Genomic DNA, 56,145 nt, shown 5'->3' with positions numbered 1-56,145 from the left:
GTGCGCCGTGTCGATGAGCTTCTTGACCTCTTCGTCGACCAGCCCGGCGACCTCTTCCGAGTAGTCGCGCTGGTGGCCCATCTCGCGGCCCAGGAACGGCTCCGAGTTGTCCGAGCCGAACTTGATCGCGCCGAGGCGCTCGGTCATGCCGTACTGGGTGACCATGGCCCGGGCCGTCGCGGTGGCCTTCTCGATGTCGTTCGAGGCACCGGTGGTCGGGTCGTGGAAGACCAGCTCCTCCGCCGCGCGCCCGCCCATCATGTAGGCGAGCTGGTCGAGCATCTCGTTGCGGGTGGTGGAGTACTTGTCCTCGTCCGGCAGCACCATGGTGTAGCCGAGGGCCCGGCCGCGGGACAGGATGGTGATCTTGTGCACCGGGTCGCTGTACTGGCAGGCCGCCGCGACCAGGGCGTGGCCGCCCTCGTGGTACGCGGTGATCTTCTTCTCCCGGTCGGACATGATCCGCGTGCGCTTCTGCGGACCGGCCACGACGCGGTCGATCGCCTCGTCCAGGATGCCGTTGTCGATCAGCTTCTTGTCCGAGCGGGCGGTCAGCAGCGCCGCCTCGTTGAGGACGTTCGACAGGTCGGCACCGGTGAAGCCGGGGGTGCGCTTGGCGACGGCCGACAGGTCGACGTCGGGCGCGATCGGCTTGCCCTTCTGGTGCACCTTGAGGATGTCCAGCCGGCCCTGGAGGTCGGGGCGCTCGACCGCGATCTGGCGGTCGAAGCGGCCCGGGCGCAGCAGCGCCGGGTCCAGGATGTCGGGGCGGTTGGTCGCGGCGATCAGGATCACGCCGCCCTTGACGTCGAAGCCGTCCATCTCGACCAGCAGCTGGTTGAGGGTCTGCTCGCGCTCGTCGTGGCCGCCGCCGAGGCCCGCACCGCGGTGCCGGCCGACGGCGTCGATCTCGTCGACGAAGACGATCGCCGGGGCGTTCGCCTTGGCCTGCTCGAAGAGGTCGCGGACGCGGCTGGCGCCGACACCGACGAACATCTCGACGAAGTCCGAGCCGGAGATGGAGTAGAAGGGCACCCCGGCCTCGCCCGCGACGGCGCGGGCCAGCAGGGTCTTGCCGGTGCCGGGCGGGCCGTAGAGCAGCACGCCCTTGGGGATCTTGGCGCCGACGGCCTGGAACTTGGCCGGCTCCTGGAGGAACTCCTTGATCTCGTGGAGCTCCTCGACCGCCTCGTCCGCGCCGGCGACGTCGGCGAAGGTGGTCTTCGGGGTGTCCTTGGTGAGCAGCTTGGCCTTGGACTTGCCGAACTGCATGACCCTGGAGCCGCCGCCCTGCATCTGGTTCATCAGGAACAGGAAGACCAGGACGATGATCACGATCGGGAGCATCGACAGCAGCAGGCTGACGAAGGTGCTCTGCTTCTCCGGGCTGATCGTGTAGCCCTCGGCGAGCGTGCTCGCGTCCTTGTCGTTGACCTGGGCCTGGAGCTTGTCGGCGATGGCGACACCCTGGTCGCCGATGTAAGAGGCCTGGAACTTGGTACCGGACGGGGTCTTGCCCGTTCCGGCACTGGGCAGCGTGGCGCCGTCCTTGAGCTGGATCTTGATCGTGTTCGAGTCACCGGTGGTGATCTGCGCCGACTTGACGTTGTGCGCGTCGATCGCCGCGACGACCTGACCGGTGTCCACCGTCTTGTAGCCGTTGGAGTCCGAAACGACCTGCATCAGCACGATGACGGCGAGGACGGCCAGCACGATCCACATGATCGGCGCACGGAAGTATCGCTTGACGTCCATCCATGCGGGGCGTTGCCGCCCCGTCCCTCCTGCCACTCAACGGCGCCGGGGGGCTGTTGGGCCGCGGCGCAATCCGATTGGTGCTCATGTGAAGAGCGGTTTATTGGACCGTACCGCAGTCGGACCCACCCATGGCGGGAGCACGGCGAGACGGCTGTGGTTCTTTGTCCCCGGGGGTCCAACGGGCGGGAACGGCCTACTGTTCCCGCCCGTAACCCGAACGGGGCCGTCAGCCGCCGTAGACGTGCGGGGCGAGGGTCCCGATGAAGGGGAGGTTGCGCAGCTTCTCCGCGTAGTCCAGGCCGTAGCCGACCACGAACTCGTTGGGGATGTCGAAGCCGACGTACTTGACGTCGATCTCGACCTTGGCGGCGTCCGGCTTGCGGAGCAGCGCGCAGACCTCCAGCGAGGCCGGACCGCGCGAGCCCAGGTTGCCGAGCAGCCAGGACAGCGTCAGACCGGAGTCGATGATGTCCTCGACGATCAGGACGTCACGGCCGGCGATGTCGGTGTCCAGGTCCTTCAGGATCCGCACCACACCGGAGGACTTGGTGCCCATCCCGTACGAGGAGACGGCCATCCAGTCCATGGTGACCTGCGAGTGCAGGGTCCGGGCCAGGTCGGCCATGACCATCACAGCCCCCTTGAGGACGCCGACGATCAGCAGGTCCTTGCCTGCGTAGTCCCGGTCGATTCGCTCGGCCAGCTCCAGGAGCTTGGCGTCGATCTCGTCCTTGCTGATGAGCACCTTCGCGAGGTCAGCGCCCATGTCGTTCTGGTCCACCGGGGATACGTCCTCAAACGTTCGGGGTCTGTGTGGCCGGCGGTCGGCTCCCCCTGGGCATGCCTCGCCCGTCAGTCGCCCTGCCGCCGAAAGACCAGCGTGCCACACCTGCGGGTGGCCTCGACGCCCCCGGGTAGGTGCAGCGGGCCCTGTCCGCGCCATCCGGTGACCAGCAGGTCGATCGTCTCCAGGTGCCGGGCGAACAGGTCCCCGGCCGGACAGCCCGCCCGCAGCGCGGCCCGGCGCAGCACCCGGCGGCGCACCGCGGGCGGCAGTTCGGCCAGCTTCACGGCGTCCAGGGCGCCGTCGCCCGTACGGAGGTCGCGTTCGGCCAGTGCGGCCCACTGGTCGAGGGCGTCGGCGTCGTCGCGGAACAGCCGGGCGGTGCGGGCCAGCGCCTCGACCACCCCGCCGCCCAGGTGCTTCTCCAGGACCGGCAGCACCTCGTGGCGGACCCGGGAGCGGGTGTAGGCGGGATCACAGTTGTGCGGGTCGTCCCAGACCGGGATCGACTGGGCGGCGCAGGCCTGCCGGGTGGCCGCCCGGTCCAGCTCCAGCAGCGGGCGGCGGTAGCGGCCCTTCTGGGCGGGCATCCCGGCCAGCGAGCGGGAGCCGGAGCCGCGGGCCAGGCCCAGCAGCACGGTCTCGGCCTGGTCGTCCCGGGTGTGGCCGAGCAGCACCGCGATCGCGCCGTGGCGGTCGGCGGCCGCGTCCAGGGCGGCGTAGCGGGCGTCCCGGGCGGCGGCCTCCGGGCCCCCGGCGCGGCCGACCCGGACCGGGACCGCCTCCACCGGGTCGAGGCCGAGGCTGCGCAGCCGGTCGGCCACCTGGGCGGCGCGCTCGGCGGATCCCGCCTGGAGGCCGTGGTCGACGGTGACGGCGCCGACCCGCAGGCCGATCTTGGGGGCTTCGAAGGCGGCGGCGATGGCCAGCGCCATCGAGTCGGCGCCGCCGCTGACCGCGACCAGGACCAGCGGCGAGCCGGGCGCGGCCGGGGTCCGGGGCAGCCCGGAGGGGTGGCGCGCGGCGTTGCCGATCAGGGTGGTGCCGACCGCGGCACCCACCAGCGGCGCCCCGGCCGGGCGCTCCCGGGGCCGGCGCACCGGCGCGGTGAAGGTGGAACCGGCCTCGGCGGCGAGGTCGGTGAGCGTACGGCGAACGGCCAGGCGTATCGCGGCGACGGCGGGGTGAGGACCCACGGCGGACGACTCCTCGACGGAGGGGGGACAGGACGTGCGGCGGACGCGGCGGGGACCGCGCACCCGCATGAGCACCCGGTTACCGGGCGCTCACAGATGGTGGCAGATAGTGGCCACCCACTACGCCACCCGCGCCCCCGGCAGGTCGACCGTCCCACGTTCGGGTGAATGAAGAAACGCTTCTTCACTCGTCGTCGGCCTGATTGGACCACTCGTACGAGCGGGTTTGACCGGCGCGCGCCGCTTGCCGTCCGGCGTACGGCGCGCCCGCGTCACGACCGCGCTCAGCGCGCCACCCGGGCCACCCAGGCGGCCGGGTCGTGGATCTCGTCCTTGGTGGGCAGGGTGTTCGGGGAGGTCCACACCCGGTTGAACCCCTCCATGCCGACCTGCTCCACCACCCCGCGCACGAACACCGCGCCGTCCTGGTACTGGCGCAGCTTCGCGTCCATGCCGAGCAGCCGGCGCAGCAGCAGGTCGAGCCGGTTGGCGCCGCGGTCCCGGCGCTGCTGGAACTTCTCCCGGATCTCGGCGACCGTCGGCACCACGGCCGGCCCGACGCCGTCCATCACCACGTCCGCGTGGCCCTCCAGCAGCGACATCACGGCCGTCAGCCGGCCGAGGATCTCGCGCTGCGCGGGCGACTGGACGATCTCCAGCAGGTTCCCGGAGGAGGCGCCCTCCCGGCTGCCGCCCCCCGGCAGGCCGCCGAGCGAACCCGCCGCGTCCCGCAGCCGCTCCAGCAGGGCGCCCGGGTCGACGTCCGTCTCGGCGAGGAAGGACTGCACCTCGGACTGGATGTGGTCACGCAGCCACGGCACCGCGGTGAACTGCGTCCGGTGCGTCTCCTCGTGCAGGCAGACCCAGAGCCGGAAGTCGGACGGGTCGACGTCCAGCTCCCGCTCGACGTGCACGATGTTCGGCGCCACCAGCAGCAGCCGGCCCGGCCCGGGGCCCTCCGGCCCCAGCCGCGGCTTGTCGAACAGCGCCGCCGGGCTGTCCGGCGCCTCCAGCGGGGGCTCGGCCGGGGCGAAGGTCTCGTACTGGCCCAGCACCTTGGTGGACAGGAACGCCAGCAGCGCCCCGACCTCGATCCCGGTCGCCTTCTCGCCCACCGCGCCGAACACCCCGGCCGCCGTGCTGTTCGCCCGACGCGCCTGGAGCTTCTCCACCAGCGGCTGGACGACCGTGCGGAAGCCCGCCACGTTGGCCCGGATCCACCCCGGACGGTCCACCACCAGCACCGGCGTCGCCGCGGCCTGGGACAGGCTGGACGAACGCATGCCGGTGAACGCCCGCACGTGCTCCTCCGCCTCCAGGGCGTGCCGGCGCAGCTCGGCGACCACCGCCGCCGCTTCCTCCCGGCTCACTTCCGGACCCGGCCGCACCAACCTGGTCGCGGTTGCGACCGCGAGGTTCCAGTCGACCATGTCAGCACCGCCACTCGCGCTCGTCATGCCCTCACCGTACGTGCTCCCCACCACCAACGGCAGCCACCCGCCGCGAACACCTCTCCCCAACGGGCCCCGGCCCCACCGGTCTCCGGCCGCGACCAGTGGCGGGCGGCGGACCGGTGCGCGGCGGCGGGGTGCCTCCGGGCCGCCGGGCCGGGGCCGTTGGAGGGCGGCGGCGGGTCAGTGGCAGCCGCAGGTGGTGAGGCGGGCGGCGACGCGGTCCATGGCGGCGCGGGCGGTGTCGGCGGGGGCGGCGGTACGGGTCATGACGGCGAAGGCGAGCAGGCGGCCGTCGGCGTCGACGACGGTGCCCGCGAGGGTGTTGACGCCGCTGAGGGTGCCGGTCTTGGCGCGGATCAGCCCGGCCGCGTCGGCGGCGCCGGACCCGGAGCCGTACCGCTTGTTGAGGGTGCCGGTGAAGCCGGCGACCGGGAGGCCGGTGAGCACCGGGCGCAGGGCGGGGTGCTGCTCGGAGGCGGCCAGCGCGAGAAGTCGGACCAGGACGGCGGGCGGTATCGCGTTGCCCGGGTGCAGGCCGCTGCCGTCGTTGAGGACCACGGTGCCCATCGGCACGCCGAGCCGGGTGAGCTCCTGGGTGACGGCGGCCGCGGCGCCCTCGAAGCTCGCGGGCTGGTGGGCGGCGATGGCGACCTGACGGGCGATCGCCTCGGCGAGCTGGTTGTCGGAGGTGGTCAGCAGGCGTTCGACCAGCCGGGCGACGGTCGGCGAGAAGACGTCGCCGAGGGGCGCCGTGCCGGTGGCGGTCGGCGCGGGCGCGGGCGCGGCGGCGGGGCCGGCCTTGCCCGTCACGGTGATGCCGCGGGCCCGGAGCAGCGCGGCGAAGGCCTCGGCGGCCGCGGCCGCCGGGTCGGCGACCCGGTCCGGCGCGTCCTCCCGGCTCTTCGGGTCCGCCTTGGCCTCGTCCACCATCAGCGGGACCACCAGGGCGATGTTCTGGGCGTCGTGGTTCCTGTGCTGCGGGCCGCCCGCGTACATCGACAGGTCGTAGTCCAGCTGGACCGTCGTGGTGCCGAGGCCCTTGAGGCTGTCGGCGGTCTGCTGGGCGAGGGAGTCCAGTGAGGCGGGGGCGGTGTCGGCGTCGGCCGGCTGACCGCCGATCTGCACCTGGTCGGCGGGCAGCGCGGTGAGCGTCGGGTCGCCGCCGCCGACCAGGGTGATGGTGCCCGGGGCCGCGCCCTGGACCACCCGGGTGTGCAGCCGGGTGTCGCCCGGGATGAGGGACAGGGCCGCGACCGCGGTGGCCAGCTTGGTGGTGGAGGCGGGGGTGGCCGGGGTGTTCTCCCCGGAGCCGTACAGGAGTTGGCCGGTGCCGGCGTCCGCGACGGCGAAGGTGACCTCGCCGAGGCTCTTGTCGGCGAGCACGGCGGCGAGCGCCTGCCGGAGGCCCTGCGCGGTGGGGACGGCGGCGCCCGGGCCGCCCTCGACGGCGGCCAGGACGGCGCCCGGCGCGGGGGCCGGGCGCGCAGCGGACGCGTCGCCACCCCCGGTGGCGGGCACGGAGGCGCCGGGCACGGAGGCCGCGGGCGTGGGCGCGGCGGGCGGCGCGGCCCGACGGGCGGGTGCGGCGCCCGGGTCGTCGTTCGACCGGGGACCGGCGCCGCCCTTCCCGTGCTCGCCCTTCCTCCCGCCGTGGCCGTTCGGTCCGTCGTGGTCCTCGCCCTCGCCCGGCCCGGCGCTGTGCCCGCCCGGCGGCGGGGCCGGCTGCGCGACCGCACCACCCGAGGTCAGGACCGTACCGACGACCAGGAGCGCCGCTCCGAACAGCCCCGCGGCCGTCCCCCCGCGGCGGCCCGCCGCCCCTCCCCCTGTGCCCACCGACCGGCCCCTTTCCCGAGCACCCGCTCCCGTAGGAGACACTTGGATTCTGTCAGTCCCTACCTTGGAGGAACCGTTGGAGTTCGACGTCCTTATCGAAATCCCGAAGGGCTCTCGTAACAAGTACGAGGTCGACCACGAGACCGGCCGTCTGCGGCTCGACCGGATGCTCTTCACCTCGACCCGCTACCCGGCCGACTACGGCTACGTCGAGGGCACGCTCGGCGAGGACGGCGACCCGCTGGACGCCCTGGTCATCCTGGACGAGCCGACCTTCCCGGGCTGCCTCATCAAGTGCCGCGCCATCGGCATGTTCCAGATGACCGACGAGGCCGGCGGCGACGACAAGCTGCTCTGCGTCCCGGCGACGGACCCGCGCTGGGAGCACCTGCGCGACATCCACCACGTGTCGGAGTTCGACCGCCTGGAGATCCAGCACTTCTTCGAGGTCTACAAGGACCTGGAGCCGGGCAAGTCCGTCGAGGGCGCCAACTGGGTCGGCCGCGCCGAGGCCGAGGCCGAGGTCACCGCTTCGATCAAGCGTCTGGCGGAGCAGGGCGGCCACTGAGCCGTCGTTCCGATCCCACTCGGCCGGGGACGGTCGGAGGCAGGTCGGGACAGCCCGGGGCCGGGGTTCGCGGATTCGTCCGCGGACCCCGGCCTCTGTCGTGTCCGGGGACGGGACGTCTTGCCGACAGCCTGTCGGCAAGGCATGAAGTTAGGTTAGGCTAACCACATATTCAGCCGATTCCCACCGGCCGATCCCGGACCCTGGAGGCCGCATGCCCACGCCCGCGCCCGCCCCGTTCTCCACCGTGCTCCGCACCGCCAGCAGCGAGGAGCACGAGGCCGCCGAACACTCCTCGTTCATGAGCCGGCTGCTGGGCGGCGGTCTCGGGATCGAGGCGTACGCCGACCTCACCGGCCAGCTCTGGTACGTCTACCGGGCCCTGGAAGAGCGGGCCGAGCAGCTCGCGGAGCACCCGCTGGCGGGCCCCTTCATCGACCGGGCGCTGCTGCGCACCGCCGCCATCGAGCGCGACCTGGCGCACCTGCGCGGGCCCGACTGGCGGGACGGCCTGGCCCCGCTGCCGGCCACCGCCGCGTACGTCGCCCGGCTGGAGGAGCTGGCAGCCGAGTGGCCGGCCGGGTACCTCGCGCACCACTACACCCGCTACCTGGGCGACCTGTCGGGCGGTCAGATCATCCGGGGCATAGCGGAGAAGACCTGGGGCTTCGAGCGCAAGGGCGACGGCGTGCGGTTCTACGTCTTCGAGGAGGTCGACAACCCGGCCGCCTTCAAGCGCGAGTACCGGGCGAAGCTGGACGCGGCCGGGGAGGCGATGGACGAGGTCGAGCGGCGCCGGGTGGTCGAGGAGTGCAAGCGGGCCTTCGTGCTCAACGGGGCGGTCTTCCGCGACCTGGACACGCGCTACCCGCTGAGTGCGTAAACGTTCCTCCTTACCCCGGTCACGGGAAACGGCCCCGGCGAGCGTTTGCTCGCCGGGGCCGTTTCGGCACTCCGTCCGGGCGTCAGGCCTGGACCGCGCCACGGCGGTTGCGCACCAGGACGGTGGCGCTGCCGCCGACCAGCAGCAGACCGGCCGCGGTGGCCAGCAGCGGGACCACCGGGGTGTCCGCGCCGGTGGCGGCCAGCGAGCCGCCGCCCGTACCGCTCAGGCCGCCGGTGGTCAGCGAGGCCCCGCCGGAGGTACCGGTGCCGGCGCCCTGGCCGCCGCCGGCCGCGGAACCGCCGCCGGCGCTGCCGTTGCCGTTGCCGGAGGAGCCGGCCGGCGGCAGCTTGGCGTCCTTGTCGAAGGCGAGGGTGGCGCTGACCGGGTCCAGGGCCGTACCGGCCGGGTAGTTGGAGAAGGCCGGCACCCCCTCGGCGGTGAGCGTGGCCGGAACGCCGGAGAGCGTCACCACGCCGCCGACCGGCTTCAGGGCGGAGGCCGGAACGTCCAGCCGGGCGATCCTGACACCGCTCAGCGAGGTCGAACCGCCGTCCTGGGACTTGCCGTTGATGTCGGCGGTCAGGAAGGCGCCGTCCCGGTCGATGGTCAGGCCCAGCTTGGAGAGCGTGGTGTCCAGCGCCCAGCCGTCCTTGCCGGGGTGGCCGAGGAAGCGGACCGAGCCGTTGAAGGCGGCGCTCAGGGAGTGGTCGGTGGTGTTGTAGGCACCGGTGGCACCGCCGAAGCGGTAGTCGGCCGCGCCGCCGCCGAACTCGACCTTCCCGGCGGCCATCGGGGACTCCAGGTACGTGCGGAAGCTCTCCTTGACCTTCCAGTCCAGCGTCCCGTTCACCACCGGCACGGTCGCCGGGGCCGTGCCGGGGCCCCCGCTCGCGGACGGGGAGGCGGTGGCGCCGGGCGCCTGGGTGGCCGACGGCGAGGAGCCGGCCGAGGGGGTGCCGGACGACGGGGTCGCGGTCGGCGTGCCGGTGGCCGTGGCGGTGGGGCTCGCGCTCGGGCTGCCGGTGGGGCCGCCGGTCGGGCCCGTGCTCGGCGAGGAGGTGGCGGACGGCGTGGCGGTGGCCGTCGCGGTCGGCGGCACGGTCGGCGGGGTCGTGGCCGGGCTCTGCTTCAGCAGCAGCGACAGCGGGTCCATGTCCGCCCCCGCCGGGTAGAAGCCGGCGAAGGCCCGGGCGCCCTGCTCGGTCAGCTTGGCCGCGGCGGGCGTCCCGTTGGTGGTGTCCCGCGCGACGGTGAACGTCACCAGCGGCACGTCGTCCCGGCGGGTGACGTCGGCGGCGCCCACCGACTCCTTGGAGGCGGTGTCGGCGGTCAGCGTGCCGGTGGTGCCGGAGGTGGTGATCCGCAGGTCGCTGAGCGCGACGTCCAGCGCGCCGTGGTGGGCGGTGAAGTGCACGCCGCCGGTGAAGGAGGAGCTGAGCGCGTGCGTGGTGAGGTCGTACGCCGCGTTCGCCAGGCCGAAGTGGAAGGTGCCGTCGGCGTTGCGGGTCGCGCCGCCGGTCAGCTCGATCGCGCCGCCCTGGGAGGCCGGGCCCTCGATGTAGCTGCGGAAGCTGGCCTTCACACCCCAGTCCAGCGCTCCGGTGTCGTACGTGACGCTGCTCGGGCCGCCCGCGCCGAAGGCCAGTGCGGGGGCGCCGAGGGCGGTCAGGCCGAGGCCGGCGGTGGCGGCCGCGAGGGCGGCCAGCCGGGTGCGGTTGCGGGACATGCTGGGTACTCCGTTCGGATGGGGGGAGGGAGCGGGGGGACGCTCCCGAAAGGGTCAGGCCGCGTCGTCGGCGTCGGGCCCGGTGGCGGGGGCCCCGGCCGCGGCGGCCGCCCGGCGGCGGCGGACGAGCAGGCCGCCGGTGGTGGCGAGGGCCGCCACCAGCACCGCGCCGCCGACCACGGCCGGCACCGGGACGCCGTCCGCGGAGGACGCGGCGACGGGCACGGCGGCCGGGGAGGCGGGCGGGCTCGCGACGGCGCCCGGCGGGGTGGCCGGGGCGCTGCCGAGGTCGGGCAGCGGGGGCAGCGCGGCGGCCGGGTCGAGGGCGACGGCGAAGCTCAGCGGGTCCATCGCGGTGCCCGCCGGGTACAGGCCGCCGAAGGCCTCGGCGCCGCCCTCGGCGAGCGTGAGCGGCAGTTCGACGGCCGTCAGCAGGCCGCCCTCGGCCTTGAGGCCGGCCGGGTCGAAGGTCGCCAGCTCGACGCCGGGGAGCTGCCGGGTGCCGCCGTCCGGGGTCCGGCCGGAGACGTCGGCGAGCAGTCGGCCCTGGCCGCCGGAGACGCTGACGCCCGGGTTGGCGAGGGTGAGGTCCAGGCCGTAGCCGTCGCCGGCGCGCATGCCGGTGAAGCGGACGGTGCCGGTGAAGGCGGCGGTCAGCTCTCCGGTCGCCGGGTCGTACGTGCCCTTGGCCGGGGTCCAGCGGAAGAACGCGCCGCCGTCGGCCGCGCCGCCGCCGAGCTCCCAACGGCCTTGGGCGATCGCGCCGGTGACGTAGTCGCGGAAGGTGCGGCGCACGCCCCAGTCGAGGGCGCCGTCGGCGAACCCGGTACGGGCCAGGGCCTGGGCGGCCGGCTCGGTGGCCGGCGGGGCGGCCGGCTCGGCCGGCGACGGGGCGGTCGCCGGTGGCGTGGTCGCGGGCGCGGCCGTGGCGGCCGCGCCGGACGTCGGGGCGGGGGCCGCCGGCGTCGGCTGCGCGGCGGGCAGGTTGACCGAGAGGCTGAGCGGGTCGAGGGCCGTGCCGGCCTGGTAGAAGCCGCCGAAGGCCTTCGCTCCGGCGTCGGTGAGGGTCGCCGGGACACCGCTCAGCGTCAGGGTGCCGGCCGCGCCGCGCAGGTCGACGCCGGCCAGCGAGAGGTCGGCCAGCTTGGCCTGGCTCGCGCTGCTGACCTGCCCGGTCTCCTTGGACTTGCTGCTGACGTCGGCGTACAGCCCGGCCGCGCCGCCCTGGACGGCCTTGAAGGTGAGCCGGCCGATGCTCAGGTCGAGCGCGTTGGAGCCGCCCTCCTGGTGCCCGGTGAACCGCACGCCGCCGGAGAAGGCGGCGGTCAGCGCGCCGGCCGCCGGATCGTACGTGCCGTTCGCCGAGTGGAACCGGAAGGTGCTGCCGCCGACCGTGGCCGCGCCGCCGGTCAGCCCCCAACTCCCCTTGGCGATGGGCCCGGTGACGTAGGTCAGGAAGGACTGCTTGATGCCCCAGTCCAGCCGTCCGCCGGAGACCCTGCCCTCGGCGGCGGCCGCCGGCCCCGGCGACAGGCCCACGGCCAGCAGGGCGGCGAGGGAGGCCACCAGGGCGGCGGCCAGACGGCGGAGCCGGCTGGACAGGGGCACGGCGAATCACTCCTCAGGAGGCATGGGGGGATGCCGCAAAGGGGGCCCGGTGGGCACCACCCCCTTGCGGAACTCAGGTAAGGCTAACCTAATATATGAGTCAAGAGCCCCGCCGCCCCCTCCCCCGGCGGCGGGGCGCCACAGGCACCAACTCCCGGTGAAGGGAACCAGGTTGAGCAGCGTTACGATCCGATCCGGGGCGGCCCGCGGGCCCGTCCTCCTGCTGCTCGCCCTCGGCCTGCTGCTCGCCCTCACCGCCTGCGGCGCCGCGAGCGGGACGGCCGGGGCAGCAGGGGCGGCCGTCTCCCGCACCCCCGACGCCGTCGAACCGCTGCCCGGCGAGCCCGCCCCCCGGCTCCCGGCCACCACCGCCTCCGCCGACGGCCGCCAGGTCACCGTCACCAGCGCCGAACGGGTCATCCCGCTCAACGGCAGCCTCGCCGAGCTGGTGTTCAGCCTCGGCCTCGGCCCCAAGGTGGTCGCCCGGGACGTCTCCACCACCTTCGAACAGGCCGCCGCCCTGCCGGTGATCACCCAGGCCCACGACGTCTCCGCCGAGGGCGTGCTCTCACTGCACCCCACCGTCGTCCTCGCCGACCGCTCCACCGGCCCGGCCGAGGCGATCGCGCAGATCCGGGCGGCCGGCGTCCCGCTGATCGTCCTGGACGACGCCAAGCGGCTGGCCGACGTCGGACCGCGCATCGACACCGTCGCCGCCGCACTCGGCGTCCCGGACGCCGGACGGCAGCTCAAGGAGCGCACCGAGCAGCGGATCGACCAGGCGATGGCCGCCGTCCCGGCCGACGGCCGGCACCCCCGGGTCGCCTTCCTCTACCTGCGCGGCAGCGCCTCCGTCTACCTGCTCGGCGGCCCCGGCTCCGGCGCCGGCTCGCTGATCGAGGCGGTCGGCGGCGAGGACGCCGGCACCGCCGCCGGCCTCACCAACAACTTCGTCCCGCTCACCAGCGAGGCCCTGGTCAAGGCCGCGCCCGACGCGATCCTGGTGATGAGCAAGGGGCTCGACTCGGTCGGCGGAACGGACGGCCTGCTCAAGCTGCCCGGCGTCGCCCAGACCCCGGCCGGGCTCGACCGCCGGATCGTCTCGATCGAGGACGGCCAGCTGCTCAGCTACGGCCCGCGCACCCCGCAGGTCCTGCGCGGGATCACCGCCCAGCTCTACCCGGCGGACGCCAAGTGACCACCGCCGTACGGGAGGAGAGCTCCCGCGAGGCGCCCGGGGAGAGCGCCGCGCCGACCGCCGGCCGGACCGCCCTGCTCACCGCCGGACTCGCCGCCGCCCTGCTCCTCTGCGCCCTCCTCGCGGCCGGCGTCGGCGCCTACCGCATCCCGCTCGGCGACATCCTCGCCTCCACCGCCCACCGCCTCGGCCTCGGCGGCCACGCCCTGGACCGGGTGCCCGAGTCCGTGCTGTGGAACGTCCGGCTGCCCCGGGTGGTGCTCGCCCTGCTGGTCGGCGGCTCGCTCGGCTGCGCCGGGGCACTGATGCAGGGCGTGTTCGGCAACCCGCTCGCCGAGCCCGCCGTGATCGGGGTCTCCTCCGGCAGCGCGGTCGGCACAGTGGCCTGCATCGTGCTCGGCCTGAACACCCTGGGCGGTTGGACGGCCCCCGTCTTCGCCTTCGCCGGCGGCCTGCTGACGGTCGTCGCGGTGTACGCGATGTCCCGCTCCGGCGGGCGCACCGAGGTGGTCACGCTGATCCTCACCGGCGTCGCCGTGAACGCCTTCTGCGGCGCGCTGATCGGCATCCTGCTGTTCATCGCCGACCCCGCCGCGATCAGCCAGGTCACCTTCTGGCAGCTCGGCTCGCTCTCCCAGGCCACCTGGGGCAAGGTGCTCGCCGTCCTGCCGTTCGCGCTGGCCGGCCTGGCCGTCGCCCCGCTGTACGCCCGCAGGCTGGACCTGCTGGCGCTCGGCGAGCGCCCGGCCCGCCACCTCGGGGTGGACGTCGAGCGGATGCGGCTGGCGCTGATCACCGTCGTCGCCCTGCTCACCGCGGCGGCCGTCGCGGTCAGCGGCATCGTCGGCTTCGTCGGCCTGGTCGTCCCGCACCTGCTGCGGATGCTCGCCGGGCCCGGCCACCGCTTCCTGCTGCCCGCCTCGGCACTCGGCGGCGCGCTGGTGCTGGTGGCCGCCGACCTCGCCTCCCGCACCGTCGCCGAGCCCGCCGAGATCCCGCTCGGGGTGGTCACCGCACTGATCGGCAGCCCGTTCTTCTTCTGGCTGCTGCGCCGGACCAGGACCAGGCAGGGAGGCTGGGCGTGAGACTGCGACGCCACCGGGAGATCCCCGAACGACCGGAGCCCGGAAGCGAGTTGCTCGCCGCCGAGGGCGTCCGGCTGAGCCTCGGCGGGCGCCCTCTGCTGGACGGCGCCGCCGTCCGGGTCGCGGCCGGCGAACTGGTCGCGCTGCTCGGGCCGAACGGCGCCGGCAAGTCCACCCTGCTGTCCGTACTGGCCGGCGACGTCCGGCCGGACGGCGGGTCGGTCACCCTGCGCGGCCGCCCGCCGGCCGACTACAGCGCCGCCGAACTCGCCCTGCACCGCGCCCTGTTGCCGCAGTCCGCCGCACTGTCCTTCCCGTTCCCGGCCGACGAGGTGGTCCGGATGGGCCGCGCGCCGTGGGCGGGCACCGCGGCGGCCGCCGAGGACGCGGCGGCCGTGGCCGAGGCGATGGCGGCCACCGAGTCCACCGCCTTCGCCGGGCGCCCGTTCACCGCCCTGTCCGGCGGCGAGCGGGCCCGGGTGGCGCTGGCCCGGGTGCTGGCCCAGCGCACCCCGCTGCTCCTGCTGGACGAGCCGACCGCCGCCCTCGACCTGCGCCACCAGGAGCTGGTGCTGCGGGTCGCCCGGGCCCGGGCCGCGGCCGGGGACGGGGTGGTCGTGGTGCTGCACGACCTGTCCCTGGCGGCGGCCTACGCGGACCGGGTGGTCCTGCTGACGGGCGGGGCGACGGTCGCGGACGGGCCGGTCGCCGAGGTGCTGCGGGCGCCGCTGCTCAGCGAGGTGTACGGGCACCCCGTCGAGGTGCTGGCGCACCCGCGCACCGGGGTGCCGCTGGTGCTGCCGGAGCGCTGAGCGCGTCGCCGGCGCTCAGTCCTCCAGCCGGAAGCCGACCTTGATGCACACCTGGTAGTGCTTGATCCGGCCGTCCTCCAGGTGGCCCCGGACCTGCGAGACCTCGAACCAGTCGAGGTTGCGCAGCGTCCGGGAGGCCCGCTCCACCCCGTTGCGGATCGCGGCGTCGACGCTCTCGGCCGAGGACCCGACGATCTCGGTCACCCGGTACACATGGTCGGTCATGGCGGACTCCCTCAGCTGTACGGACGCCCCCCGGTCCACCGTGCACCGACCCGGGTCCGCCCGCACCCCGACGGGTGGCCTCCGACGCCGCGGGCTGGTCCTAGAACGCCGCCCGCACCTCGCCGACCGGCACGCCGCCGCCGAGCAGCGGGGCCGCGCCGATCCGCTCGACGGTCCCGTCCGCCCCGGTCACCCCGAGCCGGCGCAGCGCGGCCGCCAGCACCGGGCCGCGGGCCCGCTCGGCGCCGTCCTCGATCTTGAAGGCCAGCGCCCGGCCGTCCGGCAGCGCGACCACCTGGACGGCCTCGGCGCCCATCTTGGACAGCGCGCCCGGCACCGCCCGCATCAGCCAGGTGTCGGCCCGCCGGGTGCCGGCCACGTACTCGGGGTGGGCGCGCATCGCGTCGGCGACGCGGCGCGGCCCGCTGCCCTCGGCGGCCAGCAGCAGGCCGCGGTAGCCGCGGGCCAGGCCGGTCAGCGACACGGCCAGCAGCGGCGCGCCGCAGCCGTCCACCCCGGCGTGCGCGGCGGTCTCGCCGGTGGCCTCCTCCAGGGCCTCGCGGGCCAGCCGCTGGATCGGGTGGGCCGGGTCGAGGTAGCTCTCGGTGTCCCAGCCGTTGGCCGTGCAGGCGGCCAGCCAGCCGGCGTGCTTGCCGGAGCAGTCCATCAGGATCGGGGCGCGCCCGCCGCCGGCGGCGAGCAGCAGCTCCGCCTCGGTCTCGTCCAGCGGCAGGTCGGCCGGGGTGCGCAGGGCCGACTCGTCGAGCCCGGCGGAGCCGAGGATGCTCCGCACGCCGTCGAGGTGAAACGATTCCGCGGAGTGGCTGGAGGCCACCAGCGCCAGCAGCTCGCCCTCGATCGCCAGCCCGGCCCGCAGCGTGGCCACCGCCTGGAACGGCTTGGCGGTCGACCGCGGAAAGACCGGGGCGTCCGGGTCGCCGAGCGCGAACTCGACCGAGCCGTCGGCCGCGAGCAGCACCAGGGAGCCGCGGTGGCGGCCCTCCACGAAGCCGGAGCGTATGACCTCGGCGAGAACGGGCGCGGGGGCGGGCAGGGACATGGCGGTGTGAGCCTTCCGGGGCGAGGGTGGGCCGGGAGCGAGCCGGGCCTCACCCGCCCGCGGCGACCCACCCGGTCAGAGCGGCCCCCGTGCGAGCAGGTCGTCGACCCGTGCTTCCCCATCACGGTACCTGCGGGTGATCTCGGCGTTGCAACCGTCGGCCGTGCGCAGCAGCCGCTGGCGCCGTCCGGACACCTCCCGCTCGTACGCCCGCAGCCGCTCCAGGGCGGCCAGCAGCTCCTCGGCCGGGTGCGCCGCCAGGTCGGCGAGCTGGACGTCGCCCATCAGCGCGTCCGCCTCCAGCCGGGACTCCCGGGTGCGCGGCGGCCCGAGGGTGACGTGCCGGGCCGAGCGCCGCACGGTGGAGGGCGCGTCGGTCAGGATGGCCGGCAGCCGGTCCAGCAGGTCGCCGGGGGCCGGGTCGGGGCCGGACGGGTCGGCCGTACGGACCGGGCCCGTGCCGGGCCGCCGGTCGAGTTCGGCGCGCAGGATGTCCATCCGCCCGTGCAGCAGCCGCCGCAGGTAGGACAGGTCGGCCTCCTGCTCCAGGGTCTCCCGGCGCAGCACCCGCAGCTGCTCCAGGCCCAGCCCCTCCAGGTCGGGCTCGTCCTCCGCTCCCGCCGCCGGACCGTCCGGGCCCCCGGGGGCCCGCACCACCGACCCGGACCGGTCCCGCGCCACGCTGCTCGCGTCCATCACCCAACCACCTGACGTCGTCCGATCCCGCCCGCTCGCGGCACCCCGTCGCTGCCGCCGGTCCGACCCGTCCCCCGACGGGCCGCGCGTCCCGTCCACCGGCCCGCCGGGAACCCCCGGAGGCTCCGGTCCCCGGCCGTGACGCCCACCGGGGCGGCACCGCCAGACGCCTGACCTACCGGCTCGACCGCCCGGCCGAACCCGGGTCCGGCGCGGCGGACCTCCTGGCGCCCCGGACCCCTCGTACGGTCCACCAGCGTGCCACCCCACCCGGCGCACGCGCACCGCCCGTGCACCCGAACGGCCCCCTGGCGAACGGGGGTGGCTGATATGACCAGCCCTTTCCCCAGGAAGAGTGGCGCCCGATTCCGCGCAGGCGCGCACCCCAGGGCGTGCACGGCCTTCATGCGCGCCCCTGGTGTGCGCCCTGGGGAGGCCGCCGGGGCGGAGGGATGGGGCCGACCGGAGGGGCGGCCGGGCGGAACGGCCGGGAAGGGTGCGGCGCTGAGCCGGGGGCACGGCGGATGCGCGGGCGCGGAGCGGCGGCGGACGCGCCGGGCGCGGGCCGCGCGGAAAGCACCCGGGGCTCCTCCGGAGGCCGTACGGCGCTCCGGCACAATGGCGGCATGCGAGCAGTGGTGCAGCGAGTGACCGAGGCCCGGGTGACCGTGGCCGGTGAGACCGTCGGCGCGATCGAGGGGCCCGGGCTCTGCGTCCTGGTCGGCGCCACCCACGACGACACCCCCGCCAAGGCCGCCCAACTGGCCCGCAAGCTCTGGACGCTGCGGCTGCTGCCCGCGAACGACGAGGGCGTCGAGCAGAGCTGCTCGGACCTCGGCGCCCCGCTGCTGGTGATCAGCCAGTTCACGCTCTACGGCGACGCCCGCAAGGGCCGCCGCCCCACCTGGAACGCCGCCGCCCCCGGCCCGGTCGCCGAGCCGCTGGTGGACGAGGTGGTGGCGCAGCTGCGCGCGCTGGGCGCCAAGGTGGAGACGGGCCGGTTCGGCGCCGACATGCGGGTGGCGCTGGTGAACGACGGCCCGTTCACCGTCCTCGTCGAGGTCTGACCCCGCCGGGGCCCCACCGGGCCCGGCCGGGGCGCCGAGCGGCCCCGGCGCGGCCCTGGACGGCCCTACTGCGGGACGATCACGTCCTGGGTGCCCGGCACCGTGCCGGCCAGCAGCACGGCGTCCACCGGGACGTTCCGCTTGACGATCGCCAGCGCGATCGGCCCCAGCTCGTGGTGCCGGGCCGAGGAGGTCACGAAGCCCAGCGCCCGCCCGTCCGGGTCGGTGGCCAGCCGCACCTCGGTGCCGTGCGGGGGCAGCGTCTCCTCGGTGCCGTCCAGGTGCAGGAAGACCAGCCGGCGCGGCGGACGGCCCAGGTTGTGCACCCGGGCGACGGTCTCCTGGCCGCGGTAGCAGCCCTTCTGCAGGTGGACGGCGGTGCGCAGCCAGTCCACCTCGTGCGGGATGGTCCGGTGGTCGGTCTCGAAGCCCAGCCGGGGCCGGTGGCCCTCGATCCGCAGCGCCTCGTACGCCCAGACCCCGGCCGCCGGGCCGTACCCGGCGGTGAGCCGCTCCAACTCGGCGCGCGGCACGAACAGGTCGCGCCCGTACGGGAGTTCGCGGACGGCGGCGGCGCCCTCGACGGAGGCGGTGGAGCCGGCCGGCAGGTGGACCACGGCGTACTCGGCGGTCGCGTCGGCGACCTCCACCCGGTAGAAGAACTTCATGCCCTCCAGGTAGGCGACCAGCGCCTCCTGGGTGCCCGGCTCGACGTGCGCCCAGGTGGTGGTGCCGTCGTCCACCAGGTAGAGCGCGTGCTCGACGTGCCCGTTCGGGGAGAGCACCAGCGCCTCGGCGGCCTGCTGCGGCGGCAGCTCGCTGACGTGCTGGGTGAGCAGCAGGTGCAGCCAGGAGAGCCGGTCCGCGCCGGTCACGGTGACCACGCCGCGGTGCGAGAGGTCGACGAAGCCGACGCCCTGCGACAGCCTGCGTTGCTCGCGGAAGATGTCGCCGTAGTGGGCGGCGACGCCCTCGTCGGCCCCCTCGGCGGGGACGGCTCCGGGCAGGGAAAGCAGCGGGCTCTTCACACCGGTCATACCGGCCAGCTTACGGCTGGTCCCCGACGAGCTTGGCGGTGCAGTCGGCGCAGCGGCCGAAGATGGCGAAGTGCTTGAGGTCGGTGTCGAAGCCGTGCCGCTCGCGCAGGCTGTCGATCAGCGGCTGGGCGATCTCGGTGCCGGTCTCGGTGACCTTGTCGCAGTCCCGGCAGACCAGGTGCAGGTGGTGGTGGCGGCCGGCCAGGTGGTAGGTCGGGGCGCCGTGGCCGAGGTGGGCGTGCGAGACCAGGCCCAGCTCCTCCAGCAGCTCCAGGGTCCGGTAGACGGTGGAGATGTTGACGCCGCTGGCGGTCCGGCGGACGTGGCAGAGGATGTCGTCGGGGGTGGCGTGGTCGAGCTCGTCGACGGCCTCCAGCACGAGCTGCCGCTGCGGGGTGAGCCGGTACCCGCGTTCGCGCAGGTCGGCCTTCCAGTCGCCGGAGAGCTGCCAGTCGGTGGTGCCGGTGTCCGCCACGGTACTCGTCCCTGCCAATGGTCGGGGGTCCTGGAGCAAGTGTAGGGACCGGCCGGGGGCCGGTCCCTACCTCGTGCACGGAAGTGCCGGTCGCGCGATCGGCCTACTTGAAGAAGGCGATGCCGTCGTCCGGCAGGTCGTTGATGTCCTTGATCAGCTGGGCCGGGCTGAGCACCTTCTTCAGCTGGGCGGACATGTACGGGCGCAGCGGCACGCTCGGGGCGGCCTTCTCGCCGACCCAGAGCAGCTCGCCGTTGACGAAGCCGTACAGCCGCTTGCCGCCCGAGTACTCCGGGGAGCCCTCGATCCGGGCGACCGCGTCGGTGGAGACGTCGACCTGGGGCTTGCCGTCGGCCAGCTCGCCGTACCAGATCTCGACCGTGCCGTCGTCGCGGACGGAGGAGATCTCGATCCCCCGGACACCGCTGGTGCCGTCGTGGTTACTGGTGATGCGCCAGAACGCGTGCTCGTTCTCCAGCGGACGGACCTTCTCGCCCTCGCTGTCCAGCACCCAGGTCCGGGAGCGGAACTCCAGGAAGGGGCGGCCGTCGTGGCGGATCACGATCTCCTGGCCGAAGTTGCACTTCTCCGCGCCCGGGAAGTCGTAGACGCCCGCGCCCTCCCAGGTGCCGAGGAGGAAGGCGAGCGGGACGACGTCCCTGTGGAGGTCAGAAGGGATCTCGATCATGTTCCTGGTCGCTGTTCTCGTCGGTGTGGGACTGCCTCAACCGTACGGCAGTCTCAGCGCTGGCCCTGGTACAGCTTCATCACCGAGAAGATGGCGAACCAGGTGATCAGCACGGCCATGAGGGCCAGCAGACCGTCGAAGAAGATTTCCAGACCGGACACGGGTGGCTCCCAGGCGGCGACAGTGTGGTGGATTGTGCTCGGCTCACTCTATCCGCCGGGTTCCGGAGGGTCGCGGTGAGCCCCACCACGTCGCCGTTCGCGCCGTCCTCCCGCGGCTGCTCAAGCTTTGCCCAAGGCTTCCGGGGATGCCGGACGGCGGGGGCGCCGGCACCTCTAAGGTGGCGCCATGGCGAAGAAACTGGTCATCAAGGTCACCGCAGGGGCGGACGCGCCGGAGCGGTGCTCGCAGGCGTTCACGGTGGCGGCGGTGGCCGTCGCCAGCGGGATCGAGGTCTCGCTCTGGCTGACCGGGGAGTCCTCCTGGTTCGCGCTGCCGGGCCGGGCCGCGGAGTTCGAACTGCCGCACGCGGCGCCGCTGCCGGACCTGCTGGAGTCGATCCTGGCGGCCGGCTCGGTGACGCTGTGCACCCAGTGCGCGGCCCGGCGCGGGATCACGCAGCAGGACACCGTCGAGGGTGTCCGCATCGCGGGCGCCCAGGTCTTCGTCAGCGAGATCATGTCGGACAACGTCCAGGCGCTCGTGTACTGAGGCACCTCGCACATTGACGCCTACGGGCGTTCCTCGTGGTCGGGGCGGTCCCGGTCGTGGCCGGGCTCGTCCCACTTCGGGTCGTCCCAGCGCGGGTCGTTCCACCAGTCGTCGTCCGGGTCGCGCTTGTTGGCGAACACCGCGGCGGCCGGCGGGATGACCATCGCGACCACGCACATGCCGATCGCCGCGCCGACCGAGAAGAACCGCACCACGCCCCAGGCCATGACGAACAGGCCCAGGCACACGCCCATCATGGCGAAGTAGTAGCGACGCCGCCGCCTTGCCTGCACCCCTCCACGGTACGACCGAGGGCCCCTGCTCGGCAGGGGCCCTCGGAGTCTGGTCCGGGATCGTCCCGGCTCCGGTCAGACCGCGATCGCGACCTCGACGGCGGTGCCCTGGGAGGCCACCACCTGACGGTCCACGGTCTGGCCCGGCACCAGCGCGCGCAGGGTCCACTTGCCCGGGCGGGCGAAGAACCGGAACTGGCCGGTCGCCGAGGTGGGCACCTCGGCCGTGAACTCGCCGCCCTCGTCCAGCAGCCGCACGTAGCCGTTGACCGGCTCTCCGTCGCGGGTCACCGAACCCTGGATGATCGTCTCGTTCGCCACGTCAACTCCTGCCAGGTCCGGGCCGCCGGCCTTCGCACCGCACATGTCTGTCTCCTTCTGACTTACGGGTCGAGCCGGGGGCTCAGTTGCTGCCGAGCTCGATCGGCACGCCGACCAGGCTGCCGTACTCGGTCCACGAGCCGTCGTAGTTCTTGACGTTCTCCTGGCCGAGCAGCTCGTGCAGCACGAACCAGGTGAGCGCGGAGCGCTCGCCGATGCGGCAGTAGGCGATGGTGTCCTTCGCCAGGTCGATGCCCTCGGCCTCGTACAGCGCCTTGAGCTCGTCGTCGCTCTTGAAGGTGCCGTCGTCGTTGGCGTTCTTGGCCCACGGGATGTTGCGGGCGCTCGGCACGTGGCCGGGGCGCTGCGACTGCTCCTGCGGGAGGTGCGCCGGGGCGAGCAGCTTGCCGGAGAACTCGTCGGGCGAGCGGACGTCGACCAGGTTCAGGGTGCCGATGGCGGCGATCACGTCGTCGCGGAAGGCGCGGATCGAGGCGTCGGCGGCCTGCGCCGTGTACTCGGTGGCCGGGCGGGCCGGCACCTCGGCGACCAGGTCGCGGGAGTCCAGCTCCCACTTCTTGCGGCCGCCGTCCAGCAGGCGGACGTCGCCGTGGCCGTACAGCTTGAAGTACCAGTAGGCGTACGAGGCGAACCAGTTGTTGTTGCCGCCGTACAGCACCACGGTCTGGTCGTTGGCGATGCCCTTGGCGCTCAGCAGGGCCTCGAAGCCGGCCTGGTCGATGAAGTCGCGGCGGACCGGGTCCTGGAGGTCCTGCTTCCAGTCGATCCGGACGGCGTTGCGGATGTGGTTCTTCTCGTACGCGGAGGTGTCCTCGTCGACCTCGACGATGACGACCTTCGGGTCGTCCAGGTGGGCCTGGACCCAGTCGGCGTCGACCAGGACGTCGCTGCGGCTCATGGTGGGTTCTCCATCCGAGGGCGGTTGTGCGGAAGGTGCTGCTCAGGAGGGTGCTGCAGGGTGCCCGGGAGGATGCGGTCCGAAACCCTGTCCGAATAGCGGGACGAGGGGGTGGGCCGGTGCGGCCGGGCAGGAGACTGCGGAGTACCTCGGCGACCGCCGGCCCGGGGGGCCGGGCGCGGTCGCCGGAAAGATCGGCGGCGGGCGTCAACTGCCCTGCCGGGGGCGCCGAATCAGCGCATTCGACACAGACAGGCGGCCACGCGGCACAGGTCTACCGCCCGCCGCTTCGTGAGGTCCGTCTGTCGCTTCATGCCGACGATGCTAGGGACACCGGAGGCCCGCTGTCATCAGCGTATCGAATAGTGGGATCAGAACGACCGGATGATGGGATTTACCCCCGGTCCGGCCTGTCCGGGCCCGGCCGGCGGCCCCCGGAGGGCGTGCGCGGGGCGCGAACGACACCGCTCCACGGCCCGCGCTGGACAGCGCGTCTCGCGGAGCGGAACGATTCGGCACAGCCGTGGGCGGGCCCCGGGGACGGGCCGGGGATGGGCCGGGGATGGGCTGGGCACGGGCCTGGATCAACCCAGGAGCTTGACGTCCTTGCCGTCGAAGGTCAGCTGGAGGCCCTCCGGCAGCGGCGTCACACCGCCGCCCCCGCCCTCCTTGTCGGCCAGCTTCAGCCCGGCCGGCAGCGAGTCCAGGGTGAAGCTCATCGGCTCCAGCTGCTGGTTGGTGGCGCCGGCCACCAGCCCCGCCAGCGAGCTCAGCCGGAAGCCGTCCACCGTGACGGTGTTCCCCTTGTTGCGCACGCTGCCCTCGCCGATCTCGATCGGACCCAGCGAGGCCTTGACCTTGCCCGGACCGGCGTAGGCCAGGCTCAGCCGGGAGTTGCCGCCCACCGGCAGCTTGGCCCCGTGCAGCAGCTGGGAGGCGGGCGGCAGCAGCTGCGCGAGGTCCGGGTAGGAGATCACCCCGCTGCCGGTGCCGCTGTCCACCGTGGCACTGCTCATGCTGTCGCTGACCTTGACGCCGGCGAGCCGCGCCTTGAACGAGTGCAGCGCCACCTGGTGGCTGCCGTCGCCGACGGCCAGGCCGTCGGAGGAGATCCGGACGTCGTCCAGCTTCATCGACAGCACCTGGGTGAGGAACGGGAAGCCCTCGATCGAGACGTCCGGGCGCTGGCTCATCCGGCCGCTCTTCACGATCCGGTCGGCGGCCTCGTCCTCGGCCACGCCCACCGCGATCCGATCGGCCCCCAGCAGCAGGCCGGAGAGCACCGCCAGGCCGATCGTGGCCTTCAGCCATCCGCGCATCGTGTCCCCCGTCGTCGCCGGTCGCTGTGGTCGTTCGTCGCTGTGGTCGTTCGCAGTGGGTCGTTCACCGTTCCGTGGCGGACGCAGGACACGTCCGCCCTCGCACGACCGTACGACGTCCCGCCCCGGAACATGGTTCCGGGGCGGGAATTCGACCTGAACAGGCCTGGACGGGTGGGTACGGGTGGCTCAGGCCAGCAGCTCCGTGGCGATCCAGGCCAGCGGCGCGGCCACCGCCAGCGGCAGCGCCACGCCCGCCGTCATGTGCACGAAGCGGGACGGGAAGTCGTACGCCGCGACCCGACGGCCGACCAGCGCACCCAGCCCGGCCAGCGCACCGAGCGCCAACGGGGCCCCGACCAGCAGGCCCAGCAGCACCGCCGCGGCCAGGCCCAGCACCGGGCCCAGCTGCTTCGGCCCGGGCAGCGGCGCCGCGGCCAGCAGGGTGGCCAGCGCCACCGCGCCCACCGCGGCCGGCACCCAGTCGGCCAGCAGCAGCGCGGTGCACAGCACCGTCACCACGGTGGCCGAGCCGAGCACGGTCAGCGCGTAGAACCGCTCCTTCGGGTCCGACGGGCGGAACGTCTGCAGCACCAGGACGAGCAGGAAGAACCCGCCCAGGGTGCCCACCACGGCCGCCACGCCACCGTCGGAGTCCGCCAGCAGCACCGCCACGTCCGCCGTCAGGCCCGCCAGCGCGGCGAGCAGGATGCCCTGCCGGGCCGGCCACATGCCGTTCAGCCGGAACCAGCCGGCCGCCGTCAGCAGCTGGAGCGGCGCGACCACCAGGGCCAGCGCGACCTGCCCGAGCGCGGCACCGCCGGCCAGCAGCGCGGCGATGCCCACCGTGATCAGGGCCGGCTGCAGGCCCGGGTCGATGATCGGCGAGCCGGTCCGGCCGCGCGGACCGGCGGGCGGCACCGCCTGCGGCGGGACGGCCCCGTACGGCGGCGCGACGGGGGCGCCCAGCGGGCCGGGGGCCACCGGGCGCTTGAGCGTCATGGTCGGCGGGTCGAAGGCCTCCGCCGCCTGCTGCGCGGGGGCCTGCTGCGGCGCCGGGGCCGCATGCCGGGCCCGCGGCCCCGGCGGCCGGGGGAGCTGCAGCTGGATCGTCGGATCCGGCTGGGGCTGCACCGGCTGCTCCGGCGGCCGCCGCCGCTGCCGCGGCTGCGGGGCCTGCTGCGGCTGCGGGACCTGCTGGGCCTGCTGGGCCTGCGGCGGCTGGTACGGCTGGTGGGCCTGCTGCGGCTGGTGACCCTGCGGCTGATGCGGCTGGTACGGCTGGTGGGCCTGCTGCGGCTGGTGACCCTGCGGCTGATGCGGCTGGTGACCCTGCTGCCGGGGCGCGCCCGACAGCGGACCGGACACCACCACCGGCGGCAGCAGCGCCGTCGCCTCGGCGTCGCTCACCGCCGGCACCGGCGGCAGCAGGGTGGTCGCGGCCGCGTCGTCGAACGCGGGCACCGCCGGCAGCACCGCGGTCGCCGCCGCGTCGTCCACCGGGTAGCCGTACGGCGACTGGTGGCCGGGCTGCTGCGGCGGGACGTACGGCTGCTGCTGCGGGTACGGCTGCTGTCCCTGCGGCGGGTAGGGCTGGTGGGCCTGCTGCGGCCACTCGCCGTGGCCGCCGTGGTTCGGGTGGTTCGGGTTGTTCATGTCCGTCACGCCGCTCAGCCTCCCGCGAACGGCGGGAGGACCTCGACCGTCCCGCCCTCGGTCAGGGCGACGGTCGCGTGGTCGCGGCCGCCCACCTGGGCCCCGTCGACCAGGTACGAGCAGTGCCCGAGCAGCTGGACGAGCTTCGGCCGGTCGGCGTGCCGCGCCCTGGCCGCCGTCAGCGCCTCCGCCAGGGTCGCCGCCTCGTACGGCTCCTCGGCCAGCCCGGCCTCGGACTTCGCCGCCGCCCAGTAGCGGATCGTCCCGCGCACCCGGGCGCCGCTCGCGGGCTCGGTGGTCGCGCCCATCGGGCCACCCCTTCTCGTCGTCCTCGCCCGGCTCCGGTACCCCGGTCCGGCTCGCCACCGCGACGGCCGCCCGACCACCCGAACGATGGACCCGAACAGCGCCTCCGATGTGCGCCCCCCATGATGGCGTGTCGGCCACCACGAGCGGCAATCGCCCTGGCCGGACCGGCACGGAGTACGCACCGGCCTCGCACCGGACCGCCACCCGGAGGCGCCGGACCAGCGCCGGACCGGCGCTCGAAGCTGTGTCCAGCCTCACCCGGCGCACGCCCGAATTGGGCGAACCGCCGGATTCCGGCACTCCCGGCGGAGGGGGCGGTCGGCTATCCTCGACCACCAAGAGGGATCCGGGCAGAGTCGCCCCCGGGTCCTTTTGTGCTTCCAGGACGCCGGTACGGACGTTCTTGCGATTCGTCGGCCCACCCCCGGCGCGCAGCAGGGACCTCCCGGCCGGCGCGGCACAACGACGTGCCCCGGCCGGCCGGGGCATCGCCACCCGGCACCGGGCCGCCACCCGGCGCCGGACCAGACCGGAGGGTTCGCGGTGAGGAACAGGGCAGAAACGGTGCGCCCGGGGTTGCGGGCCCCCCGGCGGACCCGCCGTCGCGCCCCGCACGCCGTCCGCTCCCCCGGTCCGCCGCGACCGGCCGTCGTCCTCCCCTCCCCCTCAGCACGTGCGCCATCCGGCTGTGGCGGCAGCCGTCACGCGACCGCGACGACCCGGAAAGGGGACCACCGGGTATGAGTTCTCTCCTCCTCCTCACCAATGCGCTGCAACCGTCCGCCGAAGTGCTGCCCGCCCTCGGACTGCTGCTGCACAACGTCCGGGTGGCCCCCGCCGAGGGCTCGGCCCTGGTGGACACGCCCAGCGCGGACGTCATCCTGGTCGACGGCCGGCGGGACCTGCCGCAGATCCGCAGCCTCTGCCAGCTGCTGCGGTCCACCGGCATCGGCTGCCCGCTGATCCTGGTGGTCACCGAGGGCGGCCTGGCCGCCGTCACCGCCGAGTGGGGCATCGACGACGTCCTGCTGGACACCGCGGGCCCGGCCGAGGTCGAGGCCCGGCTGCGGCTCGCGCTCGGCCGCCTCCAGGTCGTCACCGACGACAGCCCGATGGAGATCCGCAACGGCGACCTCTCGGTCGACGAGGCGACCTACTCCGCCAAGCTCAAGGGCCGGGCGCTCGACCTCACCTTCAAGGAGTTCGAGCTGATCAAGTACCTCGCGCAGCACCCCGGCCGGGTCTTCACCCGGGCGCAGCTGCTGCAGGAGGTCTGGGGCTACGACTACTTCGGCGGCACCCGGACGGTGGACGTGCACGTCCGGCGGCTGCGCGCCAAGCTCGGCGTGGAGCACGAGCAGCTGATCGGCACGGTGCGCAACGTCGGCTACCGCTTCGTCGTCCCGGAGAAGCCCGAGAAGGGCGAGCGGCCGGAGCTCGCCCAGCGCCCCGCCACCCCCCTGGACGCCTGAGGACCGGCCGGGCGGGCCGTCCCCCGCCCGGCTTGTCCGGTTCCTCCCGGAGCCGCCCGCCGGCCTGCCGAACAAGGCCCCAGCTCCCCCTGCCGCCCCGGAGGCCACACGCGTAGACTCCCCCCGTGGCCAAAGTGACGCGCGACGATGTAGCCCGGCTGGCTGGTACCTCGACCGCGGTCGTCAGCTACGTCATCAACAACGGTCCGCGCCCGGTCGCACCCGCGACCCGGGAGAAGGTCCTCGCGGCGATCGACCAGCTCGGCTACCGGCCGAACAGCGTCGCCCAGGCGATGGCCTCCCGGCGCACCAACCTCATCGGCATGGTCGTCCCGGACGCCCGCCAGCCCTTCTTCGCCGAGATGGCGCACGCCGTGGAACGGGCCGCCTCCGAGCGCGGCAAGCTCGTGCTGATCGGCAACTCCGACTACGTGGACGACCGCGAGGTGCACTACGTCCGCGCCTTCCTCGGGATGCGCGTCTCCGGCCTGATCCTGGTCAGCCAGGGCCCCTCGCAGCGCGCCGCCGAGGAGTTCGCCGCGATGGAGGGCGCCAAGGTCGTGCTGCTGCACCGCCGGCCCGAGGCGATCGACGACGTCGCGGTGGTCACCGACGACGTGGCGGGCGCCGAGGCGATCGTGCGCCACCTGCTGGAGGTGCACGGGCACCCGTACGTGGCCTGCTTCGGCGGCCCGGTCGAGTCCCCCGCCCCCGGCGACCCGGTCATCGACCACGTCGAGGGCTGGCAGCGCGCCATGGACGCGCACGGCGTCCCCACCGAGCCGCACCTGATCGACGCGCCCTTCCACCGCTACGGCGCCTACGACGTCGCGCTCGGCGTGCTCCGCTCGCCGGACCGGCCGCGGGCGATCTTCTGCTCCACCGACGACCAGGCGATCGGCGTGCTGCGGGCCGCCCGCGAGGTCGGCCTGCGGGTCCCGGAGGACCTCGCGGTGGCCGGCTTCGACGACGTGCCGGAGGCCGCGCTCGCCGACCCGCCGCTGACCACCGTCGCCTCCGACCGCGACGCGATGGCCCGGGCCGCCGTGGACCTGGTGCTGGACGACTCGCTGATGGTGCCCGGCTCGGACACCGAGCGGGTCCGCACCTTCCCGTCCCGGCTGGTCATCCGCCGTTCCTGCGGCTGCGGCGGCGACGCCCCCGGCCGGTCGTAGCGGAGTAGCCGGCCCGGACCGGAGCGGCGGGCCCGTACCGGAGCGGCCGGTTCCGCTCGACAGGCGGGCTGACCAGGCTTTATGAGAACCCAACGGGCTTCTCTCCCCGTTCTGAGCCGGTTCTCATCCACTCCTCATGCACCGGGCCGAGCTTGGTCGACATGAGCGAGAAGCAGCAGCACCCCAGCGAGCAGTACGGCCCGTACGAGCCCCACGAGCAGTACGACCCCTACCAGGCCCACGGCCGGTACGGGCAGCACGGCCAGTACCAGGCCCCCGGGCAGTACGAGGCCCAGGAGCCCCGGGTGATCGAGGGCACCGTGCTCGGCAGCGGCCCGGCCGCCGGCGGCTCCGGCACCACCGGCGCGGACGGGTACGGGCCCGGGTACAGCTACCGCGAGGACCACTCCGACGGCGGCTTCGACGCCCCGCCGCCGCCCCCGCCGATCCCGCCCGAGCCGCCCACGATCCTCGGACCGGGCTCCCCCGAGGGCCCCGGCCACCACGGCGGCCGGGCCCGGCGCGGACTGCTGCGCGGCCGGCTCGCCCTGGTCACCGCCGTCGCCGCGGTCGCGGCCGTCCTCGGCGGGGTCACCGGCGGCCTGGTCGCCGCCGACCACCAGGGCTCCGAGAACCGCGTCGGCACCATCGCCAGCCCGGTCTCCGCCCGCTCCGACGGCACCGCCGACGTGGCCGCCGTCGCCGCCGCCGTCTCGCCCAGCACCGTCGAGATCACCGTCAAGACCGGCAACGGCACCGCCACCGGCACCGGCGTCGTCCTGAACACCGACGGACAGATCCTCACCAACTACCACGTGATCGACACCGCGTCCGCCGGCGGCCGGATCACCGTCACCTTCAAGGACGGCTCCACCGCCCAGGCCACCGTCACCGGCACCGACAAGGCCCTCGACGTCGCCGTGATCACCGCCACCGGCGCGAAGAACCTCACCCCCGCCGTCCTCGGCGACTCCTCCACCGTGGCCATCGGCGACCCGGTCGTCGCCATCGGCAACCCCGACGGCCTCACCGGCACCGTCACCTCCGGCATCATCAGCGCCGAGAACCGCGACGTCACCGTCCAGCTCGACGAGGGCAGCACCAGCAACAACGGCGGCTTCGGCCTCCCCTACCTGCCCGGCGTGCCCGGCCTGCGCGGCACCGCCCCGCAGTCCGACAGCGGCAGCACCACCACCTACAAGGCCTTCCAGACCGATGCCGCGCTCAACCCCGGCAACTCCGGCGGCCCGCTCATCAACGCCAACGGCCAGGTCATCGCCATCAACTCGGCGATGTACGCGCCCGGCGGATCCGGCTCCTCCGGCGGCTCGGCCGGCAGCGTCGGCCTCGGCTTCGCCATCCCGATCAACGACATCAAGCAGGTCCTGCCGAAGCTCGAAGCCGGCCAGAACCTGTGAGCACCGCTCCCTGAGACGGACAATTGCTCCCAGCAGGCCCTCCACCCGACGAGAAAGGGCACCCGCCCATGACCCCGTCCGCCGACGACCGCACCACCGCCGAGGCCGGCCACCCCTTCGCCCGGCTCCTCGTGGTCGACGACGAACCCGCCCTCCGGGACGCCCTGGAGAGCAGCCTCGCCTTCGAGGGGTACGAGGTCGCCACCGCCACCGACGGCTACGAAGCCCTGGAATCCGTCGAACGCGACCGGCCCGACCTCGTCCTGCTGGACATCATGATGCCCCGGATGGACGGCCTCACCGCCGTCCGCCGGATGCGCTCCCGCGGCGACACCGTCCCGGTGCTGATGCTGACCGCCCGCGACGCCGTCGGCGACCGCGTCACCGGCCTCGACGTCGGCGCCGACGACTACCTCGCCAAGCCCTTCGAGCTCGACGAACTGCTCGCCCGCGTCCGCGCCCTGCTGCGCCGCAACGCCCTCGCCGCCGAGGCCGCCGCCCGCGCCGCCGTCGAGGACGAGAGCGAGGTGCTCGCCTTCGCCGACCTGCGGATGAACACCGCCACCCGCGAGGTCACCCGGGCCGGCAAGCCGATCGAGCTCACCCGCACCGAGTTCATGCTGCTGGAGATGTTCCTCGCCCACCCCCGCCAGGTCCTCACCCGCGAACAGATCCTCAAGGCGGTCTGGGGCTTCGACTTCGAGCCCTCCTCCAACTCCCTCGACGTGTACGTGATGTACCTGCGCCGCAAGACCGAGCAGGGCGGCATGCCCCGCCTGATCCAGACCGTACGCGGCGTCGGCTACGCCCTGCGCCCGGCCGCCGGCACGAGCGCGTGAACCACGTCCCGCCCCCACCGCTGGCACCCCCGCTGGCACCGCCCCGCACGCCCCGCCGCCGACAGCGTCTCCTCCACTGGTTCCGCTCCCGCTCGCTGCGCAGCCGCCTCACCTTCCTGAGCGCGGCGGCGGTGGCGGTGGCGATCGCGCTGTCGGCGCTGGCGTGCTGGTTCATCGTGGAGAAGCAGCTCTACGACCAGGTGCGGACCGACCTGGCCAACGCGACGCTGCCGCCGGGGCCCCGAGTGCCCCTGCTCTGCTACCCGACCGCGGAACAGGCCCTGGCGAACCAGCCGACGGGCCTCACCTCGGAGAACGGCAGCGCGGTGGCCCGGGACACCCAGTTCGTGAAGGCCAACCCGACGGGCGTCTGCCTGCCCCCGAACGCGACCAAGGCGATCGTGGTCCAGCCCGGTGACGCAGCCGGGTTCAAGCTCAAGAACGGCCAGTCGATCATCCGCGACGGCCGTTTCACCGACGGGACCCCGGCAGTCGTCCGGATCTCGCTGGCCCACTCCGCGTCGGGGCCGGCCCTGCTGATGGTGGCCACCTCCACCCAGCCCGTCGAGGACTCCCTCCAGGGCCTCGCCATCCTGCTCGGCGCGGTCTCCGCCGGCGGCATCCTGCTCGCCGCCATCGCCGGCCGGCTGGTCGCCCGCTCCTCCCTCAAGCCCGTCGACCAGCTCACCGACGCCGTCGAGCACATCGCCCGGACCGAGGAGGTGGGCACCACCATCCCGGTCAACGGACACGACGAGATCGCCCGCCTCTCCACGTCCTTCAACTCGATGAGCACCGCCCTCGCCAACTCCCGCGAGCGGCAGACCCGGCTGATAGCCGACGCCGGGCACGAGCTCCGCACCCCGCTGACCTCCCTGCGCACCAACGTCGACCTGCTGATCCGCAGCAACGACACCGGCCGCCCGCTGCCCGCCGCCACCAAGACCAAGCTGCTCGGCAACATGAAGGCGCAGATGCAGGAGCTCACCGTGCTGATCGGCGACCTGCTCCAGCTCTCCCGCCCGGACACCCCGAAGAGCGGCCCGGCCCCCACCGTGGTCGCCCTGCACGAGCTCGCCGGACGGGCCGTCGAACGGGCCAAGCTGCGCGGCCCGGGGCTGGTCTTCGAGACCGACACCGAGCCCTGGTACGTGCACGGCGACGCGGCCGGGCTGGAACGGGCGGTGATCAACCTGCTGGACAACGCGGTCAAGTACAGCCCGCCCGGCGGCACCATCGACGTCCGGCTGCACCGGGGCGTGCTGACCGTCCGTGACCACGGCCCCGGCATCCCGCCGGACGAGCTCCAGTACGTCTTCGACCGGTTCTGGCGCTCGCCCTCCTCGCGCCAGCTGCCCGGCTCCGGCCTCGGGCTGTCGATCGTCGCGCAGAGCGTCCGGGAGGCGGGTGGCGAGGTCACCCTCGGCCCGGCCGCGGACGGCGGTCCGGGCGCGCTGGCCACCGTCCGCCTGCCCGGCGGCCCCGCCCCGGAATGACGGAATGACGGAATGACGAAAGGGGCGGGTGGGGCGCCCCGACAGCGCCCCACCCGCCCCCGTCCCAGGGCTCACGCCCCGGAGCCGGCTCACGGTCAGTCGATGTCGCTGCCCGGGCCGATGATCTTGATCCGGTCCCGCGCCGGGGCCTGGAGCGGCGAGGCCGCCGTGCTGTGGGCGCTCAGGTAGGCCACGAAGACGTCCAGGTCCGAGGCGCCGACCAGCTTGTCGGTGCCGGCCGCGAAGGCCGGGAAGCCGTCGCCGCCGCCGGCCAGGAACTCGTTGGCCGCGACCCGGTAAGTGGCCGCCGGGTCGACCGGCGCGCCGTTCAGCCGCACCGAGTCCACGACCACCCGGTCCGCACCGGTCTTGCGCATGTCCAGGGTGTAGTGCAGGTTCGAGGACACCTGGAGGACCTTCGGCGCGGCCGCGTTGGAACCGCTCACCTGCTGCTGGAGCAGCTGGATCAGCTGGGCCCCGGTCAGCGTCTTGACCTGCATCATGTTGGTGAACGGCTGGACGGTGAACGCCTCGCCGTAGGTCACCACGCCGTCGCCCTCGCCGCCGGAGGCCTTGTAGACCAGGTCGGAGCGGATGCCGCCGGGGTTCATGAAGGCGACCTGGGCGCCGCCCTTGTCGGCCGGGGCCAGCCCGGCGAGCTGCGAGTCGGCGATCACGTCACCGAGCGGCTTCTCCAGGTCGCTGCTGCCGCGGCCGTTGATGTCCGAGGCGACGTAGCCGACCGGACGGTTGGCGATCGGGGCGGCCAGCTTGGAGTAGTGGTCGACCAGCGCCGTCATGTCCGACGCCTTCTCGACCGTGCGGCGCACCACGTGGTTCTCGGCCTTGACCGAGGGGCGCACGATCTCGCCGGTGGTCTTGTCCAGCTTCATGTCGATCTCGGTGAAGAGCCGGCCGAAGGAGGCGGCACTGGTCACCGAGCGCGGGACGCCATTGGGGTCGGGGATGCTGCAGGCGTACGCGTTGTGGGTGTGGCCGGTGACGATGGCGCCGACCGCCGGGTCGATCTTCTTGGCGATGTCGACGATCGGGCCGGAGATGCCCTGACCGGCCGCGCCGCAGTCGTAGTTGTAGACGCTGCTGGCCGGGTAGCCGCCCTCGTGGATCAGCGCGACGATCGAGTTGACGCCCTTGGCCTTGAGCTCGGCGGCGTACTTGTTGATCGTGGTGACCTCGTTGGCGAACTTCAGGCCCTTGACGCCCTCGGCGGTCACGATGTTCGGCGTGCCCTCCAGGGTGACGCCGATGAAGCCGACCTTCACGCCCTGGGACTTGGTCACCCAGTAGGGCGCCAGCAGCGGCTTGCCGGTCTTCTCGTCGGTGACGTTGGCCGACAGGTAGTTGAAGTTGGCGCCCTTGAAGGTGCGGCCGGGCTCGTAGCAGCCGTCGGTCGGGTGGCAGCCGCCGTCCTGCATGCGACGCAGCTCCTGCGCGCCCTCGTCGAACTCGTGGTTGCCCACGGAGGTGACGTCCAGGCCGAGCTTGTCCATCGCCTCGATGGTCGGCTCGTCATGGAAGAGCGCCGAGGTCAGCGGGCTGGCGCCGATGATGTCGCCGGCCGCGACGGTGATCGAGTCGTCGGCCGGGATGCGCGCCTTGCGCAGCTCGGTGGCCAGGTACTCGATGCCGCCGGCCGGGGTGGCGACCTCCTTGCCGGTGGCCGGGTCGATCTCCTTGATCGTGCCGGACGAACCGGCCGGAGGCTCCAGGTTGCCGTGGAAGTCGTTGATCGCCAGCAGCTGGAGGTTGACGGTCTTGTGGCGCTTGGCGTCGGCGGCCTGGGCGGCCGTCGGCACGACGACCGTGCCGAGCAGACCAGCGGCGGCGACGACGGCGAGCGCCGTCCGTCGGGATCTGACGGTGAGCATGAAGGGTTCCCCTGCACCTTGGAGGGAGCACCGGCTGCGGACAGCGGCGGCGTTCGGGCGTGTGACATGTGTTGCGACTGCGAAGCCTAGGGTCAACGCGCGTAGCTGTCAGGACGTGGAACGTAACGAGAGGATTACCTACGGACGAACCGTCACCGTCCGCCGGGTGCGGAGCCTGCGGAGAAGGCCCCTCAGACCCCCGGCTCGGCCGCCAACTTCTGGTCCGCGCGCACCCGTTCGGCCACCGCGTCCTCGGTCATCGCGCGGTCGGTGTAGACCAGCGGGCGCTCCGCCTCGGTGATGATGTGTTTGACCACCTGGACGTTGCTGTTGACGTCCCAGACCGCGATGCCCGGCGACAGGGTCGGGATGATCTCCACCGCCCAGCGCGGCAGGCCCAGCACCCGGCCGGTGGCCCGCGCCTCCTCGGCCTTCTGCATGTAGATCGTCCGGGTCGAGGCCATCTTCAGGATCGCCGAGGCCTCCTTGGCCGCCGCGCCGTCCACCACGTCGGACAGGTGGTGGACCACCGCGACGAAGGACAGGCCGAGCCGGCGGCCGAACTTCAGCAGCCGCTGGAACAGCTGGGCCACGAACGGGCTGTTGATGATGTGCCAGGCCTCCTCGACCAGGAAGATGCGCTTCTTCCGGTCCGGCCGGATCCAGGTGTGCTCCAGCCACACCCCGACGATCGCCATCAGGATCGGCATCGCGATCGAGTTGCGGTCGATGTGCGAGAGGTCGAAGACGATCAGCGGCGCGTCCAGGTCGATGCCGTCGGTCGTCGACCCGTCGAACATGCCCCGCAGGTCGCCGTCGACCAGCCGGTCCAGCACCAGCGCCACGTCCAGGCCCCAGGACTGCACCTCGCCCACCGCCACACCCAGCGACTCCACCGAGGACAGTTCGGGGTTGCGCAGGGTGTCGATGATGTCGTCCAGCACCGGCTGGCGGTCCCTCACCGAGGCCACCACGTGGGCGTGCGCGGCCTTCAGCGCGAAGCCGGCCCGCTCCTCCAGCCCGCGCCCCATCGCCACCTCGACGATCGTGCGCAGCAGCGACAGCTGGCCGTTCTGGGTGATCGCCGGGTCCAGCGGGTTGAGCTTCACCCCGCCGTCCCGGGCCGCCATCGGGTCCAGCCGGACCGGCTTTATGCCCAGCGCGTTGGCGATCAGGTTCCACTCGCCCACGCCGTCCTCGCCCTGCGCGTCCAGCACCACGACCTGGCGGTCGCGGAACCTCAGCTGCCGCAGCACGTACGTCTTCTCCAGCGCCGACTTGCCGTTGCCGGACTCGCCGAGCACCAGCCAGTGCGGCGCGGGCAGCTGCTGCCCGTACAGCTGGAACGGGTCGTAGACGTACCCCTTGCCGCTGTACACCTCGCGCCCGATGATCACCCCGGAGTCGCCCAGCCCCGGCGCGGCGGTCGGCAGATAGACGGCCTGCGCCTGGCCGGTGGAGGTGCGCACCGGCAGACGGGTGGTCTCCACCTTGCCGAACATCAGGCTGGTGAACGCCTCGGAGAGGTTGCCGAGCGCCATGGGCGGGCTCCTGACGGGTCAGCGGTGGACGGACGTACGGGTGTGCGGGTGCACGGGTGCGCGAGTGCGTCCGCTCAGCGGCGGATGCCGGTGGCGAACGGGAGGGTGTTGACGAAGGCCCGGTGGTGCTCGCGGTCGCACCACTCCAGCTTGAGGTAGCTCTTGCCGGCCGAGGCCCGGATGGTCCGCTTGTCGCGGGCCAGCGCGTCGGGGTTGCGCGAGGAGACCGTGATGTAGCCGACCAGGTTCACCCCGGCCGCGCCGGAGGCCAGGTCGTCGCCGCGCTGGTCCACCCGGCCGGTGTGGGCCAGGTCGCGCGGGTCGACCGTGCGGTTCATCTTGGCCGCGCGGCTCGCCTCGGCCTCGTCGTTGGTCTTCTCGGTCAGCATCCGCTCGATCGCGACGTCGGTGGGCTCCAGGTCCATCGTCACCGCGACCGTCCGGATCACGTCCGGGGTGTGCACCAGCAGCGGCGCCAGGAAGTTGACGCCCACCGGGGTGAGCGGCCACTCCTTGATCCACGCGGTCGCGTGGCACCACGGCTCCCGGGTCGCCGACTCCCGGGTCTTCGCCTGCAGGTACTGCGGGTCGGTCGCGTCCAGCTCGGCCGGCCAGGCGTTGCGCCGGGACATCGCCTGGATGTGGTCGATCGGGTGGTCCGGGTCGTACATCGAGTGCAGCAGCGAGGAGAGCCGGGCCTGGCCCAGCGGCTGGCGCACCCGGATGTCCGCCTCGGCCAGCCGGGCGCAGATGTCGGTCAGCTCGCGCGCCATGACGGCCGCCAGCCCCTCGTCGTCCCGCGCCCGCCGCCCGGTGGCCGTCCGGCCCATCGCGTGCGCCTCGGCGGCCAGGTCACGGGTGTAGTGCATGCAGGCCACCAGGTACGCCCGGTGCTGCTCCGAGGAGGTCGACACCATCGACTGGAGCTGGTCGTACGAGTCCTGCAGCCAGCGCGGCGAGGACGGGTCCCCGCGCCGCTCGACGTCCTTGGCGTGCGCGTCCGGGTCGGCCGGCAGGGTCCGGGCCAGGATCTGCAGCCGGGTCACGAAGCCGTCCCCGTTGGCGACGTGCTTCAGCAGCGTCCCGAAGCGGTCGACCAGGGCCTCCTGGTCCTCCGAGTCCCGCAGGCCCACGCCCGGGCCCTCGATCTCGATCGCGGCCGTCACCGTGCGCCGCTCCAGGTGCATCAGCACCCCGACCTCGTCCGGCCCGAACGGCGCCGTCAGCCAGCGCAGCCGCCCCACCCCCGGCGGCGGGCCGACCTCCACCTCCCGGCCGTCCAGCCGGGTACCCGCGTCCATCACGTCCGAACGCCACACCGCCCGCCCGCTGCGGACCGTCCGGCGGTAGGTGCGGTTGATCTCCACCCACTTGTAGAACGTCCGCCTGCGGTACGGCACGTACACCGCCGCGATGGCGAGCGCCGGCAGACCGACCAGACCGCCGATCCGCAGCGGCAGGACCGGCATCAGCAGGCCCCAGAGCATGCCGAGGAAGGCCCCGAAGATGATCAGCACGATCTCGCCGGACTCCCGGTTCCGGCCGATCGGCGCGTTCGGGCGGGCCTTGCCGATCAGGTAGGTGCGGCGCTGGTGGACGTACGGCTGGGCGTACTGGGCACCGTACTGGCCGAGCGGTTCACTGCTCACTTACCCGTCACCCTCCCTTCGCTGGATTGCTGTCGCGGATCGGAACCGGGCCCTGCTTCGGCCCGCCCTGCGGCGGCGGGGACGGCGTCCGCCCGGCGTGCGCGGCGATGCCCGGCGCGACCGAACCGCCGCCGGCACCCCCGCCGCCACCCGTACCGGCCGCCTGACCGCGGTCGCCGTGGGTGCTGATGCCCTGCTTCATCAGGTTCGCGGTGCCGTTGATCATCGCCGAACCGGCCTGCACGGCATTGGCCCGGGCCCCGCGCATGTTCAGCATCTCGTCGCCGAAGCCCGGCACGAAGCGGTAGACCGAGGCGCTCGCGAAGATCGACAGGAACAGGATCGCCAGCCCGGACAGCACCCGGGCGAAGTCGTCGTCCGCCCCGGAGCCGGTCGCCACCGCGCCCGCCAGACCCAGGATGACCACGATGATCGGCTTCGCCAGGTCCACCGCCAGCATCACCCCCGCCCAGCGCCGCACGTGCTTCCACAGCTGCCGGTCCACCAGCCCCGCGTACACCGCCGTACCCAGCAGCGCGCCGACGTACAGCATCGCCGCCCGGATCAGCAGCTCCACCCAGAGCACCGCCGCCGCCAGCACCGCGACCAGCGACACGATCACGAGTATCAGCGGGCCGCCGCCCACGTCGCCCTTCTCCAGCGTGTCGGCGAAGCCCCCCAGGTACGACCCGGTGTCCGTCTTCGTCCCGACCGCGATCGCCTTGGTCAGCCCGTCCGTCACGCTCACCACGGTGTACAGGATCAACGGCGTGAACGCGGACGCCACCACCGTCAGCCACAGGAAGCCGATCGCCTCCGAGAACGCCGTCGCCAACGGCGCCCCCCGCACCGCCCGCTTCGCCACCGCCAGCAGCCACAGCACCAGCGTGATCACCGTCGACACGGCGAACACCACGGCGTACTGCTGCAGGAACGACGCATTGGTGAAGTCCACCTGCGTCGTCCCGTCGATCGCCCCCGACAACTTCCGCACCACCCACGCGGCGGCCTGCGCACAGCTCTTGGCCAACGACCCGAGCGGATCGGTCACGGCCCCGACGGCGCCGCCCCCGGGGAGGGAGCCCCCGCCGGGCTTGTCGGCGCAGAGAATGTCGCTGCCCGAGATCGGCAGGTCAGGGCAGTTGGATTTGGCGGTGCCGCTCGGATTCGGCGTCGGCGACGGCTCCGCGAACACCCGCTGGGCGGCCGCCAGCGCCGCCACCTGCAAGGTGGCCAGCACACCGGCGAGGGTGCCCACGCGGCGCCGTGCGCCGGAACGGCGTGAGGTCTGGTCAACGCGCAAAGCGGAACCCCCCGAACTGCTGGACGGCGCCGGTGATCTCATCGGCGGTGGCGGCCTGCTGGTCTGCGGGCAGCGGCGCGGGGCCCTGCCTGCTGGTGTAGTCGGTGAGCTTCCAGTCGCTGCCCGTCCAGTGCAGCGAGAGCGTGAGGGTGAACCAGTTGGTGGTCACCGGCTGGACGGAGTGCTCGCCGGCGAGGCCGGTGAGGCCGGTGCACCACACCTCGACCTTGGCGTCGCCGTCGCTGTAGCCCGTCGACTTGGTGCCGACCGGTACCGTGCGGCTGACGAAGGTGAGGCCCTTGGGCGCGTGGCCCTGGGCGTCGAGGCCGTAGCGGGTGGCGGTGTCGCCGCCGAAGCCCTGGTCCAGCCGGCCCTGGAGCCCCGCCAGGGCGCCCAGGTCGGCGATGGTGGCGATGATGCCGTGCCGGCTGTCGGTGCGGAACATGTCCGCGGAGCCGATCGCCACCGCGTAGTTGGTGGCGGCCGACTGGGCGCCGGGTTCGGTGTGCGGGTAGCCGGTGGGGATGCCGTTGACGGTGGTGCCGACGGGCTGGTCGCCGCTGGGGGCGGGGCCGGCGCCGGAGCCGGAGCCGGCGCGGTCGGCGGAGGCGCCGCCGCCTCCGGTGCCGCTTCCGCTGCCGGGTGTGACCCGGTTGGCGATGGCGATGGCCACGACGAGCAGGGTGACGACCACGAGGACGGCCAGCAGGGCGCGCAGCGGGCGGGACTGACGGTGGTTCTGCTGGGGGGAGGACTGTTCGCCGACCGGCAGGCGCGTACGGGTGCGCGGCTGGTCGTCGGACAACGGCACGGCGGCCCTCCTGGTGCGGGGAGCCGGGGCGGCTCCGGGGGCCCTCCGCCCGGGGGCGGGCGCGAGCGGAGGGTGGGAACGGGGGTGGGGTCCTGGCGGGCCGGCCGTCGGAGGGGGTCCGGACGGGGACCCGGTCTCAGGCAGGTCGGACTACTGCTGTCCGATCGTCAGATCGCCATGCCGTAGACAATGGTGAACAGAGTGCCGAGTGATCCGATGATGAACACGCCGGTCAGTCCGGCGACGATCAGCCCCTTGCCCTGTTCGGCGCCGAAGCTGTCGCGCATCGCGGTCGCCCCGATCCGCTGCTTGGCCGCGCCCCAGACCGCGATGCCGAGGCAGAGGAGGATGGCGACGGCCATGATGACCTCGACCATCACCCGTGCCTCCGACCCGAGGGTCGCGAACGGCCCCCAGTCCGGGGCGATTCCGCCGATGATGGTGTCGATGTTCGGCTTCTTGGGGGGGTCCTCGGCCAGGTGGCTGACCGCATTGGTGTGCACGCTGCTCAGGTTCATTTCCATCTCACCGCCCGATCAGGCAAATTCAAGGGCCCGGACCCGGCCCGCGCGAAGGGTCGGTACCTATTCTTGGCCAGATCTGATGTCGACTTGGCTACTTCTCGCGGATTGGTCGTGAGGCATCGGACACGTACGCGAGGATGTACACCGTACGAAGGATAGCGCTCACTGTTCGTATCTCTGATGATTGCGGTGAGCAACGCCTTCCGGGACACTTCGACTGACGACTCGTCGGGATGGTGCTGATGGTACTCCGGAAGGCCGGTACGGCCGCCGTCGCTGCGGGAGTTGTTGGTTTCGGGTTCATCGGGCTGGTGACGATAGGGACTTATGCGGCGAGTGGGACGCCGCAGCAGGCGGCGAATCGTTCCGCCCTGTCCCCCGGAACGGTCCCCGCGGCCTACCAGGAACCGATCCAGCGGTGGGGTGCGCTCTGCGCGGAGATCTCCCCGCCGATGCTCGCGGCGCAGCTGTACCAGGAGAGCGGTTTCGACCCCAAGGCGCGCTCCGGGGTCGGGGCGCAGGGCATGGCGCAGTTCATGCCGGGCACCTGGAGCTCGTACGCCACCGACGGCAACGGGGACGGCAGGGCGGACGTCTGGGACCCGCTGGACGCGATCGCCTCGGCCGCGACCTACGACTGCGCGATCGCCAAGCAGGTCGCGAAGGTCCCGGGCGACCCGCAGGCCAACCTGCTGGCCGCCTACAACGCCGGCGAGGGCGCGGTGCTCAAGTACAACGGGATCCCGCCGTACCGGGAGACCCAGGGCTACGTGCGGAACATCCAGGCGATGGCCCGCAGTTTCACCGCTCCGGTCTCGCCGACCGCGCCGCTGGAGGTGTCCGCGCAGTCGTCGGCCGCGATCTACTTCGCGCAGACCAAGCTCGGCACCCCGTACCTGTGGGGCGGCGAGGGCCTGCCCTCGCAGAACGGGCGGTTCGACTGCTCGGGCCTGACCCAGGCCGCGTTCGCCAGTGTGGGCATCACCCTGCCCCGGGTGGCCAACGACCAGTGGTACGCCGGGCCGCACCCGTCGCGGGACCAGCTGCGGCCGGGCGACCTGGTGTTCTGGGCGACGGACCTGAGCGATCCGCGGAGCATCCACCACGTCGGGATCTACGTCGGCGGCGGGTACATGATCAACGCGCCGCACACCGGCGCGGTGATCCGCTACGACAAGATCGACACCCGGGAGTACATCGGCGCGACCCGGGTCACCTCGGACGGCGCCCAGGCGCTGCCGACCCGCAACAACGACGGCGTGGTGAACGCCCCGAGCCGGCCGGGCGGGACGGAGCCCACCGCCCCGGCGGGAGGCCAGGGCGGCGCACCGGGCAGTGCTCCGAGCGGTGCACCGAGCGGCACCCCGGCGGCCTCCGGCCGGCCCGCGGCCGCCGCCCCGCCCGCGCAGGCCGGGCCGAGCCCCACCGGGACGGGAGGGTAGGCCCGAGGAGGCCGGGACGGCCGGGACCTGTGTGCGCGCTGTGGACGCTGAGTCACGTTTACATAACCGCGTGTTTCCATGGAACGCTGTGTCCCGGCGATGACGTTGGGTCCGGTGGCCCCCCGTCAGCTTTCGGCGCCGGGCCGGCCCCGGCGGGAACGTACAGGTGCAGTGGACCAGAAGGAGGTGCGGCGTGTCGACGCCGCTTGCCGACACGACCAACCCCGACCTCGACCTGCTCTACGCCGTCAACGGCCTGGCCAAGCGCTCCCCGCAGTGGCTTGACCACCTGGTCTCGTGGATCGGCGAGTACGGCATCCTGATCGGCCTGGCGATGCTGGGCCTGGTGGCCTGGCTCCAGGCCAGGCGCCGTCCGGACGCGCCGGTGGCGATGGCCGGGCTGCTCTGGGTGCCGCTCTCGGTGGCGGTCGCCGAGCTGGCGAACCTGCCGATCGCCGCGATCGTGAACCGCCCGCGCCCCTTCGTCGACCATCCGGGGCTGCTGGTGCTGGTGGACGGCAAGGCCGGCACCCACTCCTTCGTCAGCGACCACTCGACCATGACGATGGGCGTCGCGGTGGCGCTGTTCCTGGTGAACCGCAGGCTGGGCTGGATCGCCGGCGGGCTGGCGCTGCTCCAGGGCTTCTGCCGGATGTTCATGGGCGTCCACTACCCGACCGACGTGATCGGCGGCTTCGCGCTGGCCGTCGCCGTGGTGCTGCTGCTGGCGCCGATCGCGATGGCGGTGCTGGTGCCGTTCTGCCACGCGCTGAGCCGGACGGCGGTCGCCCCGCTGATCCGGGCGCCCGAGCGCGGCGGCGCGGCCCGCGGCGGGGCCGGTCCGCGCGGCCGTCGGCGCGGGCGCGGGGCGGTGCGGGCCGGGGAGCAGCCGCCGGAGTCCGACCTCGCGGCCTGAGCCCGCGGGCGGACGCGGCCAAGCGGTCCAGGCGGTCAGTCCGGCTCGGCGCCGTTCCCGGCGAGGTGGTCGGCCCCCTCACGGCGGGCCAGGTCGCGCGAGCGGCGGGCCGGGGAGTACCAGCCGCAGCTGCAGGTCGCGAAGGCGAAGGAGCCGCGCTCGCTGATCACGAGGCGGTGTTCGGGCATCCTGGTGGTGCCGGGTGCGACCGGCAGCTCACTGTGCACGTGGTTCACCGTAACGCGCCGGACGCCTCCCGCGCGACGCTCCGGCGGTACCGGCCCCGTAACCCTTCGCGCCCCAACTCGTTTGCCCGGAAAGAGCTCTGCCCACCGGTGGTGTCCGGCGGGGCAGTCGGGCCCGAGGGGGTTGTCGCGAGGATGAAGATGACCGACCAGCAGCGCACCGGACGGCCGGCACGCCGGCCGGGTCCGCACCTGCGCTCGGCGGCCGGGGCCGCCCTGCTCGCCGCCGCCCTGGCCGCGGGGGCCGCCGGCTGCTCCGGAGGATCCGCCGACGGCTCCTCCGACCAGCAGTCGGCCGCGCCCGACCAGCTCGCCGCGGACCCGCTGACGGCGGTGCGCAACGCCGCCGACATCACCGGCCGCACCGGCTCCGCGCACACCGCGACGGAGCTGGTCACCGAGTCCGCCGAGAAGAAGGCCTCGTTCAGCGGCACGGGCGGCTACGACTACGTCAAGCGGATCGGCCGGCTGGAGGTCCAGGTGCCGCCGGGCGCGGCGACCACCGGGAAGATCGTCGAGGTGGTCCTGCCGGGCACCGTCTACCTCCAGAACAGCGGCGCCAAGGTCCCCGAGGGCAAGTGGGTCAAGCTGGACGTGCGTCAGCTGCCGGACGGCAACCTGGTCAGCAGCGGCGCCACCGACCCGGCCTCGGCGGCGGGGGCGCTGCGCGGGGCGCAGAAGGCGGAGGCGGTGGGCACCGAGACCGTCGACGGCGTCGCGCTGCACCACTACCGGGGCACCCTGGACCTGGCGAAGGCCGCCGACGCGACCGGCGGGCGGGGCGGGGACGGCCTGCGGACGGGCGCGCAGACCTTCACCGTCAAGGAGGTCCCGTACGACGCCTGGCTGGACGACCAGGGCCGGCTGCGCAAGGTGGTCGAGGTGTTCACCTTCGCCGGGGTGGCCGGGTCGAAGGAGCCCAAGGACCAGGTGAAGGTGACGTCGACGACCTCGTTGGCGGACTTCGGCAAGCCGGTGGAGGCGGCCGAGCCCGCGGCCTCGGACATCTACCAGATGAAGCCCACGGAGAGCCCGAAGTAGGGCGGGTCCGATGCTTCCCGGGCGGCCGGGGCGAGACGGGGTGCGGCCGGGGCGGGTGGCCGTCCGGGGAGCGACGGCCACCCGTTTCGGCGGTGCCGAGATGGCCCGTCCGTGCCATGTGGACGGGCCCCGGAGTGCCTAGGCTGGGCTCCGGGTGGCTGCCGCCCGGGCTGGCGAGGCACTGAAGGGGTGGTGCAGGTGGTGTCGTCCACGGGCGGCCGCAGCGGCGGCCACGACGACGCGGCCCTCGACGAGATCGATCTGGCCGGGGAGCTGATGATCGCCGCGACGGCCAGCTCCGGCGACCGGCTGCCGACCGAGCGGATCGACGAGGTGCTGCTGGACCGGAGCGAACCCGGGCAGGCCGACCGGGAGGCCGACGGCTAGCGGGGCCCGCGCGGCGGGCCCCGGAGCGGCGGACGGCCTGCGGCTCAGCTGCGCAGCAGGCGGCTGATCGCGGCGGTGGCCTCGGCCACCTTGGCGTCCAGTTCGGCGCCGCCCTCCTCGGCGGCCGCGGCGACGCAGTGCCGCAGGTGCTCCTCCAGCAGGGAGAGCGCGAAGGACTGCAGCGCCTTGGTGCCGGCCGAGACCTGGGTGAGCACGTCGATGCAGTAGACGTCCTCGTCCACCATGCGCTGGAGGCCGCGGATCTGGCCCTCGATCCGGCGCAGCCGCTTGAGGTGGGCGTCCTTCTGCGCGCTGTAGCCGTGCGGGCCGTGGTGCCCGGCCGGGGCGTGGCCGGCGTGCGGGTCGGTCCCCTGCGCGTGCTCCGGCTCGGTGCGCGCTTGCGTGGTGGTCATCGGCCCCGCCTTCGTCTCAGTGCCTGGTGGCTGCGTCGGCCACCAGTGTCCAACACCGGGGCCCTCCGTGGTGTTCCGACGGCCGACCCGGCACGTGCCGCGGGGCCGGGAGCGGGGGTGGCCGGCGGTTCACCCGTCTGAGCGGCGCCCCGGTCTTCCGTACGCACGACGGGGACAATCCGGGCGAGGTTCCGTCAGACTGAGGGCTCGAGTCCGCACGTGGCGGTGCGGTCCGGATCAGCCGGTGCGGCAGCCGAACGGAAGGGGAGCTTCCGGCTCCTTCCCCGGCCCCCCGTTTGCGTGATTGCGCTTGGTTGCACCTAGCATCGTTCAGTCCCTACCCCGCACATCGGAGATTTCCGTGCGTTTTAGCCTGACCCCGAAGGAGACGAGCTTCTACGACATGTTCGCCGCCGCGGCGGAGAACCTCGTCGTCGGATCGAAGCTCCTCTTGGAGCTGCTGGGATCAGACGTGTCGGCCCGTGCGGAGATCGTCGAGCGCATGCGCGCCGCCGAGCACGCCGGGGACGACACCACCCACGCCGTCTTCCACCAGCTGAACTCGTCCTTCATCACGCCCTTCGACCGCGAGGACATCTACAGCCTCGCCTCGTCGCTGGACGACATCATGGACTTCATGGAGGAGGCCGTCGACCTGGTCGTCCTCTACGACATCCAGACCCTGCCGAAGGGCATCGAGCAGCAGATCGAGGTGCTGGCGCGCGCCGCGGAGCTCACCGCCGAGGCGATGCCGAACCTGCGCAGCATGTCCAACCTCACCGAGTACTGGATCGAGGTCAACCGGCTGGAGAACCAGGCCGACCAGATCCACCGCAAGCTGCTCGCCCACCTGTTCTCCGGTCAGTACGACGCCATCGAGGTCCTCAAGCTCAAGCAGGTCGTGGACGTCCTTGAGGAGGCGGCGGACGCGTTCGAACACGTCGCCAACACGGTGGAGACCATCGCCGTCAAGGAGTCCTGACCCTCGTGGACATGGCAGCACTCATCGCCGTCGTCGGCGTTGCGTTCTTCTTCACGTACACCAACGGCTTCCACGACTCGGCGAACGCGATCGCCACCTCGGTCTCCACCCGGGCGCTCACCCCCCGGGCGGCACTGGCGATGGCCGCGGTGATGAACCTGGCCGGCGCGTTCCTCGGCAGCGGCGTGGCGCACACCGTCTCCAAGGGGATCATCGAGACCCCCACCGGCGACAAGGGCATGGTGATCCTGTTCGCCGCCCTGGTCGGGGCGATCGCCTGGAACCTGGTCACCTGGTACTTCGGCCTGCCGTCCTCCTCCTCGCACGCGCTGTTCGGCGGCATGGTGGGCGCGGCGATGGCCGGCGGCATCGACGTGATCTGGAGCGGGGTCCTCGACAAGATCGTCATCCCGATGATCGTCTCGCCGGTGGTCGGCCTGGTCGGCGGCTTCCTGGTGATGCTGGCGATCCTGTGGATCTTCCGCCGGGCCAACCCGCACAAGGCCAAGCGCAACTTCCGGGTCGCCCAGACCGCCTCGGCCGCCGCGATGGCGCTGGCGCACGGTCTCCAGGACGCCCAGAAGACCATGGGCATCGTGGTGATGGCGCTCACCATCTCCGGCCACCAGTCCGGCAACGGGATCCCGGTCTGGGTGAAGATCTCCTGCGCGACCATGCTCTCGCTGGGCACCTACGCGGGCGGCTGGCGGATCATGCGGACGCTCGGACGCAAGATCATCGAGCTGGACCCGCCGCAGGGCTTCGCCGCCGAGGCCACCGCCGCCACGGTCATGTACGTCACCTCGTTCGTCTTCAAGGCGCCGATCTCCACCACCCACGTGATCACCGCGGCGATCATGGGCGCGGGGGCCACCAAGCGGATCCGCGCGGTGCGCTGGGGCGTCGCGAAGAACATCGTGCTCGGCTGGTTCATCACGATGCCGGCGGCCGCGCTCGTCGCGGCGCTGGTGTACTGGTTCGCCCACCTGTTCTGGGGCTGACGGCCCCGCGGGACGCATGGAGCAGGACGCGCGGAGCAGGACGCACGAACGGACAGGGCCCGCCCCCACATCTCGGGGGCGGGCCCTTTTCCATGCCCCGTGGCGGCACCGCCATGCAGCACCACGGGACAGCTCGCGGTCCGTCACGCCGCTCGGCGCCGGGGCGCCGCCCGTGACGGGGCCGGTCTAGCCGAAGCGGCCGGAGATGTAGTCCTCGGTCGCCTGGACCTGCGGGTTGGAGAAGATCCGCTGGGTGTCGTCCAGCTCGACCAGCTTGCCCGGCTGGCCGACACCGGCCAGGTTGAAGAAGGCGGTGCGGTCGCTGACGCGGGCCGCCTGCTGCATGTTGTGGGTCACGATGACGATGGTGAACTGCTCCTTCAGCTCGCCGATCAGGTCCTCGATGGCGAGGGTGGAGATCGGGTCGAGCGCGGAGCAGGGCTCGTCCATCAGCAGGACCTGGGGCTCGACCGCGATGGCGCGGGCGATGCACAGGCGCTGCTGCTGACCGCCGGAGAGGCCGGCCCCCGGCTTGTTCAGCCGGTTGTGGACCTCCTTCCAGAGGTTGGCGCCCTTCAGCGAGCGCTCCACCACCTCGTCCAGCACGGCCTTCTTCTTCACGCCGGCGAGCCGGAGACCGGCGATCACGTTGTCGTAGATCGACATGGTCGGGAACGGGTTCGGGCGCTGGAAGACCATGCCGACCGAGCGGCGCACGGCGACCGGGTCGACGTTGGAGGCGTACAGGTTCTCGTCGTCCAGGAGGACCTTGCCCTCGACCCGGGCGCCGGGGATCACCTCGTGCATCCGGTTGAGGGTCCGCAGGAAGGTGGACTTGCCGCAGCCGGAGGGGCCGATGAAGGCGGTCACCGAGCGGGGCTCGATGCTCATCGAGATGTCCTCGATGGCCTTGGTGGTGCCGTAGAAGGCCGACAGTCCGCTGACGTCGATGCGCTTGGCCATGATCGTTGCTTCTCTCGTCTGTCTCGTACGTCAGTCGGTCGCTCAGTGCCCGCCCTTGGGCGAGCGCCAGCGCGCGATGCCCCGGGCGATGAGGTTGAGCCCCATCACGAAGGCGATCAGCACCAGCGCCGCGCCCCAGGCACGGGCGTAGCCGAAGTCGTTGTTGACCTGCGAGTACTGCTGCCAGATGTACATCGGCAGGGACTGCTGCGGGCCTTCGAACGGGTTGTTGTTGATGGAGTCGGCGCCGAACACCAGCATCATCACCGGGGCGGTCTCGCCCGTGATGCGGGCGACCGCGAGCATCACACCGGTGGTGATGCCGCCGATCGCGGTGGGGAGGACGATCCGCAGGATGGTCTTCCACTTCGGCACGCCGAGCGCGTACGAGGCCTCGCGCAGCTCGTTCGGGACGAGCTTGAGCATCTCCTCGGTGGACCGGACCACGACCGGCATCATCAGGATCGCCAGTGCGAGGCTGCCCGAGAAGCCGGAGTAGCTGAAGCCCAGCGCGAGGTTCCAGATCGAGAGGATGAACAGACCGGCGACGATCGACGGGATGCCCGTCATGACGTCGACGAAGAAGGTGACCGCCTTGGCGAGCGTGCCGCGGCCGTACTCGACCAGGTAGACGGCGGTCAGCAGACCGATCGGGGCGGCGATGGCGGTGGCCAGGCCGACCTGCTCCAGGGTGCCGATCAGCGCGTGGTAGATGCCGCCGCCGGGCCCGGACTGGATCACGCCCTTCATGGAGTGGCCCAGGAAGTTCCCGTCGACCACGTGGATGCCCTGCTGGACGGTGTAGACCGTCAGGGCGACCAGCGGGACGACGGCCAGGATGAAGGCGACCCAGACCACCGAGGTGGCGAACCGGTCCTTGGCCTGCCGACGGCCCTCGACCTGGGCCGAGAGGGTGTAGCTGATCAGGAGGAAGAGCAGGCCCGAGATCAGGCCCCACTGGAGGTGGCTGGCCAGCCCGCCGACCGCGCCGATCCCGCAGCCGAGGGCGATCGAGCCGGCGGCGACGGCGGCCGGGGCCCACTTGGGCAGGCGGTTGGCGGTCAGCGGACGGCCGACGGGCCGGGCGTCCTCGACGAGCGCGGTGACGGTCATGCGTTGGCCCCCGAGTACTCCTTGCGGCGGGCGATGATCAGTCGCGCGGCACCGTTCACCAGCAGGGTGATGACGAACAGGACGAGGCCGGAGGCCATCAGCGCGTTGCGGCCGTTGTCCCCGGCCTCGGCGAACTTCAGCGCGATGTTCTGCGCGAAGGTGCCGCCGCCGGCGTCGAGGATGTGCAGCGACAGGACGTTGCTGGCGGACAGCACCACCGCGACCGCGATGGTCTCGCCGAGCGCGCGGCCGAGGCCGAGCATCGAGGCCGAGATGATGCCGGGGCGGCCGAACGGCAGCACCGCGGTGCGGATCATCTCCCAGCGGGTCGCGCCGAGCGCGAGCGCCGCCTCCTCGTGCATCCGCGGCACCTGGCGGAACACCTCGCGGGAGACCGCGGTGATGATCGGCAGGACCATGATCGCCAGCAGGATGCCGACGGTGAACAGGTTGCGCGGGGTGCCGGTCCTGGTCTGGTCGAAGATGTACGTCCAGCCCAGGTACTCGTTGAGCCAGCTGGTCAGACCGTCCATGTGCGGCACGAGGAAGAGCGCGCCCCAGAGGCCGTAGACGATGCTGGGGACGGCGGCGAGCAGGTCGACCAGGTAGGCGAACGGCTGGGCGATCCGGCGCGGCGCGTAGTGCGAGATGAACAGCGCGATCCCGATGGCCACCGGGACGGCGATCGCCATCGCGATGACGGCGCTGACGATGGTGCCGAAGGCCAGGACGGCGATGCCGAAGACGGGCTTCGGGGCGTCCGGCGTCCACTCGAAGGAGGTGAGGAAGTTGCCTTCGTTGGTGCTCAGGGCCTGGACCGACCGCCAGGTCAGGAACGCCGCGATGGCGGCCATGATGACCAGCAGCAGGATGCCCGAGCCCCGGGCGAGGTTCATGAAGATCTTGTCGCCGACCCGGCTGTCGCGCGGCCGGCGTTCCCTGCCTCGCGGGGCGGCAGGGGAGGATGAAGTCATTGGTCTACTCCGGTCTGGTGGTGCCGCCCCGGAAGGGGGAACGGCACCATGGCGGCGGTGCCCCGGACGTGGTGCTGGGTGTGGTGCGTTCCGGTGGGGCGGCCCCGGCCCCCCTCGCTCACGGGGCCGCCCCACCGGGGGTCCTGTCGGGTCAGGCCAGGGTCGCGATGACGCCGTTGACCTTGTCGGTCACGGCCTTCGGCAGCGGGACGTAGCCCTTCTCGCCGACGGCCTTCTGGCCCGCGTCGCTGGCCGTGTAGGTCAGGAAGGACTTCAGGGTGTCGAGGGTCTCGGCCTTGTTGCCCTTGTCGCAGACGATCTCGTAGGTGATCAGGACCAGCGGGTAGGAGCCCTCGTCCTTGGTCGCGTAGTCGAGCTTCAGCGCGAGGTCGCTGCCGGTGCCGGCGGCCTGGGCCTTGGCGATGGTGCTGGCGGCGTTCTCGGCGGTGGCCGCGACCGGCTTGGAGGCGCCCGTGTTGATGTCGGCGCTCTTCAGGCTGTTGGTCTGGGCGTAGGCCAGCTCGACGTAGCTGATCGAGTTCTTGACCTGCTTCACCTGGGCCGAGACGCCGGCGCTGCCGTTGGCCGACTGGCCGCCCTTGGCCGCCCAGGCCTTGCCGGCCGGGTAGGTCCAGGCGCCGCCGCCGGCGGCGGCGAAGTACTTGGTCAGGTTCTCGGTGGTGCCGGCGTCGTCCGAGCGGTGGAAGGTCTGGATCTCCGCGTCCGGCAGCTTGGCGCCCGGGTTCAGGGCGGCGATCGCCGGGTCGTTCCACTTGGTGATCTGCGAGTCGAAGATCTTGGCGGAGGTCGGGCCGTCCAGGACCAGGTTGTCGACGCCGTCGACGTTGTAGACCAGCGAGATCAGACCGCCGACCATCGGCAGGTCGATGCCCTGGCCGCCGGTGCAGACCGCCTTGGAGGCGTCGACCTCGGCCGGCTTGAGGGCCGAGTCGGAGCCGGCGAACTGGATCTTGCCCTGGTTGAACTGCTGGATGCCGGCACCGGAGCCGCCACCCTGGTAGTTGATCGTGCTGCCGGAGCAGGCGGCGGCGAAGCTGGTCTTCCAGACGTCCATCGCCGCGGTCTGCGCGGTCGAACCGGCGGCGATCAGCGAACCGGCCTTGCCACAGTTGATCGCGCTGGTCGCGGCGGAGCCGTTGGAGCCACCGGACGCGGTCGTGTTGTTGTTGTTGTCCGACCCGCAGGCGGCGAGCGACAGCGAGCTGACGAGCGCCATGGCACCGATCGCGAGGGCCTTGGAGCGGCCGTTCCGCTGGAGCTTCACAGGGGTGTCCCTTTCTGTGGCATTGCCCTTGGCGTGCGCCGTACGCGTACGGCCCAGCGCGGGTTTTGCTGTGGTCCGGGGCCCGTGCGGCCCTCCGGTGGTCCCGAAGTTAGGCCGGGTAAGTGACACGACAGCCGGTCGCAAGTGAACGGCGAGTGAACCTCGAACGGATGACAGGAAACTACGTCAGGTAGTAACGGTTGCGTCACGGGGAGGGCGCGACGAGATCACTTCCACCGTTCCTTCACCGGCCCGGCCCCCGCGGCCCGCACCGGCTCCGCCCCCAGGACCGCCAGCAGGGCGTCGACCAGCAGCCGGTCCTGGTCGTGGGTGAGCCGTGCGCGCGCCTTCCCGGCCGGCAGCCAGTCCAGCCGGTCCACCTCCCGGTTGGGCCGGAAGGACCCGCTCGACGGCACCGCCGCCCAGTAGCGGACCTCCTTCGGACGGCCCTGCACCCGGTAGTGCTGGGTGGGCAGCTCCGGGCCCAGCAGGCAGTGGAACCCGGTCTCCTCCCGGACCTCGCGCAGCGCCGCCTCGGCCATCCCCTCACCGGCTTCGAGCTTGCCCTTCGGCAGGCTCCAGTCGTCGTACTTGGGCCGGTGGACCAGCGCGATCCGCGGCCGCCCCAGCCGGCCGCTCTTCTTCGGCCGGCCCGGCAGCCACAGCACCGCGCCCGCCGCCAGGATCACCGGGCCGTGCCCCGCACCGGCCGCCGCCCGGCCGGTGCGCGGGCGCTCGCCCACCTCAGACCGTCCGGGGTGCGACGGAGTGCCCCCAGGCGTCGGCCGGGACGAGCTCCAACCAGCCGTCCGGGCCGGGCGGCAGGTCCGGCCAGCGGCGGCCGACGGCGTACCGCGCCGACTCCACCTCCAGCCGCTGGTCGGCGTGCACCACGCCCAGCACGTACGCCGTCGCCGGGGTGATCCGCGGGGTGCGCGCCGCGGTGGCGGCGGTGACGGCGGCGTCCGCCGCCTCCTGCTGCCGGTCCAGCACAGCGTCCAGCCCGTCCAGCTCGGAGGACGCGCGGCCGCACACCTCCAGCACGTACCGGGCCCGCTTCACCAGGATCCGCAACCGCGCCCAGGGCGCGTCGTCGGCCGCCAGCGCGGTGTCCGCGTCCGTCGCCCCGCGGGACGCCGGCACCGCGCCCAGTCGGCGCAGCCCGTCCCCGCCGTACGGCGTCGCGGCCCGCTGCAGCGGCAGCTGCTGGGCGCCCGCGGACAGCGCGGCGAACGCGGCGGCGGCCTGCGGCAGCAGCACGGCCGGGGCCCCGCCGTCCGCCGAGTCCAGCAGCGGCGCCTCGCCGACCAGCAGGGTCATCCGGTCCGCCAGCGCGTGCAGCCGGGCGGAGCGGAGCTCCTGGAGCACGGTGGAGTGCGCCCTGGTCCGGGCCAGGGTCAGCTGCCGGTCCAGCAGCGCGCGCGCCTTGGGGGCGCCCGCGTGGCCGGCCAGCATGCCCGTCCCCTCCGGGTCGGTGCCGCTCAGCAGGTCCAGCGCGCCCAGCAGCCGGGCCGAGCGGCGGACGTAGCCGGGCTCCAGCGCCAGCAGGTTGAGCAGCCAGCGCAGCTCGGTGCGCGACTCCTGCGCCCAGGTCTGTTCGAAGACCGAGCCGAAGGTGTGCAGCAGCCCGCCGATCCGCCGGACGGCCCGCAGCAGGTCCGAGGTGCCGGCCGACGGGACGGTCGAGGCCGTCCCGGGTCTGGCACCGACCTCGCCCACCGCCAGCGGCAGCGCGCGCAGGAAGGCGCCGGCCTGGACGGTGAGGTGGCGGGAGAGGATGTCCCCGGCGGTCGCTGTGGAGGCCGCCTGGGCCGTCATCGGCGCTTCGGTCATGGCGTGGTAGATCCCCGTTCCCCCGGGGCGTTCCCCCGGAGCTGGTGGCCGACCGCCGGAACAGGTCCCCTTCGGGCCCCGAGGGGCCCGACTGCTCCGGCGGCTCGCATCAGTGGGCGCGTCAGCGCGAGGTGGCGGCCCTGCGGCGCTGGCGCGAGTCGATCAGCAGGTCCTGGACGTGTCGCAGCGGCCGGCCCTCGGCGTCCTGCGAGTGCCTGGTCCAGGCGCCGTCCGGCCCCAGGTGCCAGGACTCGGTCTCGTCCGACACCCCGAGGTCGATCAGCCCGGACAGCTCGGCGCGGTGCGCCGGATCGGTGATCCGCAGCAGCGCCTCGATCCGGCGGTCCAGGTTGCGGTGCATCATGTCGGCACTGCCGATCCAGACCTCCGGATCGCCGTTGTTGCCGAACACGAAGATCCGGGAGTGCTCCAGGAAGCGGCCCAGGACGCTGCGGACCCGGATGTTCTCGCTCAGCCCCGGGACACCCGGGCGGATCGCGCAGATCCCGCGCACCCAGACGTCCACCGGCACCCCGGCCTGGGAGGCCCGGTACAGCGCGTCGATCACGGCCTCGTCGACGATCGAGTTGACCTTGACCTTCACGTAGGCCGGGCGGCCCGCCCGGTGGTGGGCGATCTCGTTGTGGATCCGCGCGACCAGCCCGTCGCGCAGGCCGCGCGGGGCGGTCAGCAGACGGCGGTAGGACTCGCGGCGCGAGTAGCCGGAGAGCCGGTTGAACAGGTCCGAGAGGTCCGCGCCGACCTGCGGGTCGGAGGTGAGCAGGCCGAGGTCCTCGTACAGCCGGGCCGTCTTCGGGTGGTAGTTGCCGGTGCCGACGTGGGAGTAGCGGCGCAGGGTGTCGCCCTCCTGCCGGACCACCAGCGAGAGCTTGCAGTGCGTCTTCAGCCCGACCAGGCCGTACACCACGTGGCAGCCGGACTCCTCCAGCTTGCGGGCCCACTTGATGTTGGCCTGCTCGTCGAAGCGCGCCTTGATCTCGACCAGCACCAGCACCTGCTTGCCGGACTCGGCCGCGTCGATCAGCGCGTCGACGATCGGCGAGTCGCCGGAGGTGCGGTACAGGGTCTGCTTGATCGCCAGCACGTCCGGGTCGGCGGCGGCCTGCTCCAGGAAGGCCTGCACCGAGGTGGAGAAGCTGTCGTACGGGTGGTGCAGCAGGACGTCGCGCTCGCGCATCGCGGCGAAGATGTCCGGCTGGGAGGCCGACTCGACGTCGGTCAGCCCGCGGGCCGTGCCGGCCACGAACTTCGGGTACCTGAGCTCCGGGCGGTCCAGCTCGGCGATCCCGAACAGCCCGGTCAGGTCCAGCGGCCCGGGCAGCGGGAAGACCTCCGCCTCGGTGATGTTCAGCTCCCGCACCAGCAGGTCCAGGATGTACGGGTCGATCGACTCCTCGACCTCCAGCCGGACCGGCGGGCCGAAGCGCCGCCGCATCAGCTCCTTCTCCAGGGCCTTGAGGATGTTCTCGGTGTCGTCCTCCTCCACCTCCAGGTCCTCGTTGCGGGTGACGCGGAAGGCGTGGTGGGCCAGCACCTCCATCCCCGGGAAGAGCTCCTCCAGGTGGGCGCCCATGACGTCCTCCAGTGGGACGTACCGCTGGGGCGAGGCCTCCAGGAAGCGGGCCAGCGACTGCGGCACCTTGACCCGCGCGAAGTGCTTGTGCCCGGAGACCGGGTTGCGCACCACGACGGCCAGGTTCAGCGAGAGTCCCGATATGTACGGGAAGGGGTGCGCCGGGTCGACGGCCAGCGGGGTCAGCACGGGGAAGATCTTCTGCCGGAACAGCGTGTGCAGCCGGGCCTGCTCCTTCTCGGCCAGCTCCGACCAGCGGACCAGCTCGATGCCCTCGGTGGCGAGGTCCGGCAGCACCTCCTGCTGGAAGGCGGCGGCGTGGCGGGCCATCAGCTCGCGCGAGCGGGTCCAGATCAGGTCCAGCACCTCACGCGGCTGGAGGCCGGAGGCACTGCGCGTGGCGACGCCGGTGGCGATCCGGCGCTTGAGGCCGGCCACCCGGACCATGAAGAACTCGTCCAGGTTGCTCGCGAAGATCGCCAGGAACTTCGCCCGCTCCAGCAGCGGGATGCCCGGGTCCTCGGCCAGCTCCAGGACCCGCTCGTTGAAGGCGAGCCAACTGCGCTCGCGGTCCAGGAAGCGGCCCTGCGGCAGCGCTTCGAACTCCTCGTCGTCCGTGGCCGGCAGCTCCGGCGGGATCCCCAGCGCGCTGGACATCCGGGCCGGGGGCGACAGCGGGGCAGAGACGGGGCGGGGGATGCTCATGGGCTCCAGCTCCTCCAGCAGCAGGACGGCGTCCGGACGCGATGGGCTCTGCGGGCCGTCGCCCTCGCCCCGGGCCGGACCCGGGGACAGCACCCACCCTCCGGGCGCGGTCCGTACAGGACCGGCCGGTGCGTGGCGGTCGACTCTGCACGAGCGAGACACTACGGACTTCATCCTGTGATCTTCGCGGCAGCAATTGAATCCACGGTAAACACCGCATGGCCGGGAGGAAAGCTGAGTCGGTCGGGGCAAGGGGTTCAGCCGTCCCGTACCCCGTCCGTTCCCTGGTCCGTGCCCCGGTCCGGGGGTGTTCCGGAGGTGTTCCGGGGACGTTCCGGCCGACGGCGGCTACCGGCGGCTAGGCGGGGCGGGGCGCCCGGTACGGGGCCCGGTACATGAGGTCCACCTCGTGGACGGTGAACCCCAGGCGTTCGTACACCCGCACGGCCACCGGGTTGTCGGCGTCGACGTAGAGGAGGACGGCGCCCAGTCCGCGCTCGCCGGGGCCGGTGCCGGTCAGGTGGCGAAGGCCCGCCGCGGTCAGTGCCCGGCCGAGGCCGCTGCCCTGCTCCGCCGGGTCCACGCCGACCACGTACACCTCGCCCAGCTCGGGCTCGGTGGCGGTGGCCGGGTGCACCTTGGTCCAGTGGAAGCCGACCACCTTGCCGTCCCGGGTGGCGAGGAAGAAGCCGGCCGGGTCGAACCAGGGCTCGGCGATCCGCTCGGCCAGGTCCTGCTCGGTCCAGGTGCCCTGCTCGGGGTGGTGGGCGAAGGCCAGGGCGTTCAGCCGCAGCCACTCGGCGTCGTCCTCCCCCGGGCGGAAGGTGCGGAGCTCGATGCCCACGGGGACGACCACGTCCTCGGTCTGCGGGCCGGGCCGGCGCATCTGGCGCAGTTCGCGGACCAGCTCCGCGCCGTACGCCTCGGCCAGGTGCCGGGCCGCCGGGTGGCCGCCGTGCACCCAGAAGTCCACCGCCTCGCGCCCCGCGCGGTGGGCCTGTGCCAGGACGGCGTCCACCAGCGGACGGGCCAGGCCGCGACCGCGGACGGCGGGATCGACCACCAGCTCGGCGGCGGGGTTGGCGGCCGGGTTCTCCGGCACCTCCAGCTGGCCGTAGCCGAGGACGGCTCCGGTTTCGGACTCGGATCCGGCCCCGGATTCGGTCTCTACGAGATGGATGACGCCCGGGCGCGGAGTCTCCGCGTTCCGCAGCCGGAGCCGGCCCTGCTCGGACACGGCGGCCCGGCCGTCCACCGCCTGGGCCTCCGCCAGAACACGCAGGGCGCCGTCGCGCTGCGCGGGCCGGAGCACATCGTTCGCAATGACCGCTGTCTGATCGTCCATGCCCTGACGATACGTCACCGGAAATGCGAAGAACCCCCATCCGGGACCCGGATGGGGGTTCTTCTGAAGAATTGTTCGGCGGCGTCCTACTCTCCCACAGGG

54 protein-coding genes (1 of these 54 only partly in view) are annotated in these 56,145 nt (G+C 73.1%); 18 read left to right on the top strand and 36 right to left on the bottom strand.

Annotated elements, in window-relative coordinates; translation table 11 throughout:
* The 5 genes from ftsH to dacB all read right to left on the bottom strand — a co-directional run.
* Positions 1–1,755: the 5' portion of an ATP-dependent zinc metalloprotease FtsH gene (gene ftsH, locus ACLWS4_RS33405; RefSeq protein WP_074006436.1), read on the bottom strand. It extends 300 nt beyond the left edge of the window; the window shows 1,755 of its 2,055 coding nt (coding positions 1–1,755); its start codon is at positions 1,753–1,755; its stop codon lies off the left edge, out of view.
* 229 nt (positions 1,756–1,984) lie between these two features.
* A complete protein-coding gene (gene hpt / locus ACLWS4_RS33400) occupies positions 1,985–2,539 on the bottom strand; it encodes a hypoxanthine phosphoribosyltransferase (RefSeq protein ID WP_049654051.1) in 555 nt (184 codons plus the stop codon).
* A 71-nt stretch (positions 2,540–2,610) separates the two neighbouring features.
* The gene (tilS, locus tag ACLWS4_RS33395) at positions 2,611–3,738 is read right to left on the bottom strand and encodes a tRNA lysidine(34) synthetase TilS (RefSeq protein ID WP_074006435.1); all 1,128 of its coding nucleotides are present in this window, start codon (positions 3,736–3,738) and stop codon (positions 2,611–2,613) included.
* Between the two features lie 284 nt (positions 3,739–4,022).
* Entirely contained in the window at positions 4,023–5,195 is a 1,173-nt protein-coding gene (locus ACLWS4_RS33390; protein ID WP_049659916.1) for a zinc-dependent metalloprotease, read from the bottom strand.
* Between the two features lie 177 nt (positions 5,196–5,372).
* Entirely contained in the window at positions 5,373–7,028 is a 1,656-nt protein-coding gene (gene dacB / locus ACLWS4_RS33385; RefSeq protein WP_416876081.1) for a D-alanyl-D-alanine carboxypeptidase/D-alanyl-D-alanine-endopeptidase, read from the bottom strand.
* Between the two features lie 76 nt (positions 7,029–7,104).
* On the opposite strand from dacB, the gene ACLWS4_RS33380 reads away from it, so the two are divergent.
* Positions 7,105–7,596: an inorganic diphosphatase gene (locus ACLWS4_RS33380; protein WP_030244505.1), complete on the top strand. Its 492-nt coding sequence runs from the start codon at positions 7,105–7,107 to the stop codon at positions 7,594–7,596.
* 214 nt (positions 7,597–7,810) lie between these two features.
* Positions 7,811–8,479, top strand: a complete 669-nt coding sequence (locus tag ACLWS4_RS33375; protein WP_387830960.1) for a heme oxygenase (biliverdin-producing) — start codon at positions 7,811–7,813, stop codon at positions 8,477–8,479.
* 82 nt (positions 8,480–8,561) lie between these two features.
* Here ACLWS4_RS33375 and ACLWS4_RS33370 read toward each other — a convergent pair whose 3' ends face one another.
* Together ACLWS4_RS33370 and ACLWS4_RS33365 are read right to left on the bottom strand one after the other, a co-directional pair.
* Positions 8,562–10,208 (bottom strand): HtaA domain-containing protein, encoded by a 1,647-nt coding sequence (locus ACLWS4_RS33370; protein ID WP_416876080.1) that lies wholly within the window; start codon positions 10,206–10,208, stop codon positions 8,562–8,564.
* Between the two features lie 54 nt (positions 10,209–10,262).
* Entirely contained in the window at positions 10,263–11,816 is a 1,554-nt protein-coding gene (locus tag ACLWS4_RS33365; RefSeq protein ID WP_416876079.1) for an HtaA domain-containing protein, read from the bottom strand.
* Positions 11,817–11,988: 172 nt separating this feature from the next.
* Between ACLWS4_RS33365 and ACLWS4_RS33360 the strand changes: the two genes are divergently transcribed.
* The 3 genes from ACLWS4_RS33360 (at position 11,989) to ACLWS4_RS33350 (ending at position 14,911) form a co-directional block, all read left to right on the top strand.
* Positions 11,989–13,014, top strand: a complete 1,026-nt coding sequence (locus ACLWS4_RS33360; RefSeq protein ID WP_416876078.1) for a heme/hemin ABC transporter substrate-binding protein — start codon at positions 11,989–11,991, stop codon at positions 13,012–13,014.
* Positions 13,015–13,088: 74 nt separating this feature from the next.
* The gene (locus ACLWS4_RS33355) at positions 13,089–14,099 is read left to right on the top strand and encodes a FecCD family ABC transporter permease (protein WP_380778621.1); all 1,011 of its coding nucleotides are present in this window, start codon (positions 13,089–13,091) and stop codon (positions 14,097–14,099) included.
* A 2-nt stretch (positions 14,100–14,101) separates the two neighbouring features.
* Positions 14,102–14,911, top strand: coding sequence for a heme ABC transporter ATP-binding protein (locus tag ACLWS4_RS33350; protein WP_416876085.1), 810 nt, complete (start codon positions 14,102–14,104; stop codon positions 14,909–14,911).
* 15 nt (positions 14,912–14,926) lie between these two features.
* On the opposite strand, the gene ACLWS4_RS33345 is transcribed toward ACLWS4_RS33350, so the two are convergent.
* The 3 genes from ACLWS4_RS33345 to ACLWS4_RS33335 form a co-directional block, all read right to left on the bottom strand.
* Positions 14,927–15,136 (bottom strand): dodecin, encoded by a 210-nt coding sequence (locus tag ACLWS4_RS33345; RefSeq protein ID WP_049661518.1) that lies wholly within the window; start codon positions 15,134–15,136, stop codon positions 14,927–14,929.
* 100 nt (positions 15,137–15,236) lie between these two features.
* A complete protein-coding gene (locus ACLWS4_RS33340) occupies positions 15,237–16,196 on the bottom strand; it encodes an asparaginase (protein WP_416876077.1) in 960 nt (319 codons plus the stop codon).
* Positions 16,197–16,271: 75 nt separating this feature from the next.
* Positions 16,272–16,892, bottom strand: a complete 621-nt coding sequence (locus tag ACLWS4_RS33335; protein WP_234348561.1) for an ABC transporter substrate-binding protein — start codon at positions 16,890–16,892, stop codon at positions 16,272–16,274.
* A gap of 626 nt (positions 16,893–17,518) precedes the next feature.
* Between ACLWS4_RS33335 and dtd the strand changes: the two genes are divergently transcribed.
* Positions 17,519–17,959, top strand: coding sequence for a D-aminoacyl-tRNA deacylase (gene dtd, locus ACLWS4_RS33330; RefSeq protein WP_049656260.1), 441 nt, complete (start codon positions 17,519–17,521; stop codon positions 17,957–17,959).
* Positions 17,960–18,024: 65 nt separating this feature from the next.
* Here the strand turns inward: dtd and ACLWS4_RS33325 are convergent, their stop codons facing one another.
* The 3 genes from ACLWS4_RS33325 to ACLWS4_RS33315 all read right to left on the bottom strand — a co-directional run bounded on the left by ACLWS4_RS33325 (position 18,025) and on the right by ACLWS4_RS33315 (position 20,159).
* A complete protein-coding gene (locus ACLWS4_RS33325; RefSeq protein ID WP_117491889.1) occupies positions 18,025–18,987 on the bottom strand; it encodes a YgfZ/GcvT domain-containing protein in 963 nt (320 codons plus the stop codon).
* A 19-nt stretch (positions 18,988–19,006) separates the two neighbouring features.
* Positions 19,007–19,471 carry a Fur family transcriptional regulator gene (locus ACLWS4_RS33320; RefSeq protein WP_049656259.1) on the bottom strand — a complete coding sequence of 155 codons (465 nt, stop codon included), beginning with the start codon at positions 19,469–19,471 and terminating at the stop codon, positions 19,007–19,009.
* 103 nt (positions 19,472–19,574) lie between these two features.
* Entirely contained in the window at positions 19,575–20,159 is a 585-nt protein-coding gene (locus ACLWS4_RS33315) for an FABP family protein (protein WP_049656257.1), read from the bottom strand.
* A 348-nt stretch (positions 20,160–20,507) separates the two neighbouring features.
* Here ACLWS4_RS33315 and ACLWS4_RS33310 point away from each other — a divergent pair, with 348 nt between their 5' ends.
* On the top strand, positions 20,508–20,870 hold the full coding sequence (locus tag ACLWS4_RS33310; RefSeq protein WP_049656255.1) for a DsrE family protein: 363 nt from the start codon (positions 20,508–20,510) through the stop codon (positions 20,868–20,870).
* 20 nt (positions 20,871–20,890) lie between these two features.
* Here the strand turns inward: ACLWS4_RS33310 and ACLWS4_RS33305 are convergent, their stop codons facing one another.
* The 7 genes from ACLWS4_RS33305 to ACLWS4_RS33275 form a co-directional block, all read right to left on the bottom strand.
* On the bottom strand, positions 20,891–21,163 hold the full coding sequence (locus ACLWS4_RS33305) for a DUF3099 domain-containing protein (protein ID WP_082346012.1): 273 nt from the start codon (positions 21,161–21,163) through the stop codon (positions 20,891–20,893).
* 75 nt (positions 21,164–21,238) lie between these two features.
* A complete protein-coding gene (locus ACLWS4_RS33300) occupies positions 21,239–21,529 on the bottom strand; it encodes a DUF1416 domain-containing protein (protein ID WP_030059605.1) in 291 nt (96 codons plus the stop codon).
* A gap of 37 nt (positions 21,530–21,566) precedes the next feature.
* Complete coding sequence (locus tag ACLWS4_RS33295) at positions 21,567–22,403, bottom strand: sulfurtransferase (RefSeq protein ID WP_049656251.1); 837 nt, start codon at positions 22,401–22,403, stop codon at positions 21,567–21,569.
* A 233-nt stretch (positions 22,404–22,636) separates the two neighbouring features.
* The gene (locus tag ACLWS4_RS33290; protein ID WP_350517234.1) at positions 22,637–22,717 is read right to left on the bottom strand and encodes an Ms5788A family Cys-rich leader peptide; all 81 of its coding nucleotides are present in this window, start codon (positions 22,715–22,717) and stop codon (positions 22,637–22,639) included.
* 270 nt (positions 22,718–22,987) lie between these two features.
* Positions 22,988–23,722 (bottom strand): DUF2993 domain-containing protein, encoded by a 735-nt coding sequence (locus ACLWS4_RS33285; protein WP_049656250.1) that lies wholly within the window; start codon positions 23,720–23,722, stop codon positions 22,988–22,990.
* Between the two features lie 189 nt (positions 23,723–23,911).
* Positions 23,912–25,387, bottom strand: coding sequence for a hypothetical protein (locus tag ACLWS4_RS33280; RefSeq protein ID WP_416876076.1), 1,476 nt, complete (start codon positions 25,385–25,387; stop codon positions 23,912–23,914).
* Positions 25,388–25,392: 5 nt separating this feature from the next.
* Entirely contained in the window at positions 25,393–25,686 is a 294-nt protein-coding gene (locus ACLWS4_RS33275) for a MoaD/ThiS family protein (protein WP_416876075.1), read from the bottom strand.
* Positions 25,687–26,427: 741 nt separating this feature from the next.
* On the opposite strand from ACLWS4_RS33275, the gene ACLWS4_RS33270 reads away from it, so the two are divergent.
* The 5 genes from ACLWS4_RS33270 to ACLWS4_RS33250 all read left to right on the top strand — a co-directional run bounded on the left by ACLWS4_RS33270 (position 26,428) and on the right by ACLWS4_RS33250 (position 32,087).
* A complete protein-coding gene (locus ACLWS4_RS33270) occupies positions 26,428–27,159 on the top strand; it encodes a response regulator transcription factor (protein ID WP_074006427.1) in 732 nt (243 codons plus the stop codon).
* A gap of 125 nt (positions 27,160–27,284) precedes the next feature.
* On the top strand, positions 27,285–28,334 hold the full coding sequence (locus ACLWS4_RS33265) for a LacI family DNA-binding transcriptional regulator (RefSeq protein ID WP_416876074.1): 1,050 nt from the start codon (positions 27,285–27,287) through the stop codon (positions 28,332–28,334).
* 161 nt (positions 28,335–28,495) lie between these two features.
* Positions 28,496–29,752 (top strand): S1C family serine protease, encoded by a 1,257-nt coding sequence (locus ACLWS4_RS33260; protein WP_079272946.1) that lies wholly within the window; start codon positions 28,496–28,498, stop codon positions 29,750–29,752.
* Between the two features lie 68 nt (positions 29,753–29,820).
* Positions 29,821–30,591 (top strand): response regulator transcription factor, encoded by a 771-nt coding sequence (locus ACLWS4_RS33255; RefSeq protein WP_074006426.1) that lies wholly within the window; start codon positions 29,821–29,823, stop codon positions 30,589–30,591.
* Complete coding sequence (locus ACLWS4_RS33250; RefSeq protein ID WP_234348484.1) at positions 30,588–32,087, top strand: HAMP domain-containing sensor histidine kinase; 1,500 nt, start codon at positions 30,588–30,590, stop codon at positions 32,085–32,087. Before ACLWS4_RS33255 ends, ACLWS4_RS33250 begins: the two co-directional genes overlap by 4 nt.
* Positions 32,088–32,182: 95 nt before the next feature.
* On the opposite strand, the gene ACLWS4_RS33245 is transcribed toward ACLWS4_RS33250, so the two are convergent.
* The 6 genes from ACLWS4_RS33245 to ACLWS4_RS33220 form a co-directional block, all read right to left on the bottom strand.
* Positions 32,183–33,976: a bifunctional metallophosphatase/5'-nucleotidase gene (locus ACLWS4_RS33245; RefSeq protein ID WP_074006425.1), complete on the bottom strand. Its 1,794-nt coding sequence runs from the start codon at positions 33,974–33,976 to the stop codon at positions 32,183–32,185.
* A gap of 191 nt (positions 33,977–34,167) precedes the next feature.
* A complete protein-coding gene (locus ACLWS4_RS33240; protein ID WP_380777462.1) occupies positions 34,168–35,517 on the bottom strand; it encodes an ATP-binding protein in 1,350 nt (449 codons plus the stop codon).
* 74 nt (positions 35,518–35,591) lie between these two features.
* Positions 35,592–37,166 carry an SCO6880 family protein gene (locus ACLWS4_RS33235; RefSeq protein ID WP_049654294.1) on the bottom strand — a complete coding sequence of 525 codons (1,575 nt, stop codon included), beginning with the start codon at positions 37,164–37,166 and terminating at the stop codon, positions 35,592–35,594.
* 7 nt (positions 37,167–37,173) lie between these two features.
* Complete coding sequence (locus ACLWS4_RS33230) at positions 37,174–38,424, bottom strand: hypothetical protein (RefSeq protein WP_416876073.1); 1,251 nt, start codon at positions 38,422–38,424, stop codon at positions 37,174–37,176.
* Positions 38,425–38,458: 34 nt separating this feature from the next.
* Positions 38,459–39,280 (bottom strand): hypothetical protein, encoded by an 822-nt coding sequence (locus ACLWS4_RS33225; protein WP_416876072.1) that lies wholly within the window; start codon positions 39,278–39,280, stop codon positions 38,459–38,461.
* Positions 39,281–39,447: 167 nt separating this feature from the next.
* Entirely contained in the window at positions 39,448–39,798 is a 351-nt protein-coding gene (locus ACLWS4_RS33220) for a hypothetical protein (protein WP_049654299.1), read from the bottom strand.
* Between the two features lie 248 nt (positions 39,799–40,046).
* Here ACLWS4_RS33220 and ACLWS4_RS33215 point away from each other — a divergent pair, with 248 nt between their 5' ends.
* Both ACLWS4_RS33215 and ACLWS4_RS33210 read left to right on the top strand, forming a co-directional pair.
* Complete coding sequence (locus ACLWS4_RS33215; RefSeq protein WP_416876071.1) at positions 40,047–41,246, top strand: NlpC/P60 family protein; 1,200 nt, start codon at positions 40,047–40,049, stop codon at positions 41,244–41,246.
* Between the two features lie 193 nt (positions 41,247–41,439).
* A complete protein-coding gene (locus ACLWS4_RS33210) occupies positions 41,440–42,162 on the top strand; it encodes a phosphatase PAP2 family protein (RefSeq protein ID WP_074006422.1) in 723 nt (240 codons plus the stop codon).
* Positions 42,163–42,197: 35 nt separating this feature from the next.
* On the opposite strand, the gene ACLWS4_RS33205 is transcribed toward ACLWS4_RS33210, so the two are convergent.
* The gene (locus ACLWS4_RS33205; protein ID WP_143204767.1) at positions 42,198–42,389 is read right to left on the bottom strand and encodes a hypothetical protein; all 192 of its coding nucleotides are present in this window, start codon (positions 42,387–42,389) and stop codon (positions 42,198–42,200) included.
* Between the two features lie 159 nt (positions 42,390–42,548).
* Here ACLWS4_RS33205 and ACLWS4_RS33200 point away from each other — a divergent pair, with 159 nt between their 5' ends.
* Positions 42,549–43,448, top strand: coding sequence for a hypothetical protein (locus ACLWS4_RS33200; RefSeq protein WP_079272945.1), 900 nt, complete (start codon positions 42,549–42,551; stop codon positions 43,446–43,448).
* 198 nt (positions 43,449–43,646) lie between these two features.
* Complete coding sequence (locus tag ACLWS4_RS33195) at positions 43,647–43,835, top strand: hypothetical protein (RefSeq protein ID WP_049655983.1); 189 nt, start codon at positions 43,647–43,649, stop codon at positions 43,833–43,835.
* 44 nt (positions 43,836–43,879) lie between these two features.
* Here ACLWS4_RS33195 and ACLWS4_RS33190 read toward each other — a convergent pair whose 3' ends face one another.
* On the bottom strand, positions 43,880–44,248 hold the full coding sequence (locus ACLWS4_RS33190) for a metal-sensitive transcriptional regulator (RefSeq protein WP_049655968.1): 369 nt from the start codon (positions 44,246–44,248) through the stop codon (positions 43,880–43,882).
* A gap of 361 nt (positions 44,249–44,609) precedes the next feature.
* Between ACLWS4_RS33190 and ACLWS4_RS33185 the strand changes: the two genes are divergently transcribed.
* Complete coding sequence (locus ACLWS4_RS33185; protein ID WP_030059626.1) at positions 44,610–45,230, top strand: DUF47 domain-containing protein; 621 nt, start codon at positions 44,610–44,612, stop codon at positions 45,228–45,230.
* A gap of 5 nt (positions 45,231–45,235) precedes the next feature.
* The gene (locus ACLWS4_RS33180; RefSeq protein WP_049655972.1) at positions 45,236–46,231 is read left to right on the top strand and encodes an inorganic phosphate transporter; all 996 of its coding nucleotides are present in this window, start codon (positions 45,236–45,238) and stop codon (positions 46,229–46,231) included.
* Positions 46,232–46,417: 186 nt separating this feature from the next.
* On the opposite strand, the gene pstB is transcribed toward ACLWS4_RS33180, so the two are convergent.
* The 8 genes from pstB to mshD all read right to left on the bottom strand — a co-directional run bounded on the left by pstB (position 46,418) and on the right by mshD (position 56,043).
* The gene (pstB, locus tag ACLWS4_RS33175; protein WP_049655974.1) at positions 46,418–47,194 is read right to left on the bottom strand and encodes a phosphate ABC transporter ATP-binding protein PstB; all 777 of its coding nucleotides are present in this window, start codon (positions 47,192–47,194) and stop codon (positions 46,418–46,420) included.
* A 42-nt stretch (positions 47,195–47,236) separates the two neighbouring features.
* Positions 47,237–48,307 carry a phosphate ABC transporter permease PstA gene (gene pstA / locus ACLWS4_RS33170; protein WP_049655976.1) on the bottom strand — a complete coding sequence of 357 codons (1,071 nt, stop codon included), beginning with the start codon at positions 48,305–48,307 and terminating at the stop codon, positions 47,237–47,239.
* Positions 48,304–49,281 carry a phosphate ABC transporter permease subunit PstC gene (pstC, locus tag ACLWS4_RS33165; protein WP_049655977.1) on the bottom strand — a complete coding sequence of 326 codons (978 nt, stop codon included), beginning with the start codon at positions 49,279–49,281 and terminating at the stop codon, positions 48,304–48,306. Before pstC ends, pstA begins: the two co-directional genes overlap by 4 nt.
* A 151-nt stretch (positions 49,282–49,432) precedes the next feature.
* Positions 49,433–50,566 (bottom strand): phosphate ABC transporter substrate-binding protein PstS, encoded by a 1,134-nt coding sequence (gene pstS / locus ACLWS4_RS33160; protein WP_049655979.1) that lies wholly within the window; start codon positions 50,564–50,566, stop codon positions 49,433–49,435.
* A gap of 227 nt (positions 50,567–50,793) precedes the next feature.
* Positions 50,794–51,309, bottom strand: coding sequence for an NUDIX hydrolase (locus ACLWS4_RS33155; protein ID WP_049655980.1), 516 nt, complete (start codon positions 51,307–51,309; stop codon positions 50,794–50,796).
* Position 51,310: 1 nt separating this feature from the next.
* Positions 51,311–52,399, bottom strand: coding sequence for a CHAD domain-containing protein (locus ACLWS4_RS33150; protein WP_416876070.1), 1,089 nt, complete (start codon positions 52,397–52,399; stop codon positions 51,311–51,313).
* Between the two features lie 121 nt (positions 52,400–52,520).
* Positions 52,521–54,698 (bottom strand): RNA degradosome polyphosphate kinase, encoded by a 2,178-nt coding sequence (locus ACLWS4_RS33145; protein ID WP_375876679.1) that lies wholly within the window; start codon positions 54,696–54,698, stop codon positions 52,521–52,523.
* A 358-nt stretch (positions 54,699–55,056) separates the two neighbouring features.
* Entirely contained in the window at positions 55,057–56,043 is a 987-nt protein-coding gene (mshD, locus tag ACLWS4_RS33140) for a mycothiol synthase (protein ID WP_416876069.1), read from the bottom strand.
* Positions 56,044–56,145: the final 102 nt, after the last annotated feature.

It is taken from the genome of Kitasatospora sp. SC0581 (assembly GCF_048159585.1).
Lineage (GTDB): Bacteria > Actinomycetota > Actinomycetes > Streptomycetales > Streptomycetaceae > Kitasatospora.
The sequence above is the reverse complement of the archived record's forward strand: the minus strand, read 5'-3'. Positions and strand labels throughout refer to the sequence as shown.

Coding starts and splice junctions, on each gene's coding strand:
- ACLWS4_RS33275 (WP_416876075.1), bottom strand. CDS start 25,686: ATGGGCGCGACCACCGAGCCCGCGAGCGGCGCCCGGGTGCGCGGGACG.
- ACLWS4_RS33340 (WP_416876077.1), bottom strand. CDS start 16,196: ATGTCCCTGCCCGCCCCCGCGCCCGTTCTCGCCGAGGTCATACGCTCC.
- ACLWS4_RS33335 (WP_234348561.1), bottom strand. CDS start 16,892: ATGGACGCGAGCAGCGTGGCGCGGGACCGGTCCGGGTCGGTGGTGCGG.
- ACLWS4_RS33285 (WP_049656250.1), bottom strand. CDS start 23,722: ATGCGCGGATGGCTGAAGGCCACGATCGGCCTGGCGGTGCTCTCCGGC.
- ACLWS4_RS33255 (WP_074006426.1), top strand. CDS start 29,821: ATGACCCCGTCCGCCGACGACCGCACCACCGCCGAGGCCGGCCACCCC.
- ACLWS4_RS33300 (WP_030059605.1), bottom strand. CDS start 21,529: ATGTGCGGTGCGAAGGCCGGCGGCCCGGACCTGGCAGGAGTTGACGTG.
- ACLWS4_RS33370 (WP_416876080.1), bottom strand. CDS start 10,208: ATGTCCCGCAACCGCACCCGGCTGGCCGCCCTCGCGGCCGCCACCGCC.
- ACLWS4_RS33315 (WP_049656257.1), bottom strand. CDS start 20,159: ATGATCGAGATCCCTTCTGACCTCCACAGGGACGTCGTCCCGCTCGCC.
- mshD (WP_416876069.1), bottom strand. CDS start 56,043: ATGGACGATCAGACAGCGGTCATTGCGAACGATGTGCTCCGGCCCGCG.
- ACLWS4_RS33260 (WP_079272946.1), top strand. CDS start 28,496: ATGAGCGAGAAGCAGCAGCACCCCAGCGAGCAGTACGGCCCGTACGAG.
- ACLWS4_RS33290 (WP_350517234.1), bottom strand. CDS start 22,717: ATGAAGCGACAGACGGACCTCACGAAGCGGCGGGCGGTAGACCTGTGC.
- ACLWS4_RS33270 (WP_074006427.1), top strand. CDS start 26,428: ATGAGTTCTCTCCTCCTCCTCACCAATGCGCTGCAACCGTCCGCCGAA.
- ACLWS4_RS33390 (WP_049659916.1), bottom strand. CDS start 5,195: ATGACGAGCGCGAGTGGCGGTGCTGACATGGTCGACTGGAACCTCGCG.
- pstB (WP_049655974.1), bottom strand. CDS start 47,194: ATGGCCAAGCGCATCGACGTCAGCGGACTGTCGGCCTTCTACGGCACC.
- ACLWS4_RS33215 (WP_416876071.1), top strand. CDS start 40,047: ATGGTACTCCGGAAGGCCGGTACGGCCGCCGTCGCTGCGGGAGTTGTT.
- ACLWS4_RS33240 (WP_380777462.1), bottom strand. CDS start 35,517: ATGGCGCTCGGCAACCTCTCCGAGGCGTTCACCAGCCTGATGTTCGGC.
- ACLWS4_RS33145 (WP_375876679.1), bottom strand. CDS start 54,698: ATGAGCATCCCCCGCCCCGTCTCTGCCCCGCTGTCGCCCCCGGCCCGG.
- ACLWS4_RS33375 (WP_387830960.1), top strand. CDS start 7,811: ATGCCCACGCCCGCGCCCGCCCCGTTCTCCACCGTGCTCCGCACCGCC.
- ACLWS4_RS33245 (WP_074006425.1), bottom strand. CDS start 33,976: ATGCTCACCGTCAGATCCCGACGGACGGCGCTCGCCGTCGTCGCCGCC.
- ACLWS4_RS33345 (WP_049661518.1), bottom strand. CDS start 15,136: ATGACCGACCATGTGTACCGGGTGACCGAGATCGTCGGGTCCTCGGCC.
- ACLWS4_RS33220 (WP_049654299.1), bottom strand. CDS start 39,798: ATGAACCTGAGCAGCGTGCACACCAATGCGGTCAGCCACCTGGCCGAG.
- pstC (WP_049655977.1), bottom strand. CDS start 49,281: ATGACTTCATCCTCCCCTGCCGCCCCGCGAGGCAGGGAACGCCGGCCG.
- dtd (WP_049656260.1), top strand. CDS start 17,519: ATGCGAGCAGTGGTGCAGCGAGTGACCGAGGCCCGGGTGACCGTGGCC.
- pstA (WP_049655976.1), bottom strand. CDS start 48,307: ATGACCGTCACCGCGCTCGTCGAGGACGCCCGGCCCGTCGGCCGTCCG.
- ACLWS4_RS33200 (WP_079272945.1), top strand. CDS start 42,549: ATGACCGACCAGCAGCGCACCGGACGGCCGGCACGCCGGCCGGGTCCG.
- ACLWS4_RS33150 (WP_416876070.1), bottom strand. CDS start 52,399: ATGACCGAAGCGCCGATGACGGCCCAGGCGGCCTCCACAGCGACCGCC.
- ACLWS4_RS33295 (WP_049656251.1), bottom strand. CDS start 22,403: ATGAGCCGCAGCGACGTCCTGGTCGACGCCGACTGGGTCCAGGCCCAC.
- ACLWS4_RS33190 (WP_049655968.1), bottom strand. CDS start 44,248: ATGACCACCACGCAAGCGCGCACCGAGCCGGAGCACGCGCAGGGGACC.
- ACLWS4_RS33310 (WP_049656255.1), top strand. CDS start 20,508: ATGGCGAAGAAACTGGTCATCAAGGTCACCGCAGGGGCGGACGCGCCG.